The sequence below is a fragment of the Kitasatospora sp. NPDC085895 genome (assembly GCF_040702125.1).
GTDB classification, from domain to species: Bacteria; Actinomycetota; Actinomycetes; order Streptomycetales; family Streptomycetaceae; genus Kitasatospora; species Kitasatospora arboriphila.
The window spans coordinates 1-41,559 of sequence record NZ_JBFBJY010000077.1 but is presented as its reverse complement, the minus strand read 5'-3'; the positions used below and the strand labels follow the sequence as shown (position 1 = coordinate 41,559).

General features: G+C 75.0%; 38 protein-coding genes and 1 pseudogene. 28 read left to right on the top strand and 11 right to left on the bottom strand.

Annotation, left to right across the window (positions count from 1 at the left end; translation table 11 throughout):
• Window positions 1-71: 71 nt before the first annotated feature.
• Window positions 72-734, top strand: a pseudogene (locus AB0442_RS33355) (S-methyl-5'-thioadenosine phosphorylase); the annotation flags it as partial.
• Between the two features lie 169 nt (window positions 735-903).
• On the opposite strand, the gene AB0442_RS33350 reads toward AB0442_RS33355, so the two are convergent.
• The gene (locus AB0442_RS33350; RefSeq protein ID WP_366167355.1) at window positions 904-1,044 is read right to left on the bottom strand and encodes a hypothetical protein; all 141 of its coding nucleotides are present in this window, start codon (window positions 1,042-1,044) and stop codon (window positions 904-906) included.
• 112 nt (window positions 1,045-1,156) lie between these two features.
• Between AB0442_RS33350 and ligD the strand changes: the two genes are divergently transcribed.
• The 7 genes from ligD (at window position 1,157) to AB0442_RS33315 (ending at window position 10,035) form a co-directional block, all read left to right on the top strand.
• Window positions 1,157-2,053: a non-homologous end-joining DNA ligase gene (gene ligD, locus AB0442_RS33345; RefSeq protein ID WP_366167354.1), complete on the top strand. Its 897-nt coding sequence runs from the start codon at window positions 1,157-1,159 to the stop codon at window positions 2,051-2,053.
• Window positions 2,054-2,561: 508 nt separating this feature from the next.
• On the top strand, window positions 2,562-3,278 hold the full coding sequence (locus AB0442_RS33340; RefSeq protein WP_366167353.1) for an SMI1/KNR4 family protein: 717 nt from the start codon (window positions 2,562-2,564) through the stop codon (window positions 3,276-3,278).
• 91 nt (window positions 3,279-3,369) lie between these two features.
• The gene (locus AB0442_RS33335) at window positions 3,370-4,665 is read left to right on the top strand and encodes an MFS transporter (protein ID WP_366167352.1); all 1,296 of its coding nucleotides are present in this window, start codon (window positions 3,370-3,372) and stop codon (window positions 4,663-4,665) included.
• A gap of 116 nt (window positions 4,666-4,781) precedes the next feature.
• The gene (locus AB0442_RS33330) at window positions 4,782-5,522 is read left to right on the top strand and encodes a response regulator transcription factor (RefSeq protein ID WP_366167351.1); all 741 of its coding nucleotides are present in this window, start codon (window positions 4,782-4,784) and stop codon (window positions 5,520-5,522) included.
• Between the two features lie 7 nt (window positions 5,523-5,529).
• Complete coding sequence (locus tag AB0442_RS33325; protein WP_366167350.1) at window positions 5,530-6,687, top strand: HAMP domain-containing sensor histidine kinase; 1,158 nt, start codon at window positions 5,530-5,532, stop codon at window positions 6,685-6,687.
• A 531-nt stretch (window positions 6,688-7,218) separates the two neighbouring features.
• Window positions 7,219-8,271 (top strand): lytic polysaccharide monooxygenase, encoded by a 1,053-nt coding sequence (locus AB0442_RS33320; RefSeq protein ID WP_366167349.1) that lies wholly within the window; start codon window positions 7,219-7,221, stop codon window positions 8,269-8,271.
• A gap of 294 nt (window positions 8,272-8,565) precedes the next feature.
• A complete protein-coding gene (locus tag AB0442_RS33315) occupies window positions 8,566-10,035 on the top strand; it encodes a phosphatase PAP2 family protein (RefSeq protein ID WP_366167348.1) in 1,470 nt (489 codons plus the stop codon).
• Here the strand turns inward: AB0442_RS33315 and AB0442_RS33310 are convergent.
• Entirely contained in the window at window positions 10,014-10,460 is a 447-nt protein-coding gene (locus AB0442_RS33310; RefSeq protein ID WP_366167347.1) for a hypothetical protein, read from the bottom strand. The two genes, AB0442_RS33315 and AB0442_RS33310, sit on opposite strands and share 22 nt — an antisense overlap.
• Window positions 10,461-10,522: 62 nt before the next feature.
• Here AB0442_RS33310 and AB0442_RS33305 point away from each other — a divergent pair, with 62 nt between their 5' ends.
• Window positions 10,523-11,311, top strand: a complete 789-nt coding sequence (locus tag AB0442_RS33305) for a DNA-formamidopyrimidine glycosylase family protein (protein WP_366167346.1) — start codon at window positions 10,523-10,525, stop codon at window positions 11,309-11,311.
• 29 nt (window positions 11,312-11,340) lie between these two features.
• Here AB0442_RS33305 and AB0442_RS33300 read toward each other — a convergent pair whose 3' ends face one another.
• A complete protein-coding gene (locus AB0442_RS33300) occupies window positions 11,341-12,336 on the bottom strand; it encodes an RNA ligase family protein (RefSeq protein ID WP_366167345.1) in 996 nt (331 codons plus the stop codon).
• Window positions 12,337-12,409: 73 nt separating this feature from the next.
• Window positions 12,410-13,039 (bottom strand): uridine kinase, encoded by a 630-nt coding sequence (locus AB0442_RS33295; protein ID WP_366167344.1) that lies wholly within the window; start codon window positions 13,037-13,039, stop codon window positions 12,410-12,412.
• A gap of 92 nt (window positions 13,040-13,131) precedes the next feature.
• On the opposite strand from AB0442_RS33295, the gene AB0442_RS33290 reads away from it, so the two are divergent.
• From AB0442_RS33290 to AB0442_RS33265, 6 genes are all read left to right on the top strand, one after another.
• Window positions 13,132-13,635 (top strand): HD domain-containing protein, encoded by a 504-nt coding sequence (locus AB0442_RS33290; RefSeq protein WP_366167343.1) that lies wholly within the window; start codon window positions 13,132-13,134, stop codon window positions 13,633-13,635.
• A gap of 162 nt (window positions 13,636-13,797) precedes the next feature.
• On the top strand, window positions 13,798-13,968 hold the full coding sequence (locus AB0442_RS33285) for a hypothetical protein (protein WP_363539489.1): 171 nt from the start codon (window positions 13,798-13,800) through the stop codon (window positions 13,966-13,968).
• Window positions 13,965-14,270, top strand: a complete 306-nt coding sequence (locus AB0442_RS33280) for a dsRBD fold-containing protein (RefSeq protein ID WP_366167342.1) — start codon at window positions 13,965-13,967, stop codon at window positions 14,268-14,270. Before AB0442_RS33285 ends, AB0442_RS33280 begins: the two co-directional genes overlap by 4 nt.
• Before the next feature lie 179 nt (window positions 14,271-14,449).
• Window positions 14,450-16,141 carry a serine/threonine-protein kinase gene (locus AB0442_RS33275; RefSeq protein ID WP_366167341.1) on the top strand — a complete coding sequence of 564 codons (1,692 nt, stop codon included), beginning with the start codon at window positions 14,450-14,452 and terminating at the stop codon, window positions 16,139-16,141.
• Between the two features lie 11 nt (window positions 16,142-16,152).
• Window positions 16,153-17,337 carry a hypothetical protein gene (locus AB0442_RS33270; protein ID WP_366167340.1) on the top strand — a complete coding sequence of 395 codons (1,185 nt, stop codon included), beginning with the start codon at window positions 16,153-16,155 and terminating at the stop codon, window positions 17,335-17,337.
• Between the two features lie 138 nt (window positions 17,338-17,475).
• Window positions 17,476-18,576 carry a hypothetical protein gene (locus AB0442_RS33265; protein ID WP_366167339.1) on the top strand — a complete coding sequence of 367 codons (1,101 nt, stop codon included), beginning with the start codon at window positions 17,476-17,478 and terminating at the stop codon, window positions 18,574-18,576.
• 67 nt (window positions 18,577-18,643) lie between these two features.
• Here AB0442_RS33265 and dacB read toward each other — a convergent pair whose 3' ends face one another.
• The 3 genes from dacB to AB0442_RS33250 form a co-directional block, all read right to left on the bottom strand.
• Window positions 18,644-20,266 carry a D-alanyl-D-alanine carboxypeptidase/D-alanyl-D-alanine-endopeptidase gene (gene dacB / locus AB0442_RS33260; protein ID WP_366167338.1) on the bottom strand — a complete coding sequence of 541 codons (1,623 nt, stop codon included), beginning with the start codon at window positions 20,264-20,266 and terminating at the stop codon, window positions 18,644-18,646.
• Window positions 20,267-20,500: 234 nt separating this feature from the next.
• Entirely contained in the window at window positions 20,501-21,838 is a 1,338-nt protein-coding gene (locus AB0442_RS33255; RefSeq protein ID WP_366167337.1) for a PQQ-binding-like beta-propeller repeat protein, read from the bottom strand.
• A gap of 40 nt (window positions 21,839-21,878) precedes the next feature.
• Window positions 21,879-22,154 (bottom strand): hypothetical protein, encoded by a 276-nt coding sequence (locus AB0442_RS33250; protein ID WP_363539503.1) that lies wholly within the window; start codon window positions 22,152-22,154, stop codon window positions 21,879-21,881.
• A gap of 193 nt (window positions 22,155-22,347) precedes the next feature.
• Here AB0442_RS33250 and AB0442_RS33245 point away from each other — a divergent pair, with 193 nt between their 5' ends.
• The 3 genes from AB0442_RS33245 to AB0442_RS33235 are packed head-to-tail and all read left to right on the top strand — an operon-like array spanning window position 22,348 to window position 26,333.
• On the top strand, window positions 22,348-24,699 hold the full coding sequence (locus tag AB0442_RS33245) for an FHA domain-containing protein (RefSeq protein ID WP_366167336.1): 2,352 nt from the start codon (window positions 22,348-22,350) through the stop codon (window positions 24,697-24,699).
• A gap of 6 nt (window positions 24,700-24,705) precedes the next feature.
• A complete protein-coding gene (locus AB0442_RS33240) occupies window positions 24,706-25,236 on the top strand; it encodes a hypothetical protein (protein WP_366167335.1) in 531 nt (176 codons plus the stop codon).
• Window positions 25,233-26,333, top strand: a complete 1,101-nt coding sequence (locus AB0442_RS33235) for a serine/threonine-protein kinase (RefSeq protein WP_366167334.1) — start codon at window positions 25,233-25,235, stop codon at window positions 26,331-26,333. Before AB0442_RS33240 ends, AB0442_RS33235 begins: the two co-directional genes overlap by 4 nt.
• Here the strand turns inward: AB0442_RS33235 and AB0442_RS33230 are convergent.
• Window positions 26,312-27,676 carry a streptophobe family protein gene (locus AB0442_RS33230; protein ID WP_366167333.1) on the bottom strand — a complete coding sequence of 455 codons (1,365 nt, stop codon included), beginning with the start codon at window positions 27,674-27,676 and terminating at the stop codon, window positions 26,312-26,314. The two genes, AB0442_RS33235 and AB0442_RS33230, sit on opposite strands and share 22 nt — an antisense overlap.
• A gap of 588 nt (window positions 27,677-28,264) precedes the next feature.
• On the opposite strand from AB0442_RS33230, the gene AB0442_RS33225 reads away from it, so the two are divergent.
• The 5 genes from AB0442_RS33225 (at window position 28,265) to AB0442_RS33205 (ending at window position 32,956) form a co-directional block, all read left to right on the top strand.
• Window positions 28,265-29,278 carry a DUF6777 domain-containing protein gene (locus tag AB0442_RS33225; protein ID WP_366167332.1) on the top strand — a complete coding sequence of 338 codons (1,014 nt, stop codon included), beginning with the start codon at window positions 28,265-28,267 and terminating at the stop codon, window positions 29,276-29,278.
• 49 nt (window positions 29,279-29,327) lie between these two features.
• Window positions 29,328-29,828: a hypothetical protein gene (locus AB0442_RS33220; RefSeq protein WP_366167331.1), complete on the top strand. Its 501-nt coding sequence runs from the start codon at window positions 29,328-29,330 to the stop codon at window positions 29,826-29,828.
• Window positions 29,829-29,923: 95 nt separating this feature from the next.
• Entirely contained in the window at window positions 29,924-30,433 is a 510-nt protein-coding gene (locus tag AB0442_RS33215; RefSeq protein ID WP_366167330.1) for a YbaK/EbsC family protein, read from the top strand.
• Window positions 30,434-30,593: 160 nt separating this feature from the next.
• Window positions 30,594-31,787, top strand: a complete 1,194-nt coding sequence (locus AB0442_RS33210; protein WP_366167329.1) for a CoA transferase — start codon at window positions 30,594-30,596, stop codon at window positions 31,785-31,787.
• 8 nt (window positions 31,788-31,795) lie between these two features.
• Entirely contained in the window at window positions 31,796-32,956 is a 1,161-nt protein-coding gene (locus AB0442_RS33205; protein WP_366167358.1) for an acyl-CoA dehydrogenase family protein, read from the top strand.
• A 70-nt stretch (window positions 32,957-33,026) separates the two neighbouring features.
• Here AB0442_RS33205 and AB0442_RS33200 read toward each other — a convergent pair whose 3' ends face one another.
• On the bottom strand, window positions 33,027-33,290 hold the full coding sequence (locus tag AB0442_RS33200; RefSeq protein ID WP_366167328.1) for a hypothetical protein: 264 nt from the start codon (window positions 33,288-33,290) through the stop codon (window positions 33,027-33,029).
• A gap of 42 nt (window positions 33,291-33,332) precedes the next feature.
• Window positions 33,333-34,064 (bottom strand): FCD domain-containing protein, encoded by a 732-nt coding sequence (locus AB0442_RS33195; protein ID WP_344627499.1) that lies wholly within the window; start codon window positions 34,062-34,064, stop codon window positions 33,333-33,335.
• 335 nt (window positions 34,065-34,399) lie between these two features.
• Between AB0442_RS33195 and AB0442_RS33190 the strand changes: the two genes are divergently transcribed.
• Together AB0442_RS33190 and AB0442_RS33185 are read left to right on the top strand one after the other, a co-directional pair.
• Entirely contained in the window at window positions 34,400-35,842 is a 1,443-nt protein-coding gene (locus AB0442_RS33190; RefSeq protein ID WP_366167357.1) for an amino acid permease, read from the top strand.
• Entirely contained in the window at window positions 35,839-37,197 is a 1,359-nt protein-coding gene (locus AB0442_RS33185; protein ID WP_366167327.1) for a glutamine synthetase family protein, read from the top strand. Before AB0442_RS33190 ends, AB0442_RS33185 begins: the two co-directional genes overlap by 4 nt.
• Here the strand turns inward: AB0442_RS33185 and AB0442_RS33180 are convergent.
• Window positions 37,143-38,465: an RNA-guided endonuclease TnpB family protein gene (locus AB0442_RS33180; protein WP_366167326.1), complete on the bottom strand. Its 1,323-nt coding sequence runs from the start codon at window positions 38,463-38,465 to the stop codon at window positions 37,143-37,145. The two genes, AB0442_RS33185 and AB0442_RS33180, sit on opposite strands and share 55 nt — an antisense overlap.
• A 161-nt stretch (window positions 38,466-38,626) precedes the next feature.
• Between AB0442_RS33180 and AB0442_RS33175 the strand changes: the two genes are divergently transcribed.
• From AB0442_RS33175 to AB0442_RS33165, 3 genes are read left to right on the top strand one after another with little or no spacing between them, the layout of a single operon-like run.
• Complete coding sequence (locus AB0442_RS33175; protein WP_366167325.1) at window positions 38,627-39,325, top strand: gamma-glutamyl-gamma-aminobutyrate hydrolase family protein; 699 nt, start codon at window positions 38,627-38,629, stop codon at window positions 39,323-39,325.
• A gap of 53 nt (window positions 39,326-39,378) precedes the next feature.
• Window positions 39,379-40,743 carry an aldehyde dehydrogenase family protein gene (locus tag AB0442_RS33170; protein WP_366167324.1) on the top strand — a complete coding sequence of 455 codons (1,365 nt, stop codon included), beginning with the start codon at window positions 39,379-39,381 and terminating at the stop codon, window positions 40,741-40,743.
• A 5-nt stretch (window positions 40,744-40,748) separates the two neighbouring features.
• On the top strand, window positions 40,749-41,516 hold the full coding sequence (locus AB0442_RS33165; RefSeq protein WP_263106550.1) for a 3-oxoacyl-ACP reductase: 768 nt from the start codon (window positions 40,749-40,751) through the stop codon (window positions 41,514-41,516).
• Window positions 41,517-41,559: the final 43 nt, after the last annotated feature.

Genomic DNA, 41,559 nt, shown 5'->3' with positions numbered 1-41,559 from the left:
AGCTCTCGGGGCTTGCTTGAGCCGGATGCGCTGAAAGGTGCACGTCCGGTTCTGAGGGGGCCGGGCCACGGCAACGTGGCCCGGCTACCCGACTGTGGGCGCTGCACTCCCTCGGGGTGCGGCAGGTGCTCGGCCCGTGCGCGGTAGGCGGGCTGCGCACCGAGTACGGCCCGGGCACGCTGCTGGTGCCGGACCAGTTCGTCGACCGGACCCTCGGCCGGGCCCAGACCTTCTACGACGGACTGCCGCTGCCGGACGGCTCGCTGCCGGAGGTGGTGCACGTCTCGATGGCGGACCCGTACTGCCCGGACGGCCGCCAGGCCGCCCTGGCCGCCGCCCGCGCCAACGCCTGGGAGCCGGTCGACGGCGGCACCCTGGTGGTCGTCGAGGGGCCGCGGTTCTCCACCCGCGCGGAATCCCGCTGGTTCACCGCCAACGGCTGGTCGGTGGTCGGCATGACCGGCCACCCGGAGGCCGTGCTCGCCCGCGAACTCGGTCTCTGCTACACCTCGTTGGCGCTGGTCACCGATCTGGACGCGGGGGTGGAGACCGGCGAGGGCGTCACCCACGCCGAGGTGCTGGAGGTCTTCGCCCGCAACGTGGACCGGCTGCGCACGGTGCTGTTCAAGGCGGTGGCCGACCTGCCGACCGCGCGGGACTGCGTCTGCTCGCACGCCCTCGACGGCCTGGAGACCGGGCTGGCCGGTGTTCCCGAGCCGTCCGCCGCCGGGTGACCGGCTCCGCACCCGCCTCCGCACGTGGGGGCGCGCCGCGCGGGCGCCGCAGGGAGAACCGTTTCGCTGCCCCGGCCGCCCCCTAGTCTGGCGTTCCGAGGGCCCGGCTCACCGACGCGACCGGGCCCTCGGGCCGACGCCGTGCCCCGCCCTGCCCCGCCGCCGCGGTTCAGGGCGCCCGGCGCGGTGCGGCCTTCCTGACGGTGGTCTTCGCTGCCGTCTTCTTCGCAGCCGCGGTGGTCCGCTCGGTCGGGGCCTTGCGGGCCGCCGCGGCCTTCTCGGCGGGCGCCTTCTTCGCCGGGTCGATCACGTTGTCCCCGCGGCGTACAGCTGCCCGGGTACGCCGACCAGCCCGAACGTGATGACACCTTTCCAGGTGACCTGCGGCATGACCTGTCGCTTTCATGGGGATTTACCACGGTATGCCGGAGCGACAGGTCACGGAAGTCGAAGGCCGCCGCCTGGTCCTCTCCCACCTGGACAAGGTGCTGTGGCCGGCCACCGGCTGGACGAAGGGCCAGGCCCTCTACTACTACGCCCAGGTCGCGCCGCACCTGCTGCCGCACGTCCGGCGCCGGCCGGCCACCCTGCTGCGCTTCCCCTCCGGGGTCGGCGAGGAGGGCTTCTTCGCCAAGAACCCGCCGCCCGGCCTGCCCGACTGGGTCCGCACCATGGTCGTCGACAGCCACGAGGGCCCCAAGGACCGCGTCACCGTCGACGACCTGCCCACCCTGATGGCCCTCGCCAACGGGTATGCCCTCGAACTCCACGTGCCGCAGTGGAGCGCCGACACCGGGCCCGCCGCCCACGACCGGCTGGTCATCGACCTCGACCCGGGCCCCGGCGCCGACATCACGCTCTGCTGCGCGGTCGCCCTGCTCGTCCGCGAACGCCTCGCCGAGGACGGCCTCACCGCCCACGTCAAGACCTCCGGCAGCAAGGGCCTCCACCTGTACGCGGCACTCCAGCCGAGCGGGGCCTCCGCCGTCGTCGGTTACGCCCGCACGCTCGCCGAACGCCTGGCCGCCGACCACCCCCGCCACGTGGTCAGCAGGATGGCCAAGGCGCTGCGCCGCGGCAAGGTCTTCGTCGACTGGTCGCAGAACACCACCACGAAGACCACCGCAGCGCCCTACACCCTGCGTGCCACCGCGACCCCCGGCGTCTCCACCCCGATCACCTGGGCCGAGGTCGAGCAGTGCACCGCCCTCGACGACCTCGCGTTCACCCCCGAGGACGTCCTCGCCCGCACCGCCGAGCACGGCGACCTGCTGGCCCCGCTCCTCGGCGAAGCGGCGGAACTCCCGGGAAGCGACTGACCGTTGCGGTCCCGACGTCCGGCCTCCGTCACCCGGCCGCCGTCCACAGGCGGCGAGCCCGGGCGACCTCCTCGCGGCGGACGGCCCGCTTCCGGCGGTACGCCCAGGGGCCCCACCAGTCCGGTGCCAGGGGCGGGAGGACGCGGGCGGAGGCCTGGTCGGGATGCGGGCCGAGGCGGCGCAGCGGGGCGGCGCGGACCCGGACGGTGACGTGGCAGCGCCGGCGCCCGCCGAGCGCCGGATCGGGCCCGCAGGCGAGGTCGTGGCGGATGTCCTGCCCGTCGAGCGGCGACCAGTCGATGCCGCGGTCGCGCAGTCAAACGGTGAGGGCGAACCCCGGGCGCGGCAGACCGGACAGGTTCTCGACGGTGAAGAGGGTCACCCATTTCCCGGGATCCGTGATGCTCGTGGTGTCCATCGAGCCAGAGGGCCAGCCCGGCTGACGCCCTGTCGCCCGGATTTCCGGGCGCCTGCCGGACGGTCGGACCCGGCCGGTAGGGTCCCGGGTATGACACACGGGTTCGATCTCGTCGAAGGTGTCGCGGCCGGTCTCGAAGACCGTGCGGCGGCCTGGTGGTTCGTGCAGGACTTCGCGGAGCACTGGGTCGCTCCGCTCGCGGAGGGCGACGGCTGGGCGGAGGCCGACCTCGCCGCCGCGGAGGAGCGGCTCGGCCACCGGCTGCCCGCGGCGCTCCGCGAGGCCTACGGCCGGTTCGGCCGGCGCGCCGACCTCACCGCCAACCACGACCCGCTGCTCGACCCCGCGGAGCTCCACCTCGACGCCGGGGGCCACCTGCTGGTCTTCCGCCACGCGAGGGAGGGCGCCGTCGCCTGGGGCGTCCCGCTCGACGAACTGCACCGGCCCGACCCGGCCGTGGTGCAGGAGAGCGACGGCAGCCGGCGGCCCTGGCTGGACCGGCTCTCGGTCGCCCTGGTCGAACTCGTCCTCTCCGAGTCCCTGCACGCCCCCGACGGCCACGCCGACCGCCTCGAACCGCTCGACGTCGCGACGCTCCTCGCCCTCGAGGACGGCTACGTCCAACTGCCCTTCCCCGACTACCCGGTGTTCTCCGCCCCGGCCGGCAGCCGCTGGTTCGCCGGGGACGACGTGCTGCTCCGCGCGGACGACGGCGGCGCCCTCCGTGCCCGCGCCCGCACCGCTGAGGCCCTCGCCGGCCTCCGCAAGGACCTCCCCGGCAGCTGGCTGCGCGCGGACGGCGCGTGAGGCGGGCGATCCCCCTGCCCCGCACGGACGGTGCCGGCGCGCCGGTGAACGGCGACACCGTCCGGGCCGCGACGGGAGCGGAGCCGGTGCTGTGACGGAAGCGGCGCAGGACGTGCGGGACGCCGGGGCGACGAATCACGGTCCGAGCCTGTGGCGGCAGCGGGACTTCATGCTGCTGTGGGGCGGCCAGACGGTCAGCGAGACGGGATCGGCGGTCACCGAGGTCGCCCTGCCGCTGCTCGCGGTCGTCGCGCTCGGCGCGAGCACCTTCCAGGTCGGCCTGTTGACCGCGGCCACCACACTGGCGTTCGCGGTGATCGCGCTGCCGGCCGGTGCGATGGTGGACGGCACCGCCAAGCGCTCCGTCATGATCGTCTGCAACCTGCTCCGACTGGTGATCATCGGATCGGTCCCGCTGGCCGCGGCGTTCGGCGTCCTGACGATGGCCCAGCTGTACGCGGTCGCCGTGGCGGCGGGCGTCTGCTCGGTGTTCTTCGACGTCTCGTACCAGAGCTACGTGCCGTCGCTCGTCCGCGCCGAGCACCTGATGAACGCCAACGGCAAGCTCGGGACCACCCAGGCACTCGCACAGTTCGGCGGGCCGGGGCTGGGCAGCGGGTTGGTCTGGTCGGTCGGCGCCGCGGGGGCGATGACGGCCGACGCGCTGTCCTACGCGCTCTCGGTCCTGTCGGTCCTCGGGATCAGGACCCGGGAGGAGCGTCCGCGGGCGCGGCCGGCGGACGGGACGCTGCGCCGCCGGATCGCCGAGGGCCTGAGGTTCGTCCTCGGGCACCGCATCCTGCGCCGGGTCGTGGCGTGCACCGCCACCGCGAACCTGTTCTCCGGCATGGTCTCGGCGCTGGCGATGGTCTTCCTCGTCCGGGTGCTGCACGTGGGGCCCGCGCTGACCGGGCTGGTGATGGCGGCCTCGGCCGTCGGCGGGATCGCCGGAGGGCTGTTCGCCGGCCGGCTCGCCGAGCGGCTCGGCTCGGCCCGGATCATCTGGGTGTCGATGCTGGTGTTCGGCGCGCCGCAGGTCGTCGCGGCGGCCGCCCGGCCCGGCTGGGGAGTGCTGCTCTTCCCGTTGGGCTGGGGCGTCGCGGGCTTCTCCGCGATGGTCTACAACATCGCGCAGCTCAGCTACCGGCAGTCGGTGACACCGCCGGAGCTGATGGGCCGGATGAACGCGGCCGTCCGCTGGGTCGTCTGGGGCACCCTGCCGGTCGGCGGCGTGCTCGGCGGGCTGCTCGGCACGCTGATCGGGATCCGGCCCGCACTCGGGCTGGCCCTCCTCGGCACCTGGGCGGCCGGCTGGTTCGTCTTCTTCTCCCCGCTCCGCCACCTGCGCGACGTCCCCGGCCCCGAATCCGCCACGGCGGCACCCTGACGGTCGGCGCACGGGCACCCGGACTCCCGGCGTGGCCGTGCGCGGACCCTTACGGAAGTCGTACGGATCGCCGGGGCCGGGCGGCGAACCCCGGCCGTCTGCCTATCCTCGGAGGCGTGAACGCGTCCGACGGCGACAGCCGACCCCCGAACGCCGGCCGCATCCTGGTGGTCGACGACGATCCGACCGTCGCCGAGGTCGTCACCGGCTACCTCCGGCGGGCCGGCTACACCGTCGACCGGGCCGCCGACGGCCACCAGGCGCTGGCCGCCGCCGCGCACGGCCCCGACCTGGTGGTGCTCGACCTGATGCTGCCCGGCATCGACGGCCTGGAGGTCTGCCGCCGGCTGCGCGCGACCGAGCACGGCGCCCGGCTGCCGGTGGTGATGCTCACCGCGAAGGGCGACGAGTCCGACCGCATCCTCGGCCTGGAACTCGGCGCGGACGACTACGTCACCAAGCCGTTCAGCCCGCGCGAACTGGTGCTGCGCGTCCGTTCCGTGCTGCGCCGCGCGGGTGCCGCGGCCGCCCCGGTCTCCGCGGCACCGGCCCCCGTGCTGGCGAGCGGCGACGTGGAACTCGACCCGCAGGCCCGCCGCGCCCACCGGTCCGGCGTCGAACTGTCGCTCACCCTGCGCGAGTTCGACCTGCTGGCGTTCTTCCTCCGGCACCCGGGACGGGCGTTCGGCCGGGAGGAGCTGATGCAGCAGGTGTGGGGCTGGGAGTTCGGCGACCTGTCCACGGTGACCGTCCACGTCCGCCGGCTGCGCGAGAAGATCGAGGACGACCCGGCGGCGCCGCGCCTGATCACGACGGTCTGGGGCGTCGGGTACCGCTTCGACCCGGTGGGGAGCTGACACCGCCATGAGGGACCTGCTGCTGATCGCCGCCTTCGCCGCCCTGGGCGCCGGCGCGGCCGGCCTGCTCGGCTGGCCGGCGGTGCGGCTGCTGCGCCGCCGGTCGGTCGCGCTCTCGCTGCTGTGCGTGGCCGTGGTGACGGTGCTGGCGATGACCACCGGCACGGTGGCGGTGGCGCAGGCGATGTTCCTCTCGGAGCACGACCTCGGCGTGGTCGTCACGGTGACCCTGATGGCCGCGGTCGTCTCGGTGGCCACCGCGGCGCTGCTGGGCCGTCAGGTGGTGGCGGGCAGCCGGGCGTTGGCGGCGGCCGCCCGGACGGTGGGCAGTGAGGGCGGCTTCGCCCCGCCGGTGCAGCCGCTCGGCAGCGAACTCGCCCATCTCAGCGAAGAGTTGGCGGCGACCAGTGCCCGGCTGGCGGAGTCCCGCCGGCGCGAGCAGGCCCTGGAGCAGTCGCGCCGGGAGCTGATCGCCTGGATCTCGCACGATCTGCGCACCCCGCTGGCGGGCCTGCGGGCGATGGCCGAGGCGCTGGAGGACGGGGTCGCCGAGGACCCGCCGCGCTACCTGGCCCGGATGCGCACCGAAGTGGACCGGCTGACCGGCATGGTGGACGACCTGTTCGAGCTGTCCCGGATCCAGGCGGGTGCGCTGACGCTCTCGCCGTCCCGGGTGTCGGTGTACGACCTGGTCGGCGACGCGATCGCCGGCGCGGCCCCGCTGGCCCGCGAGCGCGGCGTCCGGCTGGCGGGCGGCGCGGTGGCCGCCGAGCCGGTCGAGGTGGACGGCCGTGAGATCACCCGGGTGCTCGGCAACCTGCTGGTCAACGCGATCCGCTGCACCCCCGCGGACGGGGTGGTGGCGGTCGCGGCGCGGCGTGCGGAGGACGAGGTGCTGGTCTCGGTGACGGACGGCTGCGGCGGCATCCCCGAGGCCGACCTGCCACGGGTCTTCGAGACCGGCTTCCGCGGCGGCGCCGCCCGGACCCCGCGGAGCACGGGCGGCGGCGCGGGCCCGCACCACGGGGACTCCGGGGCGGGCCTCGGCCTGGCGATCGTCCGCGGCATCGTGGAGGCGCACGAGGGACGGGCGACCGTCCGCAACGTCGCCGGCGGCTGTTGCTTCGAGATCGCGCTGCCGGCCGCCGCGGCCGCCCGGGTCTGAGTGACGGACCGTCCGCGGGACCGGGGCGCCCGCCCCGCGGGCGGTCCGGTGGTCACCGCGCGGGCGCCCGGCCCGGCCCGGTCGCCGGCGGCGCCGAAGAGTCGACCGGTGGGGCCGCCGTGTCGGCGGGCGGCGGGGTGGTGTCACCGCTGGGTGGGGGAGCGGTGCCGTCGGTGGGCGGCTCGGTCGTGGCGGGCGGTGCGGCCCCGACCGTGAGCACGATCCTCTTCGCGTCCGCGTAGGCGGGGTTGGGCACCGAACCCAGGGGCGACCGCCGGTACCGCGCGGCGCACGGGAGCCTGCATGCGTCCTCCTGGGGGTGGGTGCTGCCTCGCCGTGCTGCCTCGACCGTGACCCGGACGGGCTCCGGCGGCGGGTCGGCCGGCGCGGCCGGGGAATTTGTCATAGCCGCGACCGAATCCGTTTACAGCCGGCGGAGTCCGCGCTACGTTCCGAATGGGAGCGCTCCCACCCCTTCGCCCGGGGCCCGTCCCGCGGTCCCCGCCCCACCTGCCGAAAGGGACGACGCACATGGCCGACCTCCGCCGACGGTTACACCTGATCAGTCTGCTCACCCTGCTCGCCGCCCTGCCCGCACTCGTGCTGGTGGTGCTGGGCAGCCCCCGGGCCGCGGCCCACGGCGCGCCGATGGCGCCCGGCAGCCGGACCTTCCTCTGCTACCGGGACGCCATCACTCCCACGGGGGAGATCAAGCCCCGCAACGCGGCCTGCGCCGCCGCGGCCGCCACCGGCGGCACCACCCCGTTCTACAACTGGTTCTCCGTGCTGCGCTCGGACGGCGCGGGCCGCACCCGCGGCTTCGTCCCGGACGGACAGCTGTGCAGCGGCGGCAACCCCAACTTCACCGGCTTCGACCAGGCCCGCACCGACTGGCCGCTGACCCACCTGACGAGCGGCGCCGCGTTCACCTTCAGCTACAACGCCTGGGCGGCCCACCCCGGCTCCTTCCACCAGTACGTCACCAAGGACGGCTTCGACCCGGCCGAGCCGCTCACCTGGGACGCCCTGGAGAGCACGCCCTTCCAGTCCGTGGCCGACCCGCCGCTGTCCGGCACGGTCGGCACGGTCGGCGGCAAGTACACCTGGAACGGCACGCTGCCCGCGAACAAGTCCGGACGGCACGTCATCTACACCGTCTGGCAGCGCTCGGACAGCGCCGAGACCTTCTACTCCTGCTCCGACGTGGTCTTCGACGGCGGCACCGGCCAGGTCACCGGTGTCGGCGACGGCAGCGGCCCGACCGACCCGCCGCCGACCGGCGCCGCCTGCTCCGCCGCCTACCGCACCGTCGGCAGCTGGTCCGGCGGCTACCAGGGCGAGGTGACGGTCAAGAACACCGGCACCACCCCGATCCTCGGCTGGATGGTGCACTTCACCCTGCCCGGCGGCCAGTCACCGGCGAGCGTCTGGAACGGCGTCAGCACCGGCACCGGCACGGCCGTCACCGTCGACAACGCGGACTGGAACGGCTCCCTCGCCGTCGGCGCCTCCACCACCTTCGGCTTCGTCGCCAACGGCGGCGCACCCGACCCCGCGGTCGCGTACTCCTGCATGGTCATGTGACCGCGGGCCGACCCGGCCGCAGGACCGCCTGCCGGCGAACCGCCCGCCGGCAGGCCCCGCGCGGCCGGCCCCTCCGGCGAACCGCCCGCCCGTGCGCGGTGTGGCCGACCGTCAGCCGCCCGCAACGCCTCGCCGATCCGGACACCACCGCCGCTGCTCCCGCCGGACCGGGCCAAGTGCGGTCCCGCACAAGGGCGGTCCGGCACCGGGGCGGTCCGTCGGCACGCCCGGCCCGGGGCCCGTCGCCGCGCGCTGATCCGGCGCGGTCCGCGGCGGAGGGCCTAGGCTGGCCCCATGAGGGCGCTGCGCAGTCTCGACCGTCGACTCTTCGCCCGCGTCGCCGTCAGCCGGCTGCGCGGTGCCCACCCGGTGCTGCCCCGGCTCAGCAAGGCGGCCAACCACGGGGTGCTGTGGTTCGGCGTCGCCGCCGCGCTCGCCGCCACCGGCAACCGCACAGCCCGGCGGGCCGCCCTGCGCGGGGCCGGCTCGCTCGCCCTGGCCTCGCTGCTGGCGAACGTCCCGGCGAAGTACGCCACCCGGCGGCCCCGGCCGCTGCTCGACGACGTCCCGCTCGCCCGGCGGCTGGCCGTCCAGCCGCTGACCACCTCCTTCCCCTCGGGCCACTCCGCCTCCGCCGCGGCCTTCACCGTCGGCCTGGCGCTGGAGTCGCCCGCGCTCGCCGTCTGCGCCGCCCCGCTGGCGTTCGGGGTGATGGCCTCCCGGGTGTACGTCGGGGTGCACTACCCCGGTGACGTGCTGGCCGGGGCGGCGCTCGGCGCCGGTGCCGCGCTGCTCACCACCCGGTGGTGGCCGCGCGCCGCCGAGGAGCCGGCCCGGGCGGCCCCGGCGCGGATCACCGCCCCCGCGCTGCCGCGCGGCGCAGGGCTGGTCGTCGTGGTCAACGCCGACTCCGGGCCGGACGGCCCCGGGGCCACCGTCGCCGAACTCCGCCGCCTGCTCCCCGAGGCGGAGATCGTCGAACGCGGTCCCGAGGACGACCTGGCCGACCTGGTCGAGCAGGCCGCCTCCCGGGCCGCCGGGGCCGGCGGCGCGCTCGGCGTCTGCGGCGGCGACGGGTCCGTCAACCTGGCGGCCTCCGTCGCCCGCCGGGCCGGTCTGCCGCTCGCCGTCTTCCCCGGCGGCACCCTCAACCACTTCGCCCTCGACCTCGGCGTCGACGAACTCGCCCGCACCGCCGAGGCGGTGGAGAGCGGCAGCGCGGTCGCCGTCGACCTCGGCCGGGTCAGCGGGCCGGACGGCACCGACCTGCCGTTCCTCAACACCTTCAGCATCGGCGTCTACCCGGACCTCGTCCGCATCCGGGAGCGCCACGAGAAGCGGATCGGCAAGTGGCCGGCGCTCGCCCTCGCCCTGGTCGAGGTGCTCTCCTCCGCCGAACCCGTCCGGGTCTCCGTCGCCGGGGTGCCGCGCAACCTGTGGCTGCTGTTCGCCGGCAACAGCGTGTACGACCCGCCCGGCTTCGCCCCGACCCGGCGTACCCGCCTCGACGACGGCCTGCTCGACGTCCGCGCGGTCGACGGCAGCCACCCCTTCGCCCGGACGCGACTGGTCGCCGCCTTCCTGCTCGGCACCCTCGGCCGCTCCCCGGTCTACCGCGAGGCCCGGCTGTCCGCCCTCGACCTGACCGACCTGCGGGGTGTCGCCCATGCCGCGGTCGACGGCGAGGTCGTCGACGCCCCCGAGCACCTGCTGCTCGCCAAGACGCCCGCCGGGCTGACGGTCTACCGCCCGACCGAGGCCTGACCCGGCCCGGCGCCGACCGGCCCGACCGCGGCCGCCACCCCGTGGTGGCGGAGCCGTCCGGCCAGGAACTCCATCTCGACCTCGGTGCCGGTGAGGCCGCTCCCGGCCAGTTCACCGGCCAGACGCCGGGCCTCGGCGAGCGAGCGGGTACCGTCCTCGCGCAGCACCCGCAGCAGGGCGAGCCCGCTCACCGCGGGCCCCACCGGCCGGACGGTGAAGGCGCCGTGCTCGGCCAGCAGCACCCGCCGGACGGAGTCGGGCGCCGGACCCCAGTCCTCCTCGCAGGAGATGATCGAGCAATCGGCGCAGTCCGTGTCCACGCCCCAGCCGAGCCGCCCCCACCGCACGAACTGGCCGACCTCCCGGCGGACGGCGCCGCCGCACCGCCCGCACTCCACCGTGCTCCGCACCGCCCGACCGGTCACCGTGCCTCCCTCTCCGGCCCGCATCCTGCCACCGCGCCCCGCCGGACCGGCATGATGGGGGAGTGCCCGAAGGCGACACCGTCTACCGCACGGCCGCGCAGCTGCGGGAGGCCCTGGCCGGCCACCGGCTGACCGCGGCCGACCTGCGCGTGCCCGCGCACGCCACCGCCGACCTGACGGACCGCCTGGTGCTGGACGTCGTGCCGCGCGGCAAGCACCTGCTCACCCGCTTCGACGGCGGTCTCACCCTGCACACCCATCTGCGGATGGACGGCCGCTGGGCGGTCTTCCGCAGCGGGGAGAAGTGGCACGGCGGCCCGGCGCACCAGATCCGCGCCGTGCTCGGCACCGTCGAGCGCACCGCCGTCGGCTACCGACTCCCCGTCGTCGAACTGCTCCGCACCGCCGACGAGGACCGGGCCGTCGGCCACCTCGGCCCCGACCTGCTCGGCCCGGACTGGGACGCCGCCGAGGCGCTGCGCCGGCTCGCCGCCGACCCGGCCCGGCCGGTCGGCGAGGCCCTGCTCGACCAGCGCAACCTGGCGGGCATCGGCAACGTGTACGCCAACGAGTTGTGCTTCATGGCCGGCGTCACCCCGTGGACCCCGGTCGGCGAGGTCACCGTGCTCGACCGGGTCCTCGCCAAGGCACAGCACCTGCTGGAGGCCAACAAGCTGCGGGCCGAGCGGATCACCACCCGCGACCCGCACCCGGACCGCCGCACCTGGGTCTACGGCCGGGCCCGCCGCCCCTGCTCGCGCTGCGGCACCCGGCTGCGCACCGCCCCGCACGCCGAGGACCGCCCCGCCGTCTGGTGCCCGCACTGCCAGCGCGGCCCGGCCCCCGGCTGAACCGCCCGGGCCGGGGACGGCGCCCGCGCTCACGGGGTGCGCCGCCCGGCCGCGTCGAGGCGGGCCAGCTCCAGGGCCGCGCTGCCGAGGCAGGAGGTGAGTCGGACGGCCTGCGCGGCGGGCAGGCCGCCGAGGCGGTCCGCGAGGTCCTCGACGGTGTCCCGGGCGATCTCGGCGGCGACCTCCGCCGGAGCGGCCGCCGGGCCGAGCTTGGAGACGGCGGCGGCCGCCCGGGCCGGGGTGAGCAGGACGGCCGCCTGCTCGACCAGCCAGCCGGGCACGCCGGCCGCCCCGCCGGGCGGGGCGGTGTACGGGCGGGCGCCGCGGTAGCGGGCGTCCTCGGCGAAGCCCGGCTGCTTGACCTTGAGCACCGGCCGGCCGACGGCCACCGGCACGGCCCCGGCGGGCTTCAGCACGTACCCCTCGGCGAGGTTGCCCGCCAGCGGCGGCAGGCCGAACCCGGCGGGGACGAGGCTCGGGAAGACCGCGGACAGCTCCTGCAGCCGTACCAGCGGGCCCTCGCCGAGCAGCGGGGCGTACGGCAGCCCGGCCGCCGCCGCGGCCCGGCGCAGCGCGGCGTCGCCGGCCCACCACCGCTCCCCGTGGACCTCCACCACCGCGTCGAACACCGACCAGTGCAGGCCCGGCGCGTACCAGACGCCGGTCTGCACGGGCCGGGCGCCGTCCTGCGGCGGGACGGCCGGGTGCGGGTAGCGGCCGCCGAACAGCTCGCCGTACAGCACCACCCGTCCCGCGGCCCGGAGCTCCTCGCGCAGGGCCGCGGCGGCGCGGCCGGCCGCCACCGACAGGGCCGGCCAGATCCGGGCGAGGCCGAAGAAGCCGTCGAGTGCGTCGCCGTCCAGCAGCGCGCGCCGCTTGGCCGCGCGGACCGCGCCGTCCTCGCAGAGCAGGGCGAGGTGGGCGCCGTGCACCTTCTCGGTGGCGGCCCAGGCACGGACGGCGGACCGGCTGAGCGCCGCCCGCTCGGGGATCTTCGGGTAGGGGGCGAAGGCGCTCTCGGACATCCGCCGAGCATCCCGGCCGGGCCCGTCCGGCGGCAACGGGATTACCCGCGGGGAGGGCCCGTGCCGTCCGTGCTCAGGGCTCGACGAGCGCCGGGTGCCGCGGGTCGTCGACCTTCACCGCCAGGTCGGCGGCCTCCCGCGGCCGGGTCTCCTCCTCGTAGCGGGCGAAGGCGGGCAGCGTCCAGCGCTCGGCCCCGGCGGTGTGCCGGGCGAGCGCGCCCGGGCCCATCGCGAGGTGGACCGTCAGCTCGAAGGGCAGCCAGCGGCCGAGCAGCAGCGGGCCGTCCAGCAGCAGCACCCCGCCCGGCGGCAGTTCGGTGTACGGCGCCCGGGTGGCCCGGTCGGCGGCGGCGTCCCACAGCGAGGGCAGCACCCGTCCGCTGCCGCCCGGGTCGAGCGGTGCCAGCACCTCGCGCAGCAGCGCGCCGTCGTCGAGCCACAGGTCGTGGAAGGCGTCGGCGTCCTGCCGGCCGTACTCCAGGCGGATCGAGGCGGGCCGCAGGAAGTCCGCGGCGGACACCCGCAGCACCGGACGGCCGCGCAGCCGCAGCGGCCCGACCAGGGCGTCCGCGAGCGCGCCCGGCCGGGCGGCGGCCGCGCCGTCCACCGCGACCCGCACCCACGGCGCGTTCCGCGCGGCCTCCTCGACCCGGTCGGCGACCAGGGCGGTCAGCCGTTCCGCGGAGATCGGTGTCACCCGCACCCTGCTGCTCCTTCCCGTCGGCCCGGCCGACTATATTTCGCCGCGACTGACGGGCCGTCGGGGCCCGGCGCCGTACCCGAGGGGAGACCACCGTGGCCGAACCGACCCTGGCCGACGTCGATGCCCTGGCCGCCCGCGCCCACGCCGGGCAGACCGACAAGATCGGCGTGCCGTACGTCGAGCACGTCCGGGCGGTGGCGGCCGGCCTCGCCCCGTTCGGCACCGGCCTGCAGATGGCCGGGCTGCTGCACGACGTGCTGGAGGACACCCCGCTGACCGCCGAGGACCTGCTGCGCGCCGGGGTGCCGTCCGCCGTGGTGGCGACCGTCCGGCGGGTCACCAAGGTCCCGGGCACGCCCTACGAGGAGATGCTGGCGCAGATCGCCGGCGACCACTCGGCGGCCCTGTTGAAGATCGCGGACAACGCGCACAACTCGCTGCCGGGACGGGCGGCGCAGCTGCCCGAGGCCGACCGCCTGCGGCTCGCCGAGCGCTACCGGGCCGCCCGTCGGGTGCTCTGGCCGGCGGTCGGCGAGGCCGACGTCCGGGCCGTCGTCGGCCTGGTCAACCCTGGTCTGCTGGCCGAGCTCGGCTGACGCCGGCACCTCGCGGCGGTGGCGCCGCCGCCGGTCGCTGTGGCCCGCCGGCCCGGGCAGGAGCACGCTGGAAGCAGGAACGCGGCCGGCCCCGCCCGCCGCGGCGGCCCCCTGCCGCCGGGCGCCACGGGCCCGCCGACCGCCCGAGCACAGGGAGCGGCGATGTCCGACATGCAGCAGCGGATGAACGACAAGGCGGAGCGGGACGAGGAGGACGTGCGCTCGCGCGACCCCGAGGAGGGCATCACCTCGTACCAGACCGCGCACGCGCAGGACGAGTCGACGGCCGAGGGCGACCGCCTCGACGAGCCCCCCGAGGAGCTCGGCCGGTGAGCGCGCTCGCCGGCGAGGGGCCGCACACCAGCGAGTGGCAGGTACGGCTGATGGTCACCGAGGACGGCGACGTCACCAGGGCGCACGCCGTCCTCGAGTCCGGCGGCACCGTGACGGAGGGCACCGGCGCGATGCAGGCCGACGCCGAGGCCCGTCGCAGCAGCCACGATCCCGCCGTCCCGATGATCGGCAACGAGCTCGCCGTCGGCCGTGCCCTGCTCGACCTCGGGCACCGGCTGGTGCACGCCGGTTCCGTCGCCGCCGAGGCCGCCGAGTCGGCCCGCCGCCGCGACACGGAGTGACCGTGCACGATCGATCCGCCCACCGCCGGAAGAAGGTAGCCGCAGGCGACAAGTAGTGTGCGAAACAGCCGAATCGTGACCTTCCGACACCCGTGGACCGGAACCCACCGGACCACGGGTGCGTCACTGTCGGTGGCCGTACGCCCGGTACGGTGATCGACGTCATGGTGGCAGGAACGGTGGACGAGAACAGAGGCAAGGGCGGCCCCGAGGGCCAGGCCCCCCAGGACGCTGCGATTGGGCAGGACGCGCGCTGGGAGCTCCCCGGCTACACCCACGAGCGCGAGCTCGGCGCGGGAGCAGCCGGGCGCGTCGTGCTGGCCAGCCACGACGCGACCGGCACCCCCGTCGCGGTCAAGTACCTCAACGGCGACCACGCCGACCACGAGAACTTCCGCACCGAGGCCGAGCTGCTCGCCGGCCTCGACTCCCCGCACGTCACCCGTCTGTACGAGTACGTGGAGGGCCCGCGGGGCGCCGCCATCGTCATGGAGCTGGTCGACGGCATCTCGCTGCGCGACCTGCTGCAGGCCGAGGGCGCCACCGGCCCCGAGGCGGCGCTGGCCGTGCTCAAGGGCTCGCTGCTCGGCCTCGCCGACGCCCACCGGGCCGGCGTGGTGCACCGCGACTACAAGCCCGGCAACGTCATCGTCACCACCGAGGGCGTCTCCAAGCTGGTCGACTTCGGCATCGCGGTGCAGAGCGGGGCCAAGGGCGACATCGCCGGCACCCCCGCCTACATGGCGCCCGAGCAGTGGGCCGGCGAGGCCGCCTCCCCGCGCGGCGACGTGTACGCCGCCACAGCGACCTTCTTCGAGTGCCTGACCGGCGCCAAGCCGTACGCCGGCACCACGCTGATGGAGCTGGCCGTCCAGCACACCGAGGCGGACATCCCCGACGAGCAGGCCCCCGAGGCGCTGCGCCCGCTGATCCGCTCCGGCCTGGCCAAGACCCCGCAGGACCGGCCGGAGGGCGCCGCCGAGCTGGTCGCCGACCTGGAGGCGGTCGCCGCCGGTGCGTACGGGCCGGAGTGGGAGGAGCGCGGCCGCCGGCAGCTGGCCGGCCTGGTCGCCCTGCTGCCGCTGCTGCTGCCGCACCCGCACGGGCACGCCGCCGGCAACACCTCGGTCGCCACCACCACCCTGTCGCAACCCCCGGGCGGCGTCACCGCCGTCCGGCGGTTCGGTCCGCGGGCCAAGCTGCTGAGCGCCGCCACCGGACTCGTCCTGCTCGGCGGCACCCTCGCCGGGGTCGCGGCCGCCGGCGCCTCCGACTCCACCACGACCACCGAGGTCGCCGCCCCGAAGGCCACCACGACCTTCGGTTCCGACGGCCCCGTGGCGGTGCCGTCGCCATCCGGTTCGCCCTCGGCGTCCGCGTCCGCGTCCCCGTCGGCCTCGGCCTCCCCGTCGGCGTCGCCGTCGCCGAGCGCCTCCCCGACCACCTCGCCGTTCGCCTCGCCGAGCACCTCCCCGACCAAGAAGCCGACCACGGCCCCGCCGACCAGCGCCCCGCCGACCACGCCCACGACCAGCGCCCCGCCGCCGCCGACCCTGCGGGTCATGCGGCTGAGCGTCAGCACCACCTGCGGCAGCCGGAACTACGAGGTGGTCGCCAGGATCACGGCCGCGACGGACGGTGCGGCGAGCGGCACGGTGACCGTCGCCTGGTACTCGGGCGTGAGCCGGCTGCCGGTCTCCACCGTTCAGCTCACCCTCCCGAAGGGCAAGACAAGCTTCAGCACCACGGTGTCGGCTCCGAGCACCTCCGGCTCCTGGACTGCACGGGTGAGTTCGAGTCCGGCGGCCGAATCGGGCCAGGGCAGCGCATCCGGTCCCGTCAACACGAGCACTTGCGTCATCCTGACCTGAGGAAACGAGACATGAGCACCCCGCAGCAGCCGGACGAGGACGCCACCGTCCGCTTCGGCGCCGAGCCGCCCCGGGCGGACGAGACCGTGCGCCTGAACCCGCCGAAGCCCGGCCCGGAGGAGACCGTCCGCCTCGGCCCGGCGCCCGTGCCCGCGGTGGACCCCGAGGGCACCGTCCGCCTGGGCCCGGCCAAGCAGGCCGATCCGGACGGCACCGTCCGGCTGAACGCGCCGCGGCCGAACCCGGACGCGACCGTCCGGCTCAACGCACCGGTGCCCGCGCCGGACCCGGAGGGCACCGTGCGGCTGAACGCCGCGAAGCCCGACCCGGAGGGCACCGTCCGGCTCGGCCCGGCCAAGCAGGCGGACCCCGAGGGCACCGTCCGGCTGAACCCCGCGCAGCCGAACCCGGAGGCGACCGTTCGGCTCGGCGGTCCCGGGGCGCGGCCCGCGCCGCAGGCGTACCTCCCGCCGCCCTCGCAGCAGCAGCCGCCGGCCGAGAGCTTCGAGAGCGCCACCTTCCTCGACCCGCAGGTCTGGCCGACCCCGCCGGTCGGTACCGCCGTCCCGGCGCAGACCCCGGCGATGGGCACGTCCCTCACCCCGGCGATGGGCACCCCGATCACCCCCGCCATGGGCACCCCGGTGCCCCAGGCTGCGGCTGCCGCCCCTGCCGCGGTGCCCGGTCCGGCGCCCGCGGCGCAGGACGGGCTGCAGCGCTTCGGGCCGGGCGTGCCCCCGCAGGCGGCCGCCGTCTGGCACGGGGCGACCGCGCTGCCGCCGGCCCCGGAGCAGCCGAAGCGCCGGCGCCGCCGCTGGCTGCTGCTGCCGCTGCTCCTGCTGCTCGCGGTGCTCGCCTGGCTGGCCTGGGACCGTTACGGGCGGCCGGTCGCGGTGACCGGTGTCGCCGTCCGCACGGACAACGCGAACGGGCCCTCGTGCGACGGAACGGCGGTGATCACCGGAGCGATCTCCACCGAGGGCGGCGCGGGCACCGTCCGCTACCGCTGGAAGCGCAGTGACGGCACCGACTCCGGTGTCCTCACCCAGCCGGTCTCCAGCGGCCGCCGCACCACGGACGTGGTGCTCCGCTGGACCTTCCAGGGCCACGGCAGCATGCAGGCCACGGCCACCCTGGAGATCGTGGGGCCGGGCAGCGGCACCTCCTCGGTGTCCTTCCCCTACACCTGCCCCTGACGGAGCTCCCGCCCCCGACGGCGCATCCCCGGCACCCGGCCCGCTGCGGCCGGGTGCCGGCGCGTTACTGACACGGTGTCAACGCGGCGGGCGGGGCCACCCCTGTCGGCTGCGCCGCGCAGGCCCTACCCTGCGTCCATGATCCTGCGCTCCGCGAAGCGACTCGTCCTCCTTCTGCCGGTGCTGTGGCTGACCTCGCTCACCTACGTGGCCTGCGCCGTGCTGGTCGTCCACCTCCGCCACAGCGACCCGGAGGTCGAGCGCGAGCTCGCACAGGGCGCGAACCAGTGGCCGGCGCTCGCCGCGCTGGCGGTGGCCACCGCGGTCGCCACGGCCTGGGCCCGGCGGCCCGACCGGAGCCGCCGGTTCCCCTGGTACCGGCTGGCGGCGCGGTCGCTCGCGCTGTTCGCGGCGGCCGTGTCCGCCGCGCTGCTCTCGTACCACCGGGGCGGTCCCGACTTCGACCACCTGCTCGGCCCGGGCGCCGTCACCACCTTCGCGGTGGTGCTGTGCCTCCTCGGCTGGGGGCTGCTCAACCTCGGTCCCGTCCGGGCGGCGGCGGGCGCGGCGGCCGCGGTGGCGGCCTCGGCGGCGTGGTCGGTCCGCGCGCCCGAGCGGTCGACGGTCGCGGTGCTGGCGGCGGTGACGCTGCTGGTGGCGATCGGCACGGCGGCGGCCGCGCTCTGGCGGGTGCCGCGGGTGCGGCTGCTCGCCGGGCTGCCCCCGGTCGAGTGGACCGGCGGCGGCCTCCGCCCGCCGGCGCGCCGGCCGGTGCCGGGCGAGATCTGGTGGGCGGACGTGCAGTTCGAGGAGTCCGGCGAATCCAAGGACCGGCCGGTGCTGGTGGTGCGCGTCCGGGAGGACCGGCTGGAGGTGCTGAAGAGCACCAGCCAGGACCGGCTCGGCCGCAACGACCACATCCGGCTGCCCACCCGCACCTGGAACCCGGAGGCGGCCCACGACAGCTGCCTCGACCTGAGGCCGCGCACCCTGACGGCGGAACGGCTGCGCCGCTACGCGGGGCCGTGCCCGGTCGGGGTGTGGCGGGTGGTCCGCGGCCGCACCCTGCCGCTGGTGAAGCCGCCGCGAGCCGTCCGCCGGTCCGCGGCCGACGGGCAGGCGCCGCCGCGGCCGCGCCGTCCCGCCGCAGACCGGGGCGACGCGCCCGGCACCGGCCTCCGCAAGCCGTCGCGGGAGAGCGGGAAGGCCGGCGCCGCGGGTCGCGGGGGCGGCGGCTGACGGCACCGCGGCCGGGCCCCGGGAGGTGTTCCGAGGGGCCCGGCCGCGGTGCGGCGGGGAGCGGCGGTCAGCAGCGGCCGACGCTCTCGCAGTCCTCCCAGCGGGTGCCGGTGCCGGACTTGGCGCCGGTGGCCTCGTCGCCGCCGCGGGCGGGGGCGTTGAGCGACTTGAGCTTCGGGGTGACCGGGGTGGCGGCCGGGGCGGCCGGGGTGGCGGCCGGGCCGGAGGCGAGGCGGACGGCGATGGCGTCGATCACCGGGCGCGGGCTGGTGCCGGCGAAGTTGCTGAACATCACGGAGAAGATCAGCTTGTGGCCGTCGGGCGCGGTGGCGTAGCCCATCAGGTTGTCGACGCCGCTCATCGAGCCGCTCTTGGCGTGCACGTTGTTCTCGGCCTTGGTGCCGCGCATGCGGGCGGCCAGGGTGCCGCCGACCATCCGGTCCGGGTTGCCGGCCACCGGAAGCGCGTTGTACCAGGCGTCGAACCAGGGCTTGTCCTGGGCGACCTTGAGCAGGCTGGCCATCTTGGCCGGGTTGATGAGGTCGTAGCGCGAGAGGCCGGAGCCGTCGACCTGGCGGCCGCCCGGGGTCTCCAGGCCGTTGGCCTTGAGGAAGCCCTTGACCTGGGCGACGCCGGTGGCCCAGTCGCCCTTGCCGCCCTTGACCTTGCCGATCTCCTTGGTCAGGTGCTCGGCTATGCCGTTGTTGCTGATCTTCAGCATCGGGACGATCAGCTCGGCGAGGGTCTTGGACTGGTGCGAGGCGATCGCCGTCGAGGTCTCGGAGCCGGTGGCGGAGGCGACGCCGCGCTGGACCGTCACGCCGTGCCGGGCGAGCGCGCCGGCGAAGACCCTGGCCGCGTAGGTGGCCGGGTCCTCGACCGTGACCCAGTAGGTGGCCGGGGCGGCGCCGGCCGCGATGCTGCCGGAGAGCAGCAGCTCGTTGGCGCCGCGGCGGCGGTCGACGCCCGCGGAGGCGCCGCTGCCGGCCGCGCCGGTGGTGATGCTGCCGGTGAACTTCATCGGCGCCTCGGCGGGCACCAGGGCGACCTTGGCCTTCTCGCCGGCCGCGCCTGGGGTGACGGTCACCTGGACGGTGTCCATGGTGTACTCGGCGTCGTTGGCGATCGTCAGGCCGGAGATCTGCGGGCTGTAGGAGTACGGCTCGTCGTCCCAGGTCCAGCCGGGGCCGAGCGGGGTGGAGTCGTAGCGGGTGCCGTCGGCGAGGATCCGGCCGGTGACGGTGGTGATGCCCGAGGCGGCGACCTTGGCCGCCAGGTCGTCGAGGTCCTGGACGAGCAGGCTGGGGTCGCCGCCGCCCTTCAGCACCAGGTCGCCGGCGAGCTTGTTCCCGTACACGGTGCCGGTGGTGCGGACCTCGGTGGTGAACCGGTAGTCGGCGCCGAGCAGGTCGAGGGCGGCCGTCGAGGTGACGGTCTTCATGGTGGACGCCGGGGTGAGCAGCGCACCGGGCTGGCGGGAGTACAGCACCTGGCCGGTGGCGGCGTCGAGGACCTGGACACCGGCCTGCGCGTTGGCGAGGCGGGCGTCGGCGAGCAGCGCGTCGAGGTCGGCCGTCAGCGTCGCGTCGGCGGGGGCGGGGTTGTCGGCCTGGGCCGAGCCGGCGAGCAGGGACGCGGCGAGTGCGGCGGCGGCCAGCGGCAGGCCGCGGCGGTACAGGCGTGCGGGCACAGATGCTCCAGGAATCGGGTACGGCGGGGCGCGCGCGTCGCCCACGCCCCCGTTTTGGCCTGCACATTATCAGCTGATGCGACATCAGTTGATCTTCGGGCGGGCGGCCGTGCGGCCGTCCCCCGCGCCCGGGTGCACGCTCCTTCCATGTACACGCCCCGGCGGCCCGGAAGGTCTCACGCGAATTCCCGGAGATCCGCGGGCGGCCCCGCTCCGCCCGCGGGGAGGGGCCGGTCAGCCGACCGAGAAGGCCGTGACCCCGGAGTCCGTGCCGACCAGCACCCGGCCGTCGGCGAGCACCGGGGAGGCGAAGTGCGGTGCCGGGCCGGTCCTCGTCTGCTGCAGCACCCGCCCGGTCGCCGGGTCGAGGGCGAGCAGCACACCGCGGTGGTCGTCCACCACCCAGACCGCGCCGCCGCCGACCACCGGCGAGCCGCCGCGCTCCAGGTCCACCTGCCAGTCCTGGTGCAGCGAGCCGTCCTGACCCACCGTCACCCGGGCGAGGCCCTGCTGGCAGGGCAGGTACACCGCCGAGCCGTCCACCGCGGCCCCGCCGTACGCCGGGCAGACCGTCGCCTGCGCCACCTGTCCTCCGATGCCGCCGAGACGCTGCGCGTCCAGCAGGTACGCCTCGCCGCGCTTGCCGAGGGCCAGCACGTGGCCGCCGACCCGCACGGGGGAGAGCGAACCGAGGTCGAGGTCCTGCGCGTTGTCGTCCGCCCACGTCGAGGGGGTGAACCAGTCGACCCGCTGCAGTTCGGGGGAGAGCGCCAGCACCGAGTCCGAGCCGTCGTACGAGCCGCCGGTCGACTCGCCGTTGCCGACCGACACCAGCAGCCGGTCGCCGTCCACCACCGGCCCGCCGCTCGCCCAGATCCCGCCCTCGCGGCGGGTCGGTACCGCGTAGGAGAGCACCGTCCCGGCGCCGCTGGTCGGCACCGACACCAGACCGCCGACGTAGTCGCCGCAGTCACCGAACAGGCCGCCGAACGCGATCACCACCCGGCCGTTCCACAGCGCCAGCGCCGAGCGCTGCTGGTGCGCGAGCGGGTCGCCCCTCGGCGGCTCGACCTCGCGCCGGACCTCCAACGCCCCGGTCGCCGCGTCGAGCCCCACCAGCACGTGCCGGCCGCCCGCCAGCTCGGCGACCGCGAACACCCGGCCCGTCGCGGGGTCGTAGACCGGGGTGCCGGTGATCCCCAGCGGGTCGATGTTGCCGCACGGCAGCTCGGCGGCCCGGGCCGGGGCGCCCAGGTGGCGGCTCCACAGCACCGCACCGCTCGACGCGTCCAGCCCGTACACGGTGTTGTTCTCGGTCGCCGCGAGCACCCTGTCGCCGACCACCAGCGGCTGCCCGTAGACGGCGCCGTCGAGCTTCGCCGTCCAGGCCGTGCCGAGCGGCCCGACCGGGGCGGCCCCGGGGGCCGTGCCGGTGCGCAGCGCGTCGCGGTGGTAGGTCGGCCAGTCCCCGGCCCGCAGCGGGGTCGGCGAGGCCGATCCGGCGACCACGGCGGACGGCACCGCGGTGGTGACCGCCGAACCGCCGCCCGAGGTGCACCCGGCGAGCAGCACGGCAACCGCCGCGGCGACCGCAGGCAGCAGGCGCCGCCGGTCAGGCCGGAGCCGTCGCACCGCCCCCGGCCTTCACGGCCTCGACCATGCGCTGGTGGACCTCGCGCGCGGCCGACTCGTCCCCGGCGGCCACCGGACTGCCCTCCACGGTGAACCAGTCCAGCGCGCCGCTGTACTGGACCGTCAGACGGGCCTCCCCGTCGATCCACGTCGTGTGGACCGTCAGATCGCCCTTGATGACACCCAACTCGACCGTTCGCACCCCTCCGGTGCCGGCGAGGATGCCCTGCGTGGTCCAGGTCGCCCAGGTGTTCACGGAGCCTCCCCGGTGTGCGGCTGACAGTACGAACTCGTCATGCCCCAAGACATACCGGGTGACACACCTGTTTCCGGCCGAATCGCCCCGCCGTGGGCATGTCGCCGGACATCCCGCGCCGCGGCCCCGCTCCCGGCCCGGGCGCCCCGGCGGAAGCGGGCGTGCCTCCCGGGGCGCGGCTACCATCGGCGGTATGGGAGAGCGACCCGCCGCGCTCACCGCGCCGCAGCTGGTACTCGAGACCGAAGGCGACTCGCAGGTCATCAGCCCGAGCCGCACCTACCACGTCGGCCGCGACCCGACGAGCGAGGTCTTCCTCAGTGACCCCCGGGTGTCCTGGCACCACGCGGTGCTGCACGCCGACGGCGACCACTGGGAGCTCGACGACACCGGGTCCACCAACGGCACCTACACCGACGGTCACCGGATCCGGCACCTCGACGTCGGCGCCGGCAGCGAGCTGCGGTTCGGCAGCGCCGCCGACGGACCGCGCTGCACCCTGCGCGAGCTGCCCTCGCGCCCCGCGGCCGACCGGCGGCCCTCGGCGCTGACCGCCATCACCGGCTCGATGCGGCCGCCGACCACCGTCCGCCCGCTCCCGGCCAAGGTCGTCCGGATCGGCCGCGCCCTCGACAACGAGCTGGTCGTCGGCGACCTGTCGGTCTCCCGCCGGCACGCCGAACTGCGCGCCCGCTCCGACGGGCGCTGGGAGATCGTCGACCTCGGCAGCCACAACGGCACCTACCTCAACGGCCAGCCGGTGCTCGACGCCCTGGTCGGCGAGGGCGACCTGATCGGCATCGGCCACTCGGTGTTCTGCCTGGTCGGCGACGAACTGCAGCAGTACGTCGACACCGGCGACGTCGACCTCGACGTGGACGGGATCGGCGTCACCGTGGCCGGCGGCCGCCGGCTGCTCGACTCGGTCACCTTCCCGGTCGGGCAGAAGATGCTGCTCGCGGTCGCCGGCCCGAGCGGCGCCGGCAAGTCCACCCTGCTCAACGCCCTCACCGGGCTGCGCCCCGCGAACGAGGGCACCGTCCGCTACGACGGCCGCGACCTCTACCGCGACTACGCGGAGTTGCGCCGCCGCATCGGACTCGTCCCGCAGGACGACATCCTGCACACCCAGCTGCAGGTGCGCCGCGCCCTGCGCTACGCCGCCGAACTGCGCTTCCCCGACGACACCGCCGCCGCCGAGCGGGAGGCCAGGGTCGAGGAGGTGATCCACGAACTCGGCCTGGAGAAGCGCGCCGACCAGGTGATCTCCAGCCTCTCCGGCGGCCAGCGCAAGCGGGTCAGCGTCGCCCTGGAACTGCTCACCAAGCCCTCGCTGCTCTTCCTGGACGAGCCGACCTCCGGCCTCGACCCCGGCATGGACCGCTCGGTCATGCAGATGCTGCGCAACCTCGCCGACGACGGCCGCACCGTCATCGTGGTCACGCACAGCGTGCTCAGCCTCGACGTGTGCGACCGGCTGCTGCTGCTCGCCCCCGGCGGCCGGATCGCCTTCTACGGCCCGCCCGGCGAGACCCTCGACTTCTTCGGCTTCCAGCAGTGGCCGGACGCCTTCGACGCCTTCGAGAACGACACCGAGCGCGACTGGGCCGGCCAGTACCGCTCCTCGCCCTCCTACCGCCGCTACATCGCCGGCGCCATGGACCACCCCCGCCCGGCCCTGCCCCAGGCCCCGGCCGCCGCCGAGACGCCGGCCCCCAAGCCCCCGCGCCCGCAGCGCTGGCACCACCAGGTCGGCACCCTCGTCCGCCGCTACGCCACCGCGCTCACCGCCGACCGGACCTTCCTGGCGGTCATGATCGCGCTGCCGTTCGTGATGGGCGTGATGGCCCGGGCCCTGGCCGGCAAGAAGCTCGCCGAGGACAGCGTCTTCAACGCGCTGCTGATCCTCTGCGTCGGCGCGGTGCTCACCGGCGCCGCCAACTCGGTGCGCGAACTCGTCAAGGAACGCGTCATCTACCAGCGGGAACGCGCGGTCGGCCTGTCCAGATCGGCGTACCTCTGGTCCAAGATCATCGTGCTGGGCACCGTCACCGTCGTCCAGGCGGTGGTGCTCACCATGGTCGCGCTGCTCGGCGTCGACCTGCGCCCGCAGGGCGGCGGAGGCGTCCTCATGCCACCGCTGCTGGAGATCACCCTGGCGGTCGCCCTGCTCGCCTTCACCGCCATGATGCTCGGCCTCCTCATCTCCGCCCTGGTGAAGAAGGAGGAGGTGACCATGCCGCTGCTGGTGCTGGTCGCCATCGTCCAGGTGGTGTTCTGCGGTGCGCTGATCCAGCTCAACAGCACCCCCGTGCTCGCCCAGCTCTCCTGGCTCGTCCCCTCCCGCTGGGCCTTCGCCGCCATGGCCTCCACCGTCGACCTGCACGCCTCGGTGCCCAAACCGCTGACCGCCGATCCGCTCTTCCGGCACGAGGCTTCGGTCTGGCTGCTCGACATGGGCATGATGGTGGTGCTGAGCATCCTCTTCGGCCTGCTGGTCCTGCGCCTGCTGCGCCGTCACGAACCCGCCGTGATGCGGAGGTGACCGCGGATGACGGCCCCGTACGAGTTCCAGCCCACCCACGTCGTGCCCGCCGGCGGGCTGCAGACCTGGGCGAGCCCGGACCCGTCGCGGCCGTCCGTGCGGCTCGACCCGCTGCTGCCCGTCCGGCTCGCCGACAACAACGGCAACTGGGCGCGCATCGTCTGCTCCAACGGCTGGTCGGCCTGGGTCGACGGCCGGCTGCTGGTCACCCTGCCGCACCCGCCGTCCGGCACCGACCACCCGCTGACCCCGCTGGAGGACCCGCGCCCCCTGCTCGCCGCCCTGGAGAAGGCGCTGGCGACCTACCGCCGGCTGGTCGGTGAGTACGCGGACGGCCTGATCGACCTGGAGAGCTTCCGCGACCGCAGCCGCAACCTGCGGCTCGGCGCCGTCATCGACGGATCCGCCGCCTGGCTGCTCGACCTCGACCAGGGCCGCTGGTTCTTCAGCGACGGCACCCGGATGCAGACCTACGCCACCGTCGACCCGCCCGCCGCCGAGCGGTCCGCGGCCGGCGCCCGGGGTGATGCCGGATGACGACCGCCGCACCGGCCGACCTGACCGGCCACCAACTCGCCACCTACCGGCTGGAGCAGCTGATCGGCCGCGGCGGCATGGCCGTCGTCTACCGCGCCGAGGACCTGCGGCTCGGCCGGACGGTCGCGGTCAAGCTGCTCGCCCCCGACCTCGCCCGCAACGACGTCTTCCGCGAGCGGTTCGCCCGCGAGTCCAAGGCCGCCGCGGCCATCGACCACCCGCACATCGTGCCGGTCTACGAGGCCGGCGAGGCCGACGGCCTGCTCTACATCGCCATGCGTTACGTCCGCGGCCGCGACCTGCGCCTCCTGCTCGACCGCGAGGGCCCGCTCTCACTGCGCCAGACCGTGCGGATCACCACCCAGGTCGCCTCCGCGCTGGACGCCGCGCACGGCCACGACCTCGTCCACCGCGACGTCAAGCCTGGCAACATCCTGGTCGCCGAGGGCACCGACTCCGAGCACCCCGAGCACGTCTACCTGACCGACTTCGGGCTCACCAAGAAGTCCCTGTCGCTCTCCGGCCTGACCACCGTCGGCCAGTTCGTCGGCACCCTGGACTACGTCGCCCCCGAGCAGATCAACGGCAAGCCGGTGGACGGCCGGTGCGACGTCTACAGCCTCGCCTGCGTGGTCTACGAGATGCTCTCCGGCGACCCGCCCTACCAGCGCGACGACGACCTCGCCCAGCTCTGGGCGCACCTCAACGACCCGCCGCCGCACCTCAGCGAGCACCGCCCCAACCTGCCCGCCGCCCTCGACGACGTGCTGATCCGGGCGCTCGCCAAGACACCGGACGAGCGGTACGACAGCTGCCTGGCCTTCGTCGGCGCCCTGCACGGCGTGGAGCACGTCGCGGCGATCCCGGTGCCGACGCCGACCGAACTCGTCCCGCAGCTGCCCGAGTCCGCGGCGCCGGCCGAACCCGCCCCGCCGCGGGAGTCCCCGGCGTCCGCGGATTCCCCGGCGTCCGGGGAATCCGCCGCACCGCCGGAGCCCGTCGCACCGCGGAAGGCCGCCGGTCCGCCCGACCCGCCGGCGCCCCCGCCGGAGCCGCCCGAGTGGGCGCTGCCGGTCTACGGCACCGACCGCGACTGAGCCCCGGACGCGTCGGGGCCGCCGTCCCCCGGCTCCCCGGGCTCCGCCGGCCGCCGCGCCGCCGGCGCGGTGTCGCGGCGCACCCGGGCCGCCGTCAGGCCGCCGAGCAGCCCGGCCACCGCCCCCCAGACCGCGCCCACCGCCACCAGCACCAGCAGGTCGGGCTCCAGTACCGCCGCGCCGCTGCCGCCGAAGCCGAGCAGGGTGAGGCCGTACGCGGCGGAGATCCGGGTGAGCACGCCGATCAGCAGCATCGCCACCGCCAGCGCCACCGCCAGGTGCGCCGCGTGCCGCCAGGCCTTGATGCCGGGCGGGGCGTGCATCGCCATGCCCAGCCCGGTGAACAGCAGGGCGACCACCGCCAGGGCGACGAGCAGCCACGCTCGGGAGTCCTGGTCGGTGAGGGTGGCCGCGTCCAGCCGGACGTCCTGGTTCTGCTGCAGCACCCCGGCCAGCGGCTGCGGCATCGGCAGGCCGAGCGTGCCGGCGACGTGGCCGTGCCAGGCACCGCCCATGCCGATGCCGAGCGCCAGCCAGGCCAGGTTCGGCAGGCCGAGGAAGACCACCGCAAGGGTCTGCCGGGCGTGCCCGCCGACCGCGGCCTCCACCAGGCCGGCCGGCAGCGCCAGGGCGACGTAGACCAGCAGCAGCGTCAGCACGGCGTGCGCGGCCGGACGGACGGCGGTGTGGAAGCGCAGCAGCGGCAGCGGCAGCGGGGTCCGCCGGGAGACCGCCAGGGCGAGCAGCAGCACCACCGCGAGCCACACCAGGCCGAGGCCGACCGCCCGACCGGTGTCCACGGCGAAGCCCACCGTCGGCGAGGCGCCGACCAGGCCGCCCAGCTCGTCGATCAGCGGCTCGCCGGTCGACACCACGAAGCTCTTCTCGGCCGGGACCGACAGCAGCAGCAGCGCGAGCGCCCACAGCACGGCGACCCGGCCCACCCGGGCCAGCAGCTCCCGGCCGGAGACGGTGGCGTGCAGCCGCATCGGGCGCAGGAACAGCCAGCCGACCAGCAGCGCGCCGGTCAGCGACACGGAGAGCGGGACGGCCTCGATGCCGCCCTTCGCCCCGGCCACGAACGCCGCCCCGCCCTCCACCCGGGCGGAGGCGCCGCAGGCCATCAGCACGGTCGCCGCGACCACCGAGCCGTAGCCCCCGGAGGGCAGGTCGTTCGCGCCGGCGAAGTACAGGCCTATCGCGGCCACCGCCAGCATGACGGCCACCGCGGCCGCCACGGCCGTCAGGGCCTCGCCCCAGTGCCGCAGTTCGCCCACGGCACCGCCGGAGCGGGCCGCGGGCCCGTCGCTGGTGCGGGCGCCGGGCCCGCTGCTCGTCCGCACAATCGGCTCCTGCCGGGTCGGCTCAATCCGGTGGGGGTCTCCTTCCAGCCTCCGCCCGGCGGCGGGGAACGGCGAGCCCGGGCGGCGGGGGAGGGCGGGCCCGGGTGGCCGGGAACGGCGAGCCTGCAGGCGGGGGAGGGCGGGCTGTCGCGCGGGCCGGGCCGGGCGCGCGGAGAATGGCGTGCGGGGGTGCCCAGAACGGGAGGAACACCCGTGAGCCCGCTGCCGCCGTCACCCGACCAGCCGTCCGGACCGCCCGAGGACCCGTCCGGACCGCCCTCCGGACCGCTGTCAGGGCCGGGCTCCGGCCCGCCGTCCTCCGGCAACCGCCCGGCGGGGCCGGGCCACACCTCGTCGTACCCCGGCGGGCCCTCGGGACCGCCGTCCGGCCCCACCTCCGGACCGGGGGCGCACCCCGGCGGCCCGGGCGGTGCCGGCGGCCGGGGAGGCCCACCGAGCAACGCCCGCACGGTCGTCACCGGCGGCGGGGGAGACTCCGGCGGAGGCGGCGCGGGCGGGGCCGGCGCCGGAGGTTCGAGCGCCGGCGGCGGGCACCGGCGGCCGCCCTGGTGGCGCAACCCCCGGACGGTGTTGCCCGCGGGCATCGCCGCCGTGGTGCTCGGCGTCGTCCTCGGCCTGGTGCTCTCCGGCGGGGGCGGTTCCACCGCGGCCGCGCAGCCGGTCGCCCTGCAGCCGGCCGGCTCCGCCGGGCAGGCCCCGTTCACCGACTCCGTCGCCGGCCAGAGCCCCGCCCCGACCGCAACGGCGTCCGTCGCACCGCCGACCGGCGGCAACCGCAGCGGCGGCGACGTCGGCCTCTACGGCGGCACCATGAACGTCTCCAGCTGCGACGTGCCCAAGCTCAGCGGCTACCTCGCCGCCAACCCGGACAAGGCCAAGGCCTGGGCCGGTGTCGAGGGCATCCAGCCGAACCAGATCGACGGCTACCTCAAGGGCCTCACCCCGGTGGTGCTGCGCGCCGACACCCGCGTCACCAACCACGGCTACAGCAACGGCCAGGCCACCGCCTACCAGGCGGTGCTGCAGACCGGCACCGCCGTGCTGATCGACAACCAGGGCGTGCCGCGGGTCCGCTGCGCCTGCGGCAACCCGCTGACGCCGCCGGTCGACCCGGGCGCCCCCGCCAGCTACAACGGGCAGCCCTGGGCCGGCTTCGACGGCCGGCAGGTGGTCGCGGTGACACCCGCGCCGCAGCCGATCCAGACGGTCGTGCTGGTGGATGCGAACGGTACGGCCTTCGGCCGGCCGGCCGGCGGGACGGGACACGACGACACCACGCACGTGACGATGCCGCCGACGACCTCCCCGCCCGGCTCCCCGTCGACCTCGGGCCCCGGCTCCCCGTCGACCAGCGTCCCCTCCCCCGGGACGCCGTCGACCTCCACCCCGCCCTCCGTCGGCCCGAGCTCCGGCCCGTCCGGCTCCGAGTCCGGCTCGCCGTCGGCGCCGCCCAGCTCGGCGCCCGCCTCGAAGGGCGGGGGCGGCCAGTCCTCGGCCGGCGCCGGCGCGTCCGGCGAGTCCGCCAAGGGCGCCTCCTCGGCCCCGCAGTCGCCCGCCGAGCCCGCCTCGCCGAAGTCCTGACCACACATCAGAGGGCCGGGCACCGCCGCTGTCGGTGCCCGGTCCCATCGTGCGCGGCACGGGATTCACCGGAAACCTCACCGTCGCCCGTCTGGACGCCCCGCTCGACGGGACGGCCGCCGTCAGGGCCGCAGGGGGTGCCGCCGACCGCGCCGCCGCCGCGGACGGCTGGCAGCTGCTCGCGACGGGCGGCGACGACCTCGAGCCGTCGGTGCTCGTGCGGGAGACGGACGGGCCGGTGCTGAACGCCTTCGTGTTCGACAGCGACTTCGCCGTGGTCGAGGCGTTCGACGCCGGGCGGCCGGCCTGGCGGTGCGTGCTCTCGCCGGAGAGCGCCCTCGACCACGACTGCCCGCAGGACCGGCTCGACGACCCGGCCGCCACCGCCGCCACCGCCGCGGGCCGGGCCGCCGCCCACGGCCTGGCCGCCGACCGCGAGGCACTGGCTTCCGTGCTCGGCGCGGAGTCCGACCCGCTGGCCGAGGAGCTCGTCCTCGTCCTGTTCGCCGCGCTCGGCCTCCCGGCCGGTCTGCTCGCCGCCGCGGACTGAACCGCCGCGGACCGGGGCGCCAGCCGGGCACCGGGGCGGCGTGTGTCGCGACCGGTCTGCCGGGCCGCCGCGACCGGCTGGTAGCTTCGGGCCACATGGAGAGCACGCAGAGCATCGCCGGGTCCGTCCGCGCCGTTCTGGACGGCTGGGCGGTGCCGTACACCTGGCTGGAGATCGACCCCTCGTTCGCCGACACCGCGCAGTTCTGCGAGCGGTACGGCTACACGCTCGAGGACTCGGTCAACTGCATCCTGGTGGTCGGCAAGACCGAGCCGCGCCGCTACGCCGCCTGCCTGGTGCAGGCGACCCGCCGGCTCGACGTCAACCGGGCGGTGAAGCGGCTGCTCGGCGCCCGCCGGGTCTCCTTCGCGAGCGCCGAGGAGACGGTGGCGCTGACCGGCATGCAGGTCGGCGGGGTGACCCCGGTGGCGCTGCCGCCCGGGATGCCGGTGTACGTCGACGCGCCGGTGCTCGGCCGCACCGAGATCGTGCTCGGCGGCGGCGACCGGGCCGGCAAGCTGCTGATCGCCCCGGGCGCGCTGCTGGCCCACCTGCCGGGCGCCGAGGTGGTCGAGGACCTGTCGACCGCCCCGCCCGCCGCCTGACGCCTCGAACCGGGCGGAACCGCCCGCACCCGGCCGCCGTGCCGGCGGGGACCTGGACGGAACGTCCAGCCGGTCCCCCTGGTGACACTCCATTTCGTCGCCTGCCAAACCGCGGTTCGGGTGCACAGAATGTGCGCCACACCGAACGAAGGAGGTGCCGATGGGGACGGAACCGACCGAATCGATCGTCGACGTAGCGGTTGCGCGCGCGCCGCTCGCCGGAGTGCTGGTCGCGGACTTCGGCCGGGTGCTCGCCGCCCCGTACGCCACGATGCTCCTCGCGGACCTCGGCGCGGACGTGGTCAAGGTCGAGCGCCCGGACGGCGGCGACGACACCCGGGCCTGGGGGCCGCCCTACGCGCCGGACGGCCAGGCCACCTACTACCTCTCGGTCAACCGCAACAAGCGCTCGCTCACCCTCGACCTCCGGGAGGAGGACGACCGCCGCCGCGCCCTCGAACTCGTCCGGCGCGCCGACGTGGTGGTGGAGAACTTCCGCCCCGGCACGATGGCCAAGCACGGCCTCGCCTACGAGGACGTCGCCGCCGCCAACCCGCGCGCCGTGTACTGCTCGATCACCGGCTTCGGCACCGGCGAGGGCGCCGCACTGCCCGGCTACGACCTGCTGATCCAGGCGGTCGGCGGCCTGATGAGCGTCACCGGCCCGGGCCCCGGGCAGCCGGTCAAGGCCGGGGTGGCCCTGGTCGACGTGCTCACCGGACTGCACGCCGCCTTCGGCATCATGGCCGCCCTGCGCGAACGCGACACCACCGGCCGCGGCCAGCTCGTCGAGGTCAACCTGCTCTCCACGCTGCTCTCCAGCCTGGTCAACCAGTCCGCCGGCTACACCCTGGCCGGCGCCGTGCCCGGCATCCTCGGCAACCGGCACCCGTCCATCGCCCCGTACGAGGTCTTCCGCGCCGCCGACCGGCCGCTGGTGGTCGCGGTCGGCAACGACCGCCAGTTCGGCGCCCTCTGCCGCGGCCTGGACGCCCCCGACCTCGCCGACGACCCGCGCTTCACCACCAACGCCGACCGGGTGGCGCACGTCGAGGACCTCGCCGTGGAGCTCGGCGGCCGGCTGCGGATGCGCACCGCCGCCGCCTGGTTCGAGCACCTCACCCCGCTCGGCGTCCCCTGCGGACCGGTCAACGACCTCGCCGGCGCCTTCGGCCTCGCCGAACGCCTCGGACTCGCGCCCCGCACCGACCAGGGCCTGGTCGCCAACCCGATCGGCCTCTCCCGCACCCCGCCCGCCTACCGCCTGGCCCCGCCACGGCTCGGCGAGCACACCGACGAACTCCTCGCCTGGCTCGACGCACCCCACCACCCCACGAACGGAGACCTCCCGTGACCGGCCCGATGAAGGACCCGCTGGACCTGCTCGACATCCCCTCGCTGCTCACCGACGAGGAGCGGGAGATCCAGGCGACCGTGGCCCGCTTCCTCGCCGACCACGTCCGCCCGAACCTGCCCCAGTGGTTCGAGAACGCGCACTTCCCGCGGGAGATCGCCCCCGAGCTCGGCAAGCTCGGCGTCCTCGGCATGCACCTGGAGGGCTACGGCTGCGCCGGCACCCAGGCCGTCGCCTACGGCCTCGCCTGCTTGGAGCTGGAGGCCGCCGACTCCGGCTTCCGCAGCTTCGTCTCGGTGCAGGGCTCGCTCGCGATGTACTCGATCCACCGGTACGGCTCGGAGGAGCAGAAGCAGGAGTGGCTGCCGCGGATGGCCGCCGGCGAGGCGATCGGCTGCTTCGGCCTCACCGAGCCGGACTTCGGCTCCAACCCGGCCGGCATGCGCACCAAGGCCGTCCGCGACGGCGACGACTGGATCCTCAACGGCGCCAAGATGTGGATCACCAACGGCGCGATCGCCGACGTCGCCACCGTCTGGGCCGCCACCGAGGAGGGCGTCCGCGGCTTCCTCGTCCCGCGCGGCACCCCCGGCTTCGAGGCCCGCGAGATCAAGCAGAAGCTGTCGCTGCGCGCCTCCACCACCGCCGAGCTCAGCTTCGCCGACGTCCGGCTGCCCGCCTCCGCGCAGCTGCCGGAGGCCCGCGGCCTCGGTGCACCGCTGTCCTGCCTGAACGAGGCGCGGTTCGGCATCCTGTTCGGTGCGGTCGGCGCCGCCCGCGACTGCCTGCAGACCGCCCTCGCCTACGGCGGCGACCGGATCCAGTTCGACCGGCCGATCAGCGGCTTCCAGCTCACCCAGCAGAAGCTCGCCGACATGGCGGTCTCGGTGAACAACGCCGCCCTGCTCGCGATCCACCTCGGCCGCCTCAAGGAGCAGGGCCGGATCCGCCCCGAGCAGGTCAGCGTCGGCAAGCTCAACAACGTCCGCGAGGCGATCGCCATCGCCCGCGAGTGCCGCACGATCCTCGGCGCCAACGGCATCTCGCTGGACTACTCGCCGCTGCGCCACGCCAACAACCTGGAGTCCGTCCTCACCTACGAGGGCACCAGCGAGATCCACACCCTCGTCATCGGCCAGGCCCTCACGGGCATCCCCGCCTACCGCTGACCGCGGCCCGCCGGCCCCGAAGCCCCCGCCGGATCCGTCCGGCGGGGGCTTCAGCGTCCGTAACGGGCGGTCAGCTCGGCGGCGTACCAGTCCAGGACGCCGGATCGTCCGAACGTCGGTCGTCACCGTGCCACCGGGCCATGTCGCGCAGCGCCGGCCAGAACTCCTCCGTCAGCACCGCGTCGAACTCGCAGAACAGCACCTCGCCCGGCGGCGCCGCGAACACCTGCCCGGGCAGCCCGGCCGTCGTGTCGAAGACCGCCGCTGCGCGGGCCCCGATGCCCCGGTACTCCGTCCGGCCGGTCGCCGGCCACGTGTCCGCCGCCGTCCCCACCCTCCTCGTGATCGTCGTCCGTCCCGTCCGTGCCGGTGCCCGTCAGCCCAGGAAGCCGCGGAGCAGGGCGGCCGTGGCGGCCAGGTGCTCCTCGGTGGCGCGGCGGGCGGTGTCGGCGTCGCCCGCGAGGATCGCGTCGACCATGCCGCGGTGCTGGTGGGCGGCGTGGTCGATGTTGCGGTCCAGGATCGGGATCGCGTTCAGCAGGTCGTTGAGCCGCATGCGGGCCTCGGCGATCGCGGTGGCGAGGGAGCGGGAGCCGGTGAGTTCGGCGATCGCGAGGTGGAAGCGGGAGTCGAGCCGCCGGTACTCCTCCGGCGGGGCCTGCTCCAGGTCGGTGAGCCGCCGCCGCAGGTAGGCGCGCTGCTCGGCGGTGAGGTCGCGGCGGGCCGCCGTCTCGGCCGCGCCGGCCTCCAGGACGAGCCGGTAGGTCAGCGCGTCCTCCAGCTCCTCGCCGAGGTCGCTGGCGGCGCGGCGCAGGTCGGCGACGTCCGGCGGCGGCATCCGGTAGGTGACGAAGGTGCCGCCGTAGCGGCCGCGGCGGGACTCCACCGCACCGGCCTGCTGCAGCGAGCGGATCGCCTCGCGCAGGGTCTCGCGGCCGATGCCGAGCCGGGCGGCGAGCTCGCGTTCGGCGGGCAGCCGGTCGCCGTGGCCGAAGACGCCGAGCTTGATGGCCTGCAGCAGCCGTTCGACGGTCTCCTCGAAGGCGTTGCCCGTCCGGACGGGCCGGAAGATCGCCCCCGCCTGCCAGTCGATCCCTGCCTCGTCCACGCGGGCATCGTACCCAGCCCCGACGTCCGGCCCCGGCGGGCCGGGGTCCTTCGCCGCGTCCCTCTTGACGTGCCCCGAACCCAGGGTGAACGATGCTGCCCATCCAATGGTCTGGTTCCGGGCCATTGAACGTTCGGAGGGCGCACCCACACCGCCGTGGCTGCGCGTGTCCAGGCCCGCCTCACTCCCCAGGGGTGCCCATGTCCGCCGACCCCACACCCGACCAGGCAGCACAGCACACTCCCGCACCCGTGTTTCCGGCGGCGAACCCGCCCGTTTCCGCCGACGAACAGCGGCTCCACGAGCTGGGCTACGCCCAGGAACTCACCCGCTCGATGTCCGGCTTCTCCAACTTCGCCGTCTCCTTCTCGATCGTCTCGATCCTCTCCGGCTGCCTGACCCTGTACGGGATGGGCATGAACACCGGCGGCCCGGCGATGATCGTCTGGGGCTGGCCGCTGGTCGGCCTGCTCACCCTCTGCGTGGGCCTGGCGATGGCCGAGATCTGCTCCAGCTACCCGACCGCGGGCGGCCTCTACTACTGGTCGGCCAAGCTGGCCCGCAGCCGCGGCGCCGCCTGGTCCTGGTTCACCGGCTGGTTCAACTTCCTCGGCCAGGTCGCCGTCACCGCCGGCGTGGACTACGGCGCCGCGTTCTTCACCAACGCCTTCCTCGCCCTGCAGTTCGACTTCGCGGCCACCCCGGCGCACACCGTGGAGATCTTCGCGGTGATCCTGCTGCTGCACGGCCTGCTCAACACCCTCGGCGTGAAGCTGGTCGCCCGCCTCAACGACGTCTCCGTCTGGTGGCACCTGGTCGGCGTCACCGTGATCGTCGGCGCGCTCGCGATCCTGCCGTCCAAGCACGCCTCGGCGTCCTTCGTCTTCACCGAGTTCGTCAACAACACCGGCTTCCACAGCCAGTTCTACGTCGCCATGCTCGGCCTGCTGCTCGCCCAGTACACCCTCACCGGGTACGACGCCTCCGCGCACATGACCGAGGAGACCCACGACGCGGCCCGCTCCGGCCCGCGCGGCATCGTCAACGCGATCACCGTCTCGCTGGTCGCCGGCTGGGTGCTGCTGCTCGGCATCACCTTCGCCATCCAGGACTACCAGGGCGCCCTCGACGGCCCGACCGGCGTGCCGCCCGCACAGATCTTCATCGACGCGATCGGCGCCACCGGCGCCAAGCTGCTGCTGCTCATCGTGATCGGCGCCCAGTTCTTCTGCGGCATGGCCTCCGTCACCGCCAACTCCCGGATGATCTACGCCTTCTCCCGGGACGGCGCCCTGCCCGGCTCCGCCCTCTGGCACCGGATCTCGCCGCGCACCCACACCCCCACCAACGCGGTCTGGCTCGCCACCGGCGGCGCCCTGCTGCTCGGCCTGCCCGCGCTGTGGAACTCCACCGCCTACACCGCGGTCACCTCCATCTCGGTGATCGGCCTGTACATCTCGTACGTCATCCCGACATTCCTCAGACTGCGCCAGGGTGACGCCTTCCAGCGCGGCCCCTGGCATCTGGGCCGCTGGAGCAGGATCATCGGGACCGTCGCGGTCGGCTGGACGGCCGTGATCACCGTGCTGTTCATGCTGCCCACCGTCAGCCCCGTCACCGCCGTCAGCTTCAACTACACACCCGTCGCGGTCGCCGTCGTCCTCGGCTTCGCCGGCCTGTGGTGGCTGGTCTCCGCCAGGCACTGGTTCACCGGCCCCAAGGTCCACGGCACGCCCGAGGAACTCGCCGCCCTCGAAGCCGAACTGGAGATCCGATGAGCAGCCCCAGGCTCACCCTCGACCGGCTGCGCGAGCTGGTCGCCGACGGCGCCGTGGACACGGTCGTCCTCGCCATGACCGACATGCAGGGCCGCCTGCAGGGCAAGCGCCTCGCCGCCGAGTACTTCCTCTCCGACGTCGTCCCCGGCGCCGCCGAGGGCTGCGGCTACCTGCTCGCCGTCGACACCGACATGAACACCGTGGACGGCTACGCCATCTCCTCCTGGGAGAGCGGCTACGGCGACCTCGTCCTGACCCCCGACCTCGCCACCCTGCGGATGGTGCCCTGGCACCCGGCCACCGCGATGGTCCAGTGCGACGTCCACCACCACGACGGCCGCCCCGTCACCGTCTCGCCGCGACAGGTCCTGCGCCGCCAGCTGGAGCGCCTGGCCGGCTACGGCTGGCAGGCGTACGCCGGCACCGAGCTGGAGTTCATCGTCTTCCGCGACACCTACGAGCAGGCCTGGGACCGCGCGTACCACGGCCTCACCCCGGCCAACCAGTACAACGTCGACTACTCCGTGCTCGGCACCTCCCGGGTCGAGCCGCTGCTGCGGCGGCTGCGCAACGGGATGGCCGGCGCCGGCCTCACCGTGGAGTCCGCCAAGGGCGAGTGCAACCTCGGCCAGCACGAGATCGCCTTCAAGTACGCCGAGGCCCTCACCACCTGCGACAACCACGCGGTCTACAAGACCGGCGCCAAGGAGATCGCCGCCCAGGAGGGCTGCAGCCTCACCTTCATGGCCAAGTACGACGAGCGCGAGGGCAACTCCTGCCACATCCACCTGAGCCTGCGCGATGCCGCCGGCTCCCCGGTGATGGCGGGCGACGGCCCGTGCGGCTTCTCCCGGACCATGGAGCACTTCCTCGCCGGGCAGCTCGCCTGCCTGCGGGAGTTCGCGCTGCTGCTCGCCCCGACGATCAACTCCTACAAGCGGTTCGTGCCCGGCAGCTTCGCGCCGACCGCGGTCGCCTGGGGCCGGGACAACCGCACCTGCGCGCTGCGGGTGGTCGGCCACGGCCCCTCGCTGCGCTTCGAGAACCGCGTCCCCGGTGGCGACGTCAACCCCTACCTCGCGGTCGCCGCGCTGATCGCCGCCGGGCTGCACGGCATCGAGCACCAGCTCGAACTCGAACCGGAGTTCACCGGCAACGCCTACGCCTCCGACGCGCCCCGGGTGCCCGCCACCCTGCGCGAGGCGGTGGACGCCTTCGAGGCGAGCGAGGCCGCCACCGAGGCCTTCGGCAAGGACGTCGTCCGGCACTACGCGCACGCCGGCCGGGTCGAACTCGCCGCCTACGACCGGGCGGTGACCGACTGGGAGCGGCGCCGCGGATTCGAGCGGCTTTGACATCCTCCCTCGTCCTGCGGGACGGGGATTCCTCCCGCGTCTGCGGCACGGGCATCCGTGGTAGGCAGATCGCCGAGGGGGGTTCCCCGTTCACCGGGCCGTGCCCGGCGTGGGATCGCCACGCCGGGACTGACCGGCCCTCCAGGGGCGTTTAGCCTGTCCGCCTGCCCGGCGGCCAGGATGTTTCGAGCAGCATTGAGGTCACGATCGTGCAGCACACCACACGCACCACAGACCCACTCCCGGACGTGCAGGGGCTTGGGGCCGTCGCGGTGTCCGCACTCCGAGCAGAGCTGGGAGGACGGGAACGCGCGGTGCACGATGCCGACGGCGCGCCCGTACCGGGCTGCCTTCTCTTCGAGCAGCCGCCGGAAGGTCGCCCATCCGGCGTCGTGGACCGACTTGGCCAAAGGTCCGCGCGCGAGGCCGTGCACGTTCAGATCCTCCAGGTAGACGGCTTGGTTCTCGCCGATCAACCGGGTGGTCTGCTTGTGCATCCAGTCCATGCGGGTATCGGTCACCCTGGCGTGCGCCCTGGCGACCTTCCTGCGCGCCTTGGCTCGGTTCCTGCTGCCCATGGCCTTGCGGGACAGTTCCCGCTGGGCGGCCCTGAGCTTCCTCTCCGCCCTGCGGAGAAAGCGCGGGTTGTCGATCACTTCGCCGGTGGACAGGACGGCGTAGGCGGTCAGGCCGAGGTCGATTCCGATCTCGGCGGAGACCTCGGGCAGTTCCTCGGGTTCCACATCCACGACGAAGGAGGCGTGGTGCCGCCCCGCCGCGTCGAGCACGACCGTCACGGACGTCGGGTCCACCGGGAGTTTGCGGGACCACTTGACCCGCACGTCGCCGATCTTCGCCAGGTTCAGCTTTCCGTTGCTCCGGATACGGAACCCGTTGCGGGTGAACCGGAGCGCCTGTCGATTGTCCTTCCGCGACTTGAAACGGGGCAGGCCGACCGGCTGCCCGGCTCGCTCGCCGGACACGGAGTCGAAGAAGTTCCGGTACGCGGTGTCCAGGTCCCGCAGGGACTGGATCAGCGGGTCCACCCCCACAGAGGCGAGCCAGGCCCGCTCCGGGGTCTTCTTCGCCCTGGTGATCACCAGCTTTTGGAGATCGGTGCTCCTGGGGTACGGCCGCCCGGCCTTCCGGGCTTCCTTCCGCGCCGCCAGGGCATCGTTGAACACCACCCTCGCACACCCGAACGTGCGGGCCAGAGCCGCACACTGACCTGCCGTCGGGTAGATGCGATAGGAGTGCCGAAGGTGCACGAGCGAAACCTACCGAGAGCCACTGACATCTGTTCCCGTCAGAACTTCCGAAGCTCACACCGCGGCTTCGCGTCCCGGGGCCAACGACCCGTCCCCGTTCTCCGGGCGGGAGGGCCACCGTCCGCCAGGCCCGAGGGCCGGTGCGTCTCGGGGGTGCGCAGGTGAGCCCCGTGCACCACCGCCCGCTCATCGGCATCACCAGTTACCAGGACGAGGCCGCCTGGTCGGTCTGGCGGCAGAGGGCCTCGCTCGTCCCGCAGACCTACGTCGACGCGGTCTCCCGGGCGGGCGGCACGCCCGTCCTGCTGCCCCCGCAGCCGGGCGGCGTCGGCCGGCTGGTCGAGGCGCTCGACGGCGTCGTCCTCGCCGGCGGCGCCGACATCGACCCGGCCCGGTACGGCGCCGCCGCCGACCCGCGCACGGGGGAGCCCCACCGGGCCCGCGACGACTGGGAGTTCGAGGTGCTGGCGGCCGCCCTGGCGTACGACCTGCCGCTGCTCGGCGTCTGCCGCGGCCTGCAACTGCTCAACGTCGCGCTCGGCGGCAGCCTGCTGCAGCACCTGCCCGACGGCAGCCACCAGCAGGTCCCGGCGGTGTTCGTGCAGCAGCCGGTGCGGATCCGGCCGGGCAGCAGGCTGGCCGGCATCCTCGGCGAGCACACCAAGGTCAACTGCTACCACCACCAGGCCGTCGCCCGGCTCGGCAGCGGTCTGCAGCCGACCGCCTGGAGCGCCGACGAGACGGTCGAGGCCGTCGAACTCCCGGACCACCGCTTCGCCCTGGGCGTCCAGTGGCACCCCGAGACCGATCCCGACGACCTCCGCCTCTTCGAGGCCCTGACCCGGGCCGCCCGCGGATGAACGCCGGCCCGGCCACGGCCCGCGTCGCCTCTCCACCCGACAAGGAGCACCTGATGACCGACCCCGACCGCTACGAGGTGGTCAACCCGGCGACCGAGGAGGTGATCGCCACCGTCGACCTGGCGGGCCTCGCGGAGACGGACGCCGCGATCGCCCGGGCCCGGGCCGCGTTCGAGCAGTGGCGCCGGGTCGCCCCGGCGGACCGGGCGCGGCTGCTGCGGGCGTTCGCCGCGGCCGTCGACGCCGACCGCGAGCACCTCGCCGCCCTGGAGGTCGCCAACGCCGGCCACACCGTCGGCAACGCCCGCTGGGAGGCGGGCAACGCCCGTGACGTGATCGAGTACTACGCCGCGGCCCCGGAACGGCTGTTCGGCCGGCAGATCCCGGTGGCCGGCGGCATCGACGTCACCTTCCAGGAGCCGCTCGGCGTCGTCGGCATCATCGTGCCGTGGAACTTCCCGATGCCGATCGCCGCCTGGGGCTTCGCCCCGGCCCTCGCGGCGGGCAACACCGTCGTGCTGAAGCCGGCCGAGCTCACCCCGCTGACCGCCCTGCGCCTGGGTGAACTCGCCCTGCAGGCGGGCCTGCCGGAGGGCGTGCTGGAGATCCTGCCGGGCCGCGGGCCGGTGGTCGGCCAGCGCTTCGTGACCCACCCGGACGTCCGCAAGGTGGTCTTCACCGGTTCGACCCGGGTCGGCAAGGAGATCATGGCGGGCTGCGCCGCGCAGGTGAAGCCGGTGACCCTGGAACTCGGCGGCAAGAGCGCCAACATCGTCTTCGCCGACGCCGATCTGGCGAAGGCCGCCGCCACCGCGCCCTACGCGGTCTTCGACAACGCCGGCCAGGACTGCTGCGCACGGTCCCGGATCCTGGTCGAGGAGTCGGTCTTCGAGGACTTCATGGCGCTGCTGGAGCCGGCCGTCCGCGGGGTGCGGGTCGGCGACCCGGCGGACGAGAAGACCGAGATGGGCCCGCTGATCTCGGCCGCGCACCGCGAGCGGGTGGCCTCCTACGTGTCGGAGGCGGCCTTCCGCGGCAGCGCGCCGGAGGGCCCCGGATTCTGGTACCCGCCGACCGTGCTGGCGCCGGTGCGGCACGACGACCGGGCCTTCACCGAGGAGATCTTCGGCCCGGTGGTGGCGGTGGTGCCGTTCCGCGGCGAGGAGGACGCCCTGCGGATCGCCAACGCCACCGACTACGGCCTGTCCGGCTCCATCTGGACGAGGGACGTGGGCCGCGCGCTGCGGGTCGCCCGCGGCGTGGAGGCGGGCAACCTGTCCGTCAACTCGCACTCCTCGGTGCGCTACTCGACGCCGTTCGGCGGATTCAAGCAGTCCGGTCTGGGCCGTGAGCTCGGCCCGGACGCCCTCAGCGCCTTCACCGAAACCAAGAACGTCTTCATCTCCACGGAGGAGTGACCAGCATGACCAAGCGACTGGACGGCCGGGTGGCGGTCATCACCGGAGCAGGCAGCGGCATCGGCCTGGCCACCGCGCGGCGGTTCGCCGCCGAGGGCGCCAAGGTCGTCTGCGTGGACCTCGACGAGGAGACCGGCGCCAAGGCGGCGAACGAGGTCGGCGGCCTGTTCGTGCAGGCCGACGTCACCGACGAGGCGGCGGTGCGCGCCATGTACGAGCGGGCGGTCGAGGAGTACGGCAGCCTTGACATCGCGTTCAACAACGCGGGCATCTCCCCGCCGGACGACGACTCCATCCTCACCACCGGACTGGAGGCGTGGAAGCGCGTCCAGGACGTCAACCTGACCAGCGTCTACCTGTGCTGCAAGTACGCGATCCCGCACATGCAGCGGCAGGGCAAGGGCTCGATCATCAACACCGCCTCGTTCGTGGCGGTGATGGGCGCGGCGACCTCGCAGATCTCCTACTCCGCCTCCAAGGGCGGCGTGCTGGCGATGTCGCGGGAGCTGGGCGTGCAGTTCGCCCGGGAGGGCATCCGGATCAACGCGCTCTGCCCGGGGCCGGTGAACACCCCGCTGCTGCAGGAGCTGTTCGCCAAGGACCCGGAGCGGGCCGCCCGCCGCCTGGTGCACATCCCGCTCGGCCGGTTCGCCGAGCCGGAGGAGATCGCTGCCGCGGTGGCCTTCCTGGCCAGTGACGACTCCTCGTTCATGACCGCCAACACCTTCCTGGTGGACGGCGGCATCTCCGGCGCCTACGTCACCCCGCAGTAGCGGGCACGGGACCGGCGACGGCCGGGCGGCCCCCCGGGGGGGC

Coding starts and splice junctions, on each gene's coding strand:
- ligD (WP_366167354.1), top strand. CDS start 1,157: ATGCCGGAGCGACAGGTCACGGAAGTCGAAGGCCGCCGCCTGGTCCTC.
- AB0442_RS33285 (WP_363539489.1), top strand. CDS start 13,798: ATGTCCGACATGCAGCAGCGGATGAACGACAAGGCGGAGCGGGACGAG.
- AB0442_RS33340 (WP_366167353.1), top strand. CDS start 2,562: ATGACACACGGGTTCGATCTCGTCGAAGGTGTCGCGGCCGGTCTCGAA.
- AB0442_RS33165 (WP_263106550.1), top strand. CDS start 40,749: ATGACCAAGCGACTGGACGGCCGGGTGGCGGTCATCACCGGAGCAGGC.
- AB0442_RS33265 (WP_366167339.1), top strand. CDS start 17,476: ATGATCCTGCGCTCCGCGAAGCGACTCGTCCTCCTTCTGCCGGTGCTG.
- AB0442_RS33300 (WP_366167345.1), bottom strand. CDS start 12,336: ATGTCCGAGAGCGCCTTCGCCCCCTACCCGAAGATCCCCGAGCGGGCG.
- AB0442_RS33205 (WP_366167358.1), top strand. CDS start 31,796: ATGAAGGACCCGCTGGACCTGCTCGACATCCCCTCGCTGCTCACCGAC.
- AB0442_RS33215 (WP_366167330.1), top strand. CDS start 29,924: ATGGAGAGCACGCAGAGCATCGCCGGGTCCGTCCGCGCCGTTCTGGAC.
- AB0442_RS33235 (WP_366167334.1), top strand. CDS start 25,233: ATGACGACCGCCGCACCGGCCGACCTGACCGGCCACCAACTCGCCACC.
- AB0442_RS33240 (WP_366167335.1), top strand. CDS start 24,706: ATGACGGCCCCGTACGAGTTCCAGCCCACCCACGTCGTGCCCGCCGGC.
- AB0442_RS33170 (WP_366167324.1), top strand. CDS start 39,379: ATGACCGACCCCGACCGCTACGAGGTGGTCAACCCGGCGACCGAGGAG.
- AB0442_RS33315 (WP_366167348.1), top strand. CDS start 8,566: ATGAGGGCGCTGCGCAGTCTCGACCGTCGACTCTTCGCCCGCGTCGCC.
- AB0442_RS33190 (WP_366167357.1), top strand. CDS start 34,400: ATGTCCGGCTTCTCCAACTTCGCCGTCTCCTTCTCGATCGTCTCGATC.
- AB0442_RS33325 (WP_366167350.1), top strand. CDS start 5,530: ATGAGGGACCTGCTGCTGATCGCCGCCTTCGCCGCCCTGGGCGCCGGC.
- AB0442_RS33270 (WP_366167340.1), top strand. CDS start 16,153: ATGAGCACCCCGCAGCAGCCGGACGAGGACGCCACCGTCCGCTTCGGC.
- AB0442_RS33320 (WP_366167349.1), top strand. CDS start 7,219: ATGGCCGACCTCCGCCGACGGTTACACCTGATCAGTCTGCTCACCCTG.
- AB0442_RS33210 (WP_366167329.1), top strand. CDS start 30,594: ATGGGGACGGAACCGACCGAATCGATCGTCGACGTAGCGGTTGCGCGC.
- AB0442_RS33185 (WP_366167327.1), top strand. CDS start 35,839: ATGAGCAGCCCCAGGCTCACCCTCGACCGGCTGCGCGAGCTGGTCGCC.
- AB0442_RS33245 (WP_366167336.1), top strand. CDS start 22,348: ATGGGAGAGCGACCCGCCGCGCTCACCGCGCCGCAGCTGGTACTCGAG.